At 59.2% G+C, this 55,510-nt stretch carries 54 protein-coding genes and 2 tRNA genes; 16 read left to right on the top strand and 40 right to left on the bottom strand.

Features of this window, described 5'->3' with window-relative positions; translation table 11 throughout:
* Positions 1-143: 143 nt before the first annotated feature.
* On the bottom strand, positions 144-1,448 hold the full coding sequence (gene purB, locus K3754_RS12235) for an adenylosuccinate lyase (protein WP_203210806.1): 1,305 nt from the start codon (positions 1,446-1,448) through the stop codon (positions 144-146).
* An 84-nt stretch (positions 1,449-1,532) separates the two neighbouring features.
* On the opposite strand from purB, the gene K3754_RS12230 reads away from it, so the two are divergent.
* Entirely contained in the window at positions 1,533-1,880 is a 348-nt protein-coding gene (locus K3754_RS12230) for a hypothetical protein (protein WP_259937695.1), read from the top strand.
* 68 nt (positions 1,881-1,948) lie between these two features.
* Here the strand turns inward: K3754_RS12230 and K3754_RS12225 are convergent, their stop codons facing one another.
* On the bottom strand, positions 1,949-3,163 hold the full coding sequence (locus tag K3754_RS12225) for a bifunctional alpha/beta hydrolase/OsmC family protein (protein WP_259937693.1): 1,215 nt from the start codon (positions 3,161-3,163) through the stop codon (positions 1,949-1,951).
* 174 nt (positions 3,164-3,337) lie between these two features.
* Here K3754_RS12225 and K3754_RS12220 point away from each other — a divergent pair, with 174 nt between their 5' ends.
* Positions 3,338-4,492 carry a PLP-dependent aspartate aminotransferase family protein gene (locus K3754_RS12220; protein WP_259937691.1) on the top strand — a complete coding sequence of 385 codons (1,155 nt, stop codon included), beginning with the start codon at positions 3,338-3,340 and terminating at the stop codon, positions 4,490-4,492.
* Positions 4,493-4,580: 88 nt separating this feature from the next.
* Here K3754_RS12220 and K3754_RS12215 read toward each other — a convergent pair whose 3' ends face one another.
* The 3 genes from K3754_RS12215 to dddP all read right to left on the bottom strand — a co-directional run bounded on the left by K3754_RS12215 (position 4,581) and on the right by dddP (position 7,770).
* Positions 4,581-5,210 carry an MSMEG_1061 family FMN-dependent PPOX-type flavoprotein gene (locus K3754_RS12215; RefSeq protein WP_259937688.1) on the bottom strand — a complete coding sequence of 210 codons (630 nt, stop codon included), beginning with the start codon at positions 5,208-5,210 and terminating at the stop codon, positions 4,581-4,583.
* 178 nt (positions 5,211-5,388) lie between these two features.
* Positions 5,389-6,216 (bottom strand): flagellin, encoded by an 828-nt coding sequence (locus K3754_RS12210; protein ID WP_259937685.1) that lies wholly within the window; start codon positions 6,214-6,216, stop codon positions 5,389-5,391.
* Between the two features lie 213 nt (positions 6,217-6,429).
* Positions 6,430-7,770 carry a dimethylsulfonioproprionate lyase DddP gene (gene dddP / locus K3754_RS12205; protein ID WP_259937684.1) on the bottom strand — a complete coding sequence of 447 codons (1,341 nt, stop codon included), beginning with the start codon at positions 7,768-7,770 and terminating at the stop codon, positions 6,430-6,432.
* 123 nt (positions 7,771-7,893) lie between these two features.
* Here dddP and K3754_RS12200 point away from each other — a divergent pair, with 123 nt between their 5' ends.
* Complete coding sequence (locus K3754_RS12200; RefSeq protein WP_259937682.1) at positions 7,894-8,601, top strand: DUF3445 domain-containing protein; 708 nt, start codon at positions 7,894-7,896, stop codon at positions 8,599-8,601.
* A 46-nt stretch (positions 8,602-8,647) separates the two neighbouring features.
* On the opposite strand, the gene K3754_RS12195 is transcribed toward K3754_RS12200, so the two are convergent.
* From K3754_RS12195 to K3754_RS12175, 5 genes are all read right to left on the bottom strand, one after another.
* Positions 8,648-9,076 carry a glyoxalase superfamily protein gene (locus K3754_RS12195; protein WP_203210813.1) on the bottom strand — a complete coding sequence of 143 codons (429 nt, stop codon included), beginning with the start codon at positions 9,074-9,076 and terminating at the stop codon, positions 8,648-8,650.
* Between the two features lie 397 nt (positions 9,077-9,473).
* Positions 9,474-10,289 (bottom strand): lytic transglycosylase domain-containing protein, encoded by an 816-nt coding sequence (locus K3754_RS12190; RefSeq protein ID WP_259937680.1) that lies wholly within the window; start codon positions 10,287-10,289, stop codon positions 9,474-9,476.
* Positions 10,290-10,372: 83 nt separating this feature from the next.
* Positions 10,373-10,618 (bottom strand): hypothetical protein, encoded by a 246-nt coding sequence (locus K3754_RS12185; protein WP_203210815.1) that lies wholly within the window; start codon positions 10,616-10,618, stop codon positions 10,373-10,375.
* Positions 10,619-10,770: 152 nt separating this feature from the next.
* On the bottom strand, positions 10,771-12,177 hold the full coding sequence (gene glnA, locus K3754_RS12180; protein ID WP_259937676.1) for a type I glutamate--ammonia ligase: 1,407 nt from the start codon (positions 12,175-12,177) through the stop codon (positions 10,771-10,773).
* 33 nt (positions 12,178-12,210) lie between these two features.
* Entirely contained in the window at positions 12,211-12,549 is a 339-nt protein-coding gene (locus K3754_RS12175) for a P-II family nitrogen regulator (protein WP_025044188.1), read from the bottom strand.
* A gap of 174 nt (positions 12,550-12,723) precedes the next feature.
* Here K3754_RS12175 and K3754_RS12170 point away from each other — a divergent pair, with 174 nt between their 5' ends.
* On the top strand, positions 12,724-14,367 hold the full coding sequence (locus K3754_RS12170) for an NAD(P)H-hydrate dehydratase (protein WP_259937656.1): 1,644 nt from the start codon (positions 12,724-12,726) through the stop codon (positions 14,365-14,367).
* On the opposite strand, the gene K3754_RS12165 is transcribed toward K3754_RS12170, so the two are convergent.
* A complete protein-coding gene (locus K3754_RS12165; protein WP_259937655.1) occupies positions 14,364-14,768 on the bottom strand; it encodes a Hint domain-containing protein in 405 nt (134 codons plus the stop codon). The genes K3754_RS12170 and K3754_RS12165 overlap by 4 nt on opposite strands.
* Before the next feature lie 236 nt (positions 14,769-15,004).
* Here K3754_RS12165 and K3754_RS12160 point away from each other — a divergent pair.
* Positions 15,005-15,089 (top strand) — tRNA-Leu (locus K3754_RS12160).
* Positions 15,090-15,170: 81 nt separating this feature from the next.
* Here the strand turns inward: K3754_RS12160 and K3754_RS12155 are convergent.
* Positions 15,171-16,376, bottom strand: a complete 1,206-nt coding sequence (locus tag K3754_RS12155; RefSeq protein WP_259937651.1) for an MFS transporter — start codon at positions 16,374-16,376, stop codon at positions 15,171-15,173.
* A 91-nt stretch (positions 16,377-16,467) separates the two neighbouring features.
* Positions 16,468-17,022 (bottom strand): TetR/AcrR family transcriptional regulator, encoded by a 555-nt coding sequence (locus K3754_RS12150; RefSeq protein WP_259937650.1) that lies wholly within the window; start codon positions 17,020-17,022, stop codon positions 16,468-16,470.
* A gap of 245 nt (positions 17,023-17,267) precedes the next feature.
* Here K3754_RS12150 and K3754_RS12145 point away from each other — a divergent pair, with 245 nt between their 5' ends.
* Positions 17,268-17,870 carry a pyridoxamine 5'-phosphate oxidase family protein gene (locus K3754_RS12145; RefSeq protein WP_259937648.1) on the top strand — a complete coding sequence of 201 codons (603 nt, stop codon included), beginning with the start codon at positions 17,268-17,270 and terminating at the stop codon, positions 17,868-17,870.
* Between the two features lie 143 nt (positions 17,871-18,013).
* Here the strand turns inward: K3754_RS12145 and K3754_RS12140 are convergent, their stop codons facing one another.
* Both K3754_RS12140 and K3754_RS12135 read right to left on the bottom strand, forming a co-directional pair.
* Entirely contained in the window at positions 18,014-18,367 is a 354-nt protein-coding gene (locus K3754_RS12140) for a carboxymuconolactone decarboxylase family protein (protein ID WP_037911663.1), read from the bottom strand.
* 108 nt (positions 18,368-18,475) lie between these two features.
* Positions 18,476-20,074 carry a gamma-glutamyltransferase family protein gene (locus K3754_RS12135; protein WP_259937641.1) on the bottom strand — a complete coding sequence of 533 codons (1,599 nt, stop codon included), beginning with the start codon at positions 20,072-20,074 and terminating at the stop codon, positions 18,476-18,478.
* Positions 20,075-20,214: 140 nt separating this feature from the next.
* On the opposite strand from K3754_RS12135, the gene K3754_RS12130 reads away from it, so the two are divergent.
* Positions 20,215-21,183, top strand: a complete 969-nt coding sequence (locus tag K3754_RS12130; protein ID WP_259937631.1) for a pyridoxal-phosphate dependent enzyme — start codon at positions 20,215-20,217, stop codon at positions 21,181-21,183.
* A 4-nt stretch (positions 21,184-21,187) separates the two neighbouring features.
* On the opposite strand, the gene K3754_RS12125 is transcribed toward K3754_RS12130, so the two are convergent.
* The 5 genes from K3754_RS12125 to K3754_RS12105 form a co-directional block, all read right to left on the bottom strand.
* Positions 21,188-22,117 carry an AEC family transporter gene (locus K3754_RS12125; protein ID WP_203210824.1) on the bottom strand — a complete coding sequence of 310 codons (930 nt, stop codon included), beginning with the start codon at positions 22,115-22,117 and terminating at the stop codon, positions 21,188-21,190.
* 87 nt (positions 22,118-22,204) lie between these two features.
* Complete coding sequence (locus tag K3754_RS12120) at positions 22,205-23,005, bottom strand: MBL fold metallo-hydrolase (RefSeq protein WP_259937627.1); 801 nt, start codon at positions 23,003-23,005, stop codon at positions 22,205-22,207.
* On the bottom strand, positions 23,005-23,811 hold the full coding sequence (locus K3754_RS12115) for a TatD family hydrolase (protein ID WP_259937625.1): 807 nt from the start codon (positions 23,809-23,811) through the stop codon (positions 23,005-23,007). Before K3754_RS12115 ends, K3754_RS12120 begins: the two co-directional genes overlap by 1 nt.
* 15 nt (positions 23,812-23,826) lie before the next feature.
* Positions 23,827-24,942, bottom strand: coding sequence for a DNA polymerase III subunit delta' (locus K3754_RS12110; RefSeq protein ID WP_259937622.1), 1,116 nt, complete (start codon positions 24,940-24,942; stop codon positions 23,827-23,829).
* A gap of 85 nt (positions 24,943-25,027) precedes the next feature.
* Positions 25,028-25,468, bottom strand: a complete 441-nt coding sequence (locus tag K3754_RS12105) for a hypothetical protein (RefSeq protein WP_259937620.1) — start codon at positions 25,466-25,468, stop codon at positions 25,028-25,030.
* Positions 25,469-25,578: 110 nt separating this feature from the next.
* Here K3754_RS12105 and K3754_RS12100 point away from each other — a divergent pair, with 110 nt between their 5' ends.
* Positions 25,579-26,337 carry a helix-turn-helix domain-containing protein gene (locus K3754_RS12100; RefSeq protein ID WP_259937619.1) on the top strand — a complete coding sequence of 253 codons (759 nt, stop codon included), beginning with the start codon at positions 25,579-25,581 and terminating at the stop codon, positions 26,335-26,337.
* Positions 26,338-26,339: 2 nt separating this feature from the next.
* On the opposite strand, the gene tmk is transcribed toward K3754_RS12100, so the two are convergent.
* The 3 genes from tmk to K3754_RS12085 are packed head-to-tail and all read right to left on the bottom strand — an operon-like array spanning position 26,340 to position 29,071.
* The gene (gene tmk, locus K3754_RS12095; RefSeq protein WP_259937617.1) at positions 26,340-26,981 is read right to left on the bottom strand and encodes a dTMP kinase; all 642 of its coding nucleotides are present in this window, start codon (positions 26,979-26,981) and stop codon (positions 26,340-26,342) included.
* Positions 26,978-28,147 (bottom strand): D-alanyl-D-alanine carboxypeptidase family protein, encoded by a 1,170-nt coding sequence (locus K3754_RS12090; protein ID WP_259937615.1) that lies wholly within the window; start codon positions 28,145-28,147, stop codon positions 26,978-26,980. The genes tmk and K3754_RS12090 overlap by 4 nt, the downstream gene beginning before the upstream one ends.
* Before the next feature lie 27 nt (positions 28,148-28,174).
* Entirely contained in the window at positions 28,175-29,071 is an 897-nt protein-coding gene (locus K3754_RS12085; RefSeq protein ID WP_231024125.1) for an SPOR domain-containing protein, read from the bottom strand.
* A 215-nt stretch (positions 29,072-29,286) separates the two neighbouring features.
* Between K3754_RS12085 and K3754_RS12080 the strand changes: the two genes are divergently transcribed.
* From K3754_RS12080 to K3754_RS12070, 3 genes are all read left to right on the top strand, one after another.
* Positions 29,287-29,376: transfer RNA gene (locus K3754_RS12080), tRNA-Ser, on the top strand.
* A gap of 210 nt (positions 29,377-29,586) precedes the next feature.
* Positions 29,587-29,886, top strand: a complete 300-nt coding sequence (locus K3754_RS12075) for a hypothetical protein (RefSeq protein WP_259937613.1) — start codon at positions 29,587-29,589, stop codon at positions 29,884-29,886.
* Between the two features lie 308 nt (positions 29,887-30,194).
* Positions 30,195-31,361 (top strand): AraC family transcriptional regulator, encoded by a 1,167-nt coding sequence (locus K3754_RS12070; RefSeq protein WP_259937611.1) that lies wholly within the window; start codon positions 30,195-30,197, stop codon positions 31,359-31,361.
* Positions 31,362-31,414: 53 nt separating this feature from the next.
* On the opposite strand, the gene K3754_RS12065 is transcribed toward K3754_RS12070, so the two are convergent.
* The 5 genes from K3754_RS12065 to K3754_RS12045 all read right to left on the bottom strand — a co-directional run bounded on the left by K3754_RS12065 (position 31,415) and on the right by K3754_RS12045 (position 35,842).
* Positions 31,415-31,744, bottom strand: coding sequence for an arsenate reductase family protein (locus K3754_RS12065; protein ID WP_259937609.1), 330 nt, complete (start codon positions 31,742-31,744; stop codon positions 31,415-31,417).
* A gap of 110 nt (positions 31,745-31,854) precedes the next feature.
* Positions 31,855-32,262 carry a hypothetical protein gene (locus tag K3754_RS12060; RefSeq protein WP_259937608.1) on the bottom strand — a complete coding sequence of 136 codons (408 nt, stop codon included), beginning with the start codon at positions 32,260-32,262 and terminating at the stop codon, positions 31,855-31,857.
* Positions 32,263-32,413: 151 nt separating this feature from the next.
* Entirely contained in the window at positions 32,414-33,970 is a 1,557-nt protein-coding gene (locus K3754_RS12055) for a caspase family protein (RefSeq protein ID WP_259937605.1), read from the bottom strand.
* Positions 33,971-35,032 carry an OmpA family protein gene (locus tag K3754_RS12050; RefSeq protein WP_259937603.1) on the bottom strand — a complete coding sequence of 354 codons (1,062 nt, stop codon included), beginning with the start codon at positions 35,030-35,032 and terminating at the stop codon, positions 33,971-33,973.
* Between the two features lie 327 nt (positions 35,033-35,359).
* Complete coding sequence (locus K3754_RS12045; RefSeq protein WP_259937600.1) at positions 35,360-35,842, bottom strand: cytochrome c; 483 nt, start codon at positions 35,840-35,842, stop codon at positions 35,360-35,362.
* Positions 35,843-35,933: 91 nt separating this feature from the next.
* On the opposite strand from K3754_RS12045, the gene K3754_RS12040 reads away from it, so the two are divergent.
* On the top strand, positions 35,934-36,791 hold the full coding sequence (locus K3754_RS12040) for a LysR family transcriptional regulator (protein ID WP_259937597.1): 858 nt from the start codon (positions 35,934-35,936) through the stop codon (positions 36,789-36,791).
* A gap of 2 nt (positions 36,792-36,793) precedes the next feature.
* Here the strand turns inward: K3754_RS12040 and K3754_RS12035 are convergent, their stop codons facing one another.
* Positions 36,794-37,210 carry a VOC family protein gene (locus K3754_RS12035; protein WP_259937595.1) on the bottom strand — a complete coding sequence of 139 codons (417 nt, stop codon included), beginning with the start codon at positions 37,208-37,210 and terminating at the stop codon, positions 36,794-36,796.
* A gap of 86 nt (positions 37,211-37,296) precedes the next feature.
* Positions 37,297-38,043, bottom strand: coding sequence for an IclR family transcriptional regulator C-terminal domain-containing protein (locus K3754_RS12030; RefSeq protein WP_259937593.1), 747 nt, complete (start codon positions 38,041-38,043; stop codon positions 37,297-37,299).
* An 84-nt stretch (positions 38,044-38,127) separates the two neighbouring features.
* Here K3754_RS12030 and K3754_RS12025 point away from each other — a divergent pair, with 84 nt between their 5' ends.
* From K3754_RS12025 to K3754_RS12010, 4 genes are read left to right on the top strand one after another with little or no spacing between them, the layout of a single operon-like run.
* Positions 38,128-38,523: a Rieske 2Fe-2S domain-containing protein gene (locus K3754_RS12025; RefSeq protein ID WP_259937592.1), complete on the top strand. Its 396-nt coding sequence runs from the start codon at positions 38,128-38,130 to the stop codon at positions 38,521-38,523.
* Entirely contained in the window at positions 38,520-39,746 is a 1,227-nt protein-coding gene (locus K3754_RS12020) for an aromatic ring-hydroxylating dioxygenase subunit alpha (RefSeq protein ID WP_259937591.1), read from the top strand. The genes K3754_RS12025 and K3754_RS12020 overlap by 4 nt, the downstream gene beginning before the upstream one ends.
* A 6-nt stretch (positions 39,747-39,752) precedes the next feature.
* The gene (locus K3754_RS12015) at positions 39,753-41,156 is read left to right on the top strand and encodes a glutamine synthetase family protein (protein ID WP_259937590.1); all 1,404 of its coding nucleotides are present in this window, start codon (positions 39,753-39,755) and stop codon (positions 41,154-41,156) included.
* Positions 41,156-41,578, top strand: a complete 423-nt coding sequence (locus tag K3754_RS12010; RefSeq protein WP_259937588.1) for a hypothetical protein — start codon at positions 41,156-41,158, stop codon at positions 41,576-41,578. The genes K3754_RS12015 and K3754_RS12010 overlap by 1 nt, the downstream gene beginning before the upstream one ends.
* A gap of 41 nt (positions 41,579-41,619) precedes the next feature.
* Here the strand turns inward: K3754_RS12010 and K3754_RS12005 are convergent, their stop codons facing one another.
* From K3754_RS12005 to K3754_RS11960, 10 genes are all read right to left on the bottom strand, one after another.
* Positions 41,620-45,723, bottom strand: coding sequence for an FG-GAP-like repeat-containing protein (locus K3754_RS12005; RefSeq protein ID WP_259937587.1), 4,104 nt, complete (start codon positions 45,721-45,723; stop codon positions 41,620-41,622).
* 279 nt (positions 45,724-46,002) lie between these two features.
* On the bottom strand, positions 46,003-46,617 hold the full coding sequence (locus tag K3754_RS12000; RefSeq protein WP_259937586.1) for an AAA family ATPase: 615 nt from the start codon (positions 46,615-46,617) through the stop codon (positions 46,003-46,005).
* Positions 46,614-47,549: a carbohydrate kinase gene (locus tag K3754_RS11995; protein WP_203210847.1), complete on the bottom strand. Its 936-nt coding sequence runs from the start codon at positions 47,547-47,549 to the stop codon at positions 46,614-46,616. The genes K3754_RS12000 and K3754_RS11995 overlap by 4 nt, the downstream gene beginning before the upstream one ends.
* Positions 47,550-47,552: 3 nt before the next feature.
* Positions 47,553-49,049 carry a mannitol dehydrogenase family protein gene (locus K3754_RS11990; protein ID WP_259937584.1) on the bottom strand — a complete coding sequence of 499 codons (1,497 nt, stop codon included), beginning with the start codon at positions 49,047-49,049 and terminating at the stop codon, positions 47,553-47,555.
* The gene (locus K3754_RS11985) at positions 49,049-49,822 is read right to left on the bottom strand and encodes an L-iditol 2-dehydrogenase (protein ID WP_259937583.1); all 774 of its coding nucleotides are present in this window, start codon (positions 49,820-49,822) and stop codon (positions 49,049-49,051) included. The genes K3754_RS11990 and K3754_RS11985 overlap by 1 nt, the downstream gene beginning before the upstream one ends.
* Complete coding sequence (locus K3754_RS11980; RefSeq protein WP_259937582.1) at positions 49,819-50,823, bottom strand: ABC transporter ATP-binding protein; 1,005 nt, start codon at positions 50,821-50,823, stop codon at positions 49,819-49,821. Before K3754_RS11980 ends, K3754_RS11985 begins: the two co-directional genes overlap by 4 nt.
* 17 nt (positions 50,824-50,840) lie before the next feature.
* A complete protein-coding gene (locus tag K3754_RS11975; RefSeq protein WP_025048451.1) occupies positions 50,841-51,671 on the bottom strand; it encodes a carbohydrate ABC transporter permease in 831 nt (276 codons plus the stop codon).
* A gap of 66 nt (positions 51,672-51,737) precedes the next feature.
* Positions 51,738-52,604: a carbohydrate ABC transporter permease gene (locus tag K3754_RS11970; RefSeq protein ID WP_203239444.1), complete on the bottom strand. Its 867-nt coding sequence runs from the start codon at positions 52,602-52,604 to the stop codon at positions 51,738-51,740.
* A gap of 119 nt (positions 52,605-52,723) precedes the next feature.
* Positions 52,724-54,025, bottom strand: a complete 1,302-nt coding sequence (locus K3754_RS11965; RefSeq protein WP_203210852.1) for a sugar ABC transporter substrate-binding protein — start codon at positions 54,023-54,025, stop codon at positions 52,724-52,726.
* 98 nt (positions 54,026-54,123) lie between these two features.
* Positions 54,124-55,155 (bottom strand): LacI family DNA-binding transcriptional regulator, encoded by a 1,032-nt coding sequence (locus tag K3754_RS11960; protein WP_203210853.1) that lies wholly within the window; start codon positions 55,153-55,155, stop codon positions 54,124-54,126.
* Positions 55,156-55,510: the final 355 nt, after the last annotated feature.

Genomic DNA, 55,510 nt, shown 5'->3' with positions numbered 1-55,510 from the left:
AAATATTGAGATTTCAAAAACCACAACTGCGCGGGAAGCGGCCTGTTTCTTCGCCAAAAACAACCGATCCCGCCCCATGAGAGGGCGGGATCGCGTTTTTCTTGCCAAATGAAGCCGGGGCCGTGGCCGCCAGAACCGTGTTTTTAATCGCCGAACACGCGGGCGAAGATCGTATCAACATGTTTGGTGTGATAGCCCAGGTCGAATTTTTCCTCGATCTCCTCCGCGCTGAGGGATTTCAGCACGTCCGCATCCGCCAGCAGTTCGGTTTTGAAGTCCTTGCCTTCTTCCCAAACCTTCATCGCATTGCGCTGCACCAGCTTGTAGCTGTCCTCGCGGCTGACGCCCGCTTGGGTCAGGGCCAGCAAGACCCGCTGTGACATCACCAGACCGCGGAATTTGTTCATATTGGCCAGCATGTTGTCGGGGTAAATTACCAGTTTGTCGACCACGGAGGTCAGACGGGCGAGGGCAAAATCAAGCGTAATCGTGGTGTCGGGGCCGATGTTGCGCTCAACCGAGCTGTGGGAGATGTCCCGCTCGTGCCAGAGGGCGACGTTTTCCATTGCGGGCACAACGGCCATGCGCACCAGACGGGCCAGACCGGTCAGGTTTTCGGTCAAAACCGGATTGCGCTTGTGCGGCATCGCGGAGGACCCTTTTTGGCCCTTCGAGAAAAACTCCTCGGCCTCAAGCACTTCGGTGCGCTGCATATGGCGGATCTCGGTGGCGATGTTCTCAATCGAAGAGCCGACGACGCCAAGCGCGGCAAAGAAGGCGGCATGGCGGTCACGCGGGATCACTTGGGTGCTGATCGGTTCGGGCTTGAGACCCAGTTTCGCGCAGACGTGTTCTTCGACCGCAGGGTCGATATTGGCGAAGGTGCCGACGGCGCCCGAAATGGCGCCGGTGGCGATCTCGTCGCGTGCGGTGCGCAGGCGCGTCAGGTTGCGGTCCATTTCGGCGTAGAAACGCGCGAAAGTCAGGCCCATGGTGGTGGGTTCGGCATGGATGCCATGGCTGCGCCCGATGCGCACGGTCATCTTGTGCTCCAGCGCCCGGCGTTTGAGCGCGGCCAGCAACCCTTCCATATCCGCGATCAACAGATCGGCGGCGCGGGTCAGCTGCACGTTAAAACAAGTGTCGAGCACATCGGAGGAGGTCATGCCCTGATGCACAAAGCGGGCCTCGTCGCTGCCGACATGTTCGGCCAGATGGGTCAGAAAGGCGATGACGTCATGTTTGGTCACAGCTTCGATCTCGTCGATGCGGGCCACGTCAAACTCGACATCCTTGGCCTTCCACACCGCATCCGCATTTTCGCGGGGGATCACGCCGATGTCTGCCATTGCATCGCAGGCGTGGGCCTCGATCTCATACCAGATCCGGAATTTTGTCTCCGGAGACCAGATCGCAACCATATCGGGGCGGGAATAGCGGGGGATCATCGGCACACACCTTTTTGTGACTGTTTTGTGGGTCACCGGCGCAATAGACTGCCGCAGGGGTAAGAACAAGGCAGGAGCCAGAAGATGCGTCAATTCGTGCTGTTTTTCATGTTGTGCGGGCCGTTTGCGGTGCAAGCGGACGAGGCGGCTTGGACACCTCTGAGCGGGGCAGAGATCAGCGCCGCTTTGACCGGCAAAGTGGTGCAATACGGATCGGCCTGGCAGGATTTTCGCGCCTCGGGCAAGACCTTGTACAATTCGGGGCGCGACTCATGGGGATACTGGCGGGTTGAGGGCGACCAATACTGCAGCCAATGGCCGCCTTCGGACCTTTGGGCCTGTTATGACATGACCCGGCAAGGCGACCGGTTGCGGTTTATCGGGGCGGCGGGGGATATTTCAGAGGCTGTTTATCGACCTGCGGCCGATTAGGGGGCCAGCCCCCATCGGTGCGGGGCACCGATTCCCCCGGAGTATTTGACGCCAAAAAGAGGGGAGGGTCAGTCGATGAGTTCTGTCACCACCTCAGAGGCGCGTTCAAGGGTGCGGTGGACGGGGCATTTATCCGCAATCTCCAGCAGGCGCTGGCGTTGATCCGCGTCCAATGCCCCCTCCAGCCGGATGCGTCTGCGCCATGTGTCCACCTTGGCGCCGCTGCCGGTTTCGGCGTCTTGCGCGTGGACCTTGTCGTGGCAGACATCGACGCTGACGTGATCGAGGGGCCAGCCCTTGCGGCGGGCGTACATGCGAATGGTCATCGAGGTGCAGGCGCCCAGTCCGGCGGAAAGAAAGCCATAGGGCGACATGCCGCGATTGGTGCCGCCATAGGCGAGCGGCTCATCCGCCAGCGCGTGATGGTGCGGGCCTGAAAAGACATCCTGCAAGAACCCGTCCGGGTCGGCTTCGGCAACGCGGATGATTCCCTCGGGTGCGCCGGGCGGCGGGGCAGGCGGGGCCAGTGGAATATAGCGGCCGGCCCATGTGGCGATCACCTCGGCGGCATAATCGGCATCTTCGGCGCGGCTGATCAAATGGTCGGCATTGTCCAGCGTGACAAAGCTTTTGGGGTGTTTGGCGGCGCCAAAGATCTGGCTGGCGTTTTCGATGCCCACCACATCATCCAGCGGCGCATGCATCACCATAAGCGCCGCATCCAGGGCTTTGATGGACTGGGTCAGGGCGGCCTGTTCGATATCCTCGACAAAGCCTCTGCTGATCGTGAAGGGACGGCCCGCGAGGCAAACCTCGGCCTGCCCCTCGGCGCGGATCTCGGGCAGGGCATCGGCAAAGTTGTGAATGACATGGCTGGGGTCAAAAGGCGCGGCAAGGCTGGCCACGGCCTTGATCCCTGGCATCCGGCTGGCGGCGCTTAGCACCGCCGCGCCGCCAAGGGAGTGGCCGATCAGCAGGCTGGGCGCCATGCCGGATTGATCCAGATAGGTGCAGGCCGCGATCAGGTCTTCGACGTTGGAGGTAAAGGAGGTATTGGCAAACTCCCCCTCCGAATGGCCCAGACCGGTGAAATCAAAGCGCAATACAGCGATGCCCATGCCGGCCAGCCGTGCCGCGATGCGGCGGGCGGCGGCAATGTCCTTGCCGCAGGTGAAACAATGGGCAAAGAGCGCGGTCGCGAGATGTGGCCCATCGGGCAGATCCAGCCGCGCCGCAAGCGGAGTGCCGTCATGGCCGGGAAAGGTGATGCGTTTGGTGGCCATGATCTGTTCTCCGCTTGGCTTTGGTCAAAGGTGAGTGATGGGCAGGCCATGCGCAAGTCATGTGACAGACCCCTCACGGGGGAGTGACAGCGGCGGAGCATCGCGGCGAGGGTTTTACACCGCGGCGGCAGGAGTGTAGCACTGGCGCGAAACCATCCAAGACGAGATATGCCCGTGGCTGACACATTCAAACCCGATCTGCACCCTGCAACCATCGCCGCCCACGCGGGCGGGGCCGCTGACGCGCATACAGCCGGTGTTGTGCCGGGTATTCATATGGCCACGACCTTTGTGCGGGATGAAAACTATGATCCGGTCAATCCGGAGAATGTCTATCTGCGGTCCCACAACGAAAACGTGCGGGTGGCTGAAGATCTGTTGTCAAAACTCGAAGGTGCGGCAGAGAGCCTGCTGTTTCCTTCCGGCATGGCAGCGGTGGCGGCGGTGTTTCGCACCGTGCCGACCGGCGCCAGCGTGGTAGTTCAGACGCAGATCTACTGGGGCACAACCGCATGGATCCGCGATTTCTGCACGCGGCGGGGGATCGAACTGCATGAGGTGGAAACCTCTGACCCGATCAGTCTGGAGATCGCCTGCAAGGTGCATAAACCGGCGCTCATCTGGATCGAGACCCCGTCAAATCCGTGGCTGCGCATCACCGATGTGACCGGCGCTGCGCGGATGGCCCATGCGGCGGGGGCGAAATTGGTGGTGGACAGCACGGCGGCGACACCGGTGTTGAGCCAGCCTTTGGCGCTCGGCGCGGATATTGTCATGCATTCGGCGACCAAGGGGATCAATGGGCATTCCGATGTTCTGGCCGGAACGCTGTCAACGGCGGCACCGGAGGATGACATCTGGAAGATGATCGTGGATGATCGCAATCAGGCTGGCGCGGTGATGGGGCCGATGGAGGCATGGCTTTTGACCCGCGGGATGCGCACGCTGCCACTGCGGATGCGGGAAATGTCCCGCAATGCCATGAAGATCGCTGAATATTTGCAAGATCACCCACAGGTTGAGGCCGTGCTTTACCCCGGATTGCCGGACCATCCCGGCCATGTGATCGCCAAACGCCAGATGACTGGCGGATATGGCGGACTTCTGTCCTTTGTGGTCAAAGGCGGCGGCGCGGCGGCGCTCAAGGCGGCGGGGCGGTTGCAATTGTTCTTGCGGGCAACCTCGCTCGGCGGGGTTGAAAGCCTGGTGGAGCATCGCCACACAATCGAGCCGCACACCGGCATCCCCGAAGGTCTGCTGCGGTTGTCGGTGGGGATTGAGGACGCGGGCGATCTGATTGCAGATCTGGGGCAGGCTTTGGGGCAATAGGGGCAAAGACGGGTTGGAGAATAGGACTCAAGATCAGGGCTTTGCGCCGCGATCTTAATGTCAATTTCAGACTGCCATTGCACCGGTTCTAATACAGGCGCTCTGCCTCGTCAGTGGAATGGTCCTCCTGGACCTCGTCCAGGGTCTGGTCTCTGTCGACCACTTCAATCACCCATTCAGCCAGCGTTGGCGCTGTCTTTCTCGCCGGCCAATGATCAGGCTGCCACAGGCGCGATCGGATCAAGGACTTCGAGCAATGCATAAAGACCTCCTCGACCTCAACAACCAATGCCAACATTGGAGCGCGGCCCTTGATCGCATGTCGTGCGCTGATCGACTTGTCTTTGACAATCCTCGCCTTGCCCGCAACGCGCAGCGTGTCGCCATGCCCCGGCACAATAAACAGGATCGCAACGTTCGGATCTTCCAGAATATTCTGAAATCCATCCACGCGGTGATTGCCCAACCGATCGGGGATGATCAGGGTCTTTTCGTCATAGACCTCAACAAATCCGGCCGGATCCCCTTTGGGTGAAACATCGATCAGACCGTCCGAGGATTTGGTGCCGATCACGATAAAGGGCGCGGTTTCGATAAACTGGGTCGCAACAGGAGTGATTTTGTCCGTGACCTTCAAAAAGGTGTTTGTGAACCCTTCTGTGGGCAGCAATTCACGCAGTCGCGAAAGGCTGGTGATCTCTTCATCGACGTCAAGCATTGGTTTTTCCCACTTTACTTTGCCCTGATCCATCAAAGCGACAATGGGACGTTAGCAAACCTAGGGCCACGGGTCAGCAGGTTTGAAGGACAATTGCGGCGCGGCGGGCACGCGCGAAACAAAAGAAAACCCCGCCCGGCAGGACCGGACGGGGCAAATTTCCAAGATTGGCAGCCGATTAACGGAACAGGCTCAGAATGTTGCCTGGTGCCTGGTTGGCAATCGACAGGGACTGCGTCGCCAACTGCTGCTGCACCTGATAGGCCTGCAGACGGGCCGCTTCTTCTTCCATATTCGCATCCACCATGGAGCTGATGCCGGAATCCAGCGTGTCTGTCAGGCTGTCAAGAAAGTCCATCTGGCCTTCAAGCGTTTTCTCGGTCACGCCCATAGACGTCGCCGCGTCAATCGCGTTGGACAGCTGGCCCTCGGCCACGACCAGTTTGGCCGCCATGGTTGTTGAAGTGTCGGTCACATCAACCGCTGCCATTGCGGTCTGAATCGCCTGAAGGTCAACTGTATCAAAGCTGATTGTGGTTGTTGCGAAAGAACCGCTGGCGCGGGAAATACCGCTGACAACTGTCACGGTCGAAGACGCGGCACCCACCAGATCGTCACCGTTAAAGGTGGCCTGATCAATGGCGGATTGCATGTTTTCGGCCAGAGCGTCGAGTTCACTTTGAACGTCGGCTTTGTCAACACCATCGCTTTGGGCAAACGCGATACGCTCAACCATCTGGTTGGCCAGATCCTTGACTGTTTCGGCGCCAAGACGGGCGGTTGCAACGGAGTTTTTCGTGGCTGTCATACCTTCGTTGATGGCCTTGAACATGCCGCTGTCGCCCTTCATCGTTTCGGAGATGGCGAAATAGGCGGCGTTTTCCTTACCGGAGCGTACCTGCAAACCGGTAGAAATACGCGACTGGGTTTCATTCAGACCACGGCTGACATTTTTGAGTGTGGCCAGGGCCACCGTTGCGGAATTATTGTTGAGAATGGACGACATGACTGCTCTCCTCATTTCTCGGGATGTTCAGTCTTCTGACCTACTAGGGCTTAATGCCGAGGACCGAGATAGGCGCGAATTGTGCAAAAATTTGGGCAAATGCCGGGTAATTCCAAGGTGTCTTATGACATATGCCACTTGGCGCGCGCAAAGGAATGGGGCGGAAACCCGCCTCAAGCATCTGTATTCGAATGATAAATATTGAACCTGGCTTTAGTCGCCCATTAAGGCCGCATCGAAGGGATAGGTTGTCAGGTTTTCAAATCCATCTTCTGTGACCAAAACCTGATCTTCCAGCTTGATCGAAAAATCCCCGCCCTCGGGCGAGACCAGCGCCTCCACACACAGCACCATGCCGGCCTCCAGCGGGTAGTCGTAAGCCCCCGCAACCGCGTGATCAGGATAGGCCACGAGAGGCCATTCATCGCACAGGCCCACGCCATGCATCAGGCAGCCGTATTTTCCGGCCTGATACTGCGCGTCCAGCACATGCGTACCGGCGGTCAATTCGGGGATCATCACACCGGGTTTGAGCATTTGCATGTTGGTCTGAATATGCTCAACCGCGTGTTGCATGGCATAGATCATGTCTGCACGCGGCTTCTGATCTCCTACCCACCATGTGCGGGAGATATCCACGCAAATGCCATAACTGCCGATCAGATCGGTATCAAAGGCAATGATCTCGTTGGGCTGGGTGATGCGCGGGCCACATTCCTGAAACCATGGATTGGTCCGTTGCCCGGACGCCAAAAGCCGCGTTTCAATCCATTCGCCGCCGCGTTTGATGTTCTCGGCGTGCAGAACCGCCCAGATGTCATCTTCGGACGTTTTCCCATTTGGCACAGCCGCGCGGGCAAAATCCTCCATCGCGCGCACAGAGACCTCGCAGGCATGAGAGGCACAGCGCATCGCCAAAATCTCGTCCGGTCCCTTGATCGAGCGGCTTTTTTCGGTGACCTCTTCGCCGTCCATGATCTCAAAGCCCTGCGCCTCAAGCGCTCGCAACCCGTGCAGCATGATCTTGTCCACCGCCAACCGCATATTGCCGCCGCCGTGTTCCGCAATCAGCGCCCGCACTTCGTTGCTGAACACATCTGCCGCCAGATCAACCTTGTCGCCTCGATCAAAATAGAACAGGTCCGCACCGGACCTTTGTTCGCGCACCAGTGGGTTGAACTCGCTCAGGAAGGGGGAGTTCTTGTAGTCCCAGATCACCATATAGCCGTCGGCGCAAAGCAGAACCGCCCGAAACGGATTGTGGGTGTTCCAAAGCTGCATGTTGGTGCTGTCGGTGGCATAGCGGATGTTGAGGGGGTCAAACATCAAGATGCCGCCATAGCCGCGGTCCACCACATGGCGGGTCAGCCGTTCCCATCTGTAGCGGCGCATCTTTTCAAGATTTGGCATCTCCAGCCCCGCCCCCCGCCATTCGTCAAACGCCAGCTGCGTCGGGCCGATCTCAATGCGGTTGTTGTCGTTGGGGCTGCCATCGGCAAGGGTGCTGCCCAATTTCGGATCAATCTTGCGGGTGTCGCGATAATGGCTGTTCATGGTGGGCTCCAACGCTTGTTTGGATCAGAGTGCCTGTTTGAAATGCCAAGGGTTGCTGAAATCCGACAGAAAGAGGTGTCGTTTTTGCACGACAAGGCGGGTTGGTCTTCATATGGTCCGTCCATGACCGAGATCCTGCAAGAGCATCTGCCGCCGCCGCAAACCGTTGAGAACAAACTGCCTGGGGTTGGCCCCTGTGCGCCTGATGACTGGCTGCGCGTGGATGAGGCTTACGCCGCGCAACTGGCCTATCGTGCCCAACTGCTGGCCGAGAAACGCGAGGCTGTGCTGTGGATGGACCCCGCCGCATTGCCCGCTGCGCAGGAAGCGTTGGAGGAGGCCCTGCATCTGTTACCGGGGCTGGGATTTGAACGGGCAGGGGATGAGGTGATCTGCCCCGATGGCCGCATTGTGCCGCTGGACTATGAGCAACCTCTGCTCACCCTTGGCCATTTGGTGCAAGAAGATATCTGTATTTTGCAAAAGCGCGGGGATGAACACGTATTGACCGGCGCAGTTCTGTGTTTTCCGGCCAATTGGCGATTGGCGGAAAAGGCAGGCAAGCCGTTGGTTGATATTCATATCCCAGTGCCGGAATACGATGATGACATTGCCCGACGGGTACAGCGGATGTTTGACGGCGTGCGGGCCGGGCGGCCCCTGTGGCGGTTCAACCGGCTGAGCTATGTTGAGGCGGATCTGCACCAACCGCGGCGCAAGGCTGTGGGGGAAGTGGAACGTTTCAACAGATCAGAGCGTCAATGCATCATCCGGATGCCGCGCACGGATGCGGTGATCTTTACCATACATACATGGGTTGTTCGGCGTTAGTTTTGGGCCGCGTCGGGCGCAGATCAAACGACCTGCGCCCCTTTGCTCAGGCGACATCCAGCACCATATGCGGCACCCCGTTCGACGTTTTCTGCGGTGACACACCGGCTGCATTCACGGTGGTATTCACCTGCCGCCGGTACGAGCTGAACAGCTCGGACGCCACCACATCGATCGCCTCGTCAAAGCGAAGGGTCAGCGACCAATAGCCATTGGACGACAGCCGCGCCGCCTTGACCTCGCCGCGAAAGGCATGGCCCAGATAGCGCCCCGATATCCGCTGACCGGGGGTCCAGCCGGGATGGGCATTGGCCGCTTTGGCCGCGATGGTGTTCCAATCGCGCATGCCCCACTGATGGGCAATGGTTTCCAGCGCTTCTGCGTGACTGATGGTCTGGCCGCGTGCATTCAAATCACTGCGCAGGCGTTTGGCCTGTGCCTTGAGCACATCACGGGACGGAATAGGATTGGTCATATCAAACACTCCTGCACTCGCGTCGGGTGAAAGGGATCCGCGTTGCCTATCAATCAGCGAGATTGAAGGTTTGAAAACAATTCAGGACTTCACCGGATTGCGGATGGCAGGGGCCTGACCCTTGGCGGTCATATAGGGGGAGGAATGGCGGTGTGCAAGGGGGCGTGGGTTGAAGAGCGGCAGAGGGCAATTGGGGGGCAGAGACGGCTTTGCGGAAAAGGCTGCCCTAAAGGCGCCATCGCGCCCGAACCGAGGGGCGGAAGCAAAGCGCCCGCCCCGTGGGGGCGGTTCGGGCGCTGCCAAATCGGAGATTTGGCAATTCGGCTTCATCTCATGGGGTATCAATGGGTTCAAAGCAGCCTTTGATATTGTCTCGACCTGATCAAATTCTCGCCTACTACTCCACCAGCCCTGCCGCATAAGCGATGGCGCGTTGATAGTTGCCGCTGTCGTTCCAGACCGACAGCACCTTGAAATTGCGGGTGCCCTGGCCGAAGGGTTTGCCGGGCTTCCAGCCGTTTTTGCGCAGCATATTGGCCGCGGTGGCCAGGGCATCTGCGGCGGTATAGGGGTCGGCACGGCCATCACCATTGCCATCCACCCCATAGCGCAGCCAGTTGCCCGCCAGAAACTGCATATGCCCCAATTCGCCCGAGGGACCACCGCGGGTCTTGCCGGAGATCACACCGCGATCGGCCATCTTGAGCGCGGCAATGGCGTGGGTTTCAAACTTGGGATGGCGGCGGCAATAGGACGACAAAGTCACCGCACCGCTCACAATGGGTGTCTTTCCCAAATAGCCGCCCCAGCTTGTCTCAAGTCCCCAGATCGTTGCCAAAAGGCTGGCCGGAACTCCGTATGTCCGCTCAATCGCGGCGAAGGTATTGGGATTGCGGGCAATCTTCTTGCGTGTCTGGTTGACAAAGTTTTGCGCCGAACTGCCGGATCGCTTGGCCAGGAACCGCGCCGGATCACCCTGCGATACGCCGGTCTGGCTGGAGGGGCGCGATTCAAAACGCCAGGTGATGTCTGACAGGCTGGCCGCGTTCAACGCCTGAAGTCCCCGTTGGCCCACGCCCGCCTTGGCTGCGTCTTTTGCCAAGCTCTGCTTGTAGGCGCCAAAGCTGCCTTTGCTGGTGATGCATTCTGCTGACAGGGCAGGGGTTGCCAGGACGGCAAGCGCCGCAACGGTAAGGAGTGACTTTTTAAACATACTGGGGGAACCTCAAAAATCCGAACTTAACGAAGATTAACAAGGTTTGGATTTGTTTCAACGGGCAACTGCGGCCTGTTGCATCAACCGTTGGTCCAAGTGGTCAGAACCATCACCCATTGCGGATCGGCCCGCGTCACGACCCAGGCATACGCCGAACCGCCCGTCAGAATGCCGACACCAAAGAAGAACGGAAACGTAAACCGTGTCCGCCTGGTTTTACCCGCACTCAACTGGGGACTGCTGCACGTTTCGACTGTCAGCCTTCCGCTCTGGTGCTTCTCTATCCGGCCGATGCGTTCTGCAAAGGTTGTGGTTGAGATTGCCATCGTATGCTCACTAATTATTCACGAGCCCATTTATTCGAGGCAATTCTGGCCATATTGGGGCGCAATCATGGTTTGGCCGCGACGATTTGGACAAACCAAAAAGGGCGCCCGCAAATGGGACGCCCTTTCGTGAATAGTGTAAGTCTCTGAAATTACACGCTGTAATACATGCCAAACTCAACAGGGTGAGGCGTGTGCTCGTATTTGTGCACCTCTTCCATCTTCAGCTCGATATAACCTTCGATCTGATCACGGGTGAACACGTCACCGGCCAGCAGGAAGTCCATGTCTGCTTCCAGCTCTTCCATTGCTTCGCGCAGGGAACCACAAACCGTTGGGATGCCGGCCAGCTCTTCAGCAGGCAGATCATACAGGTTCTTGTCCATCGCCTCGCCGGGATCGATCTTGTTCTTGATGCCGTCAAGGCCAGCCATCAGCAGGGCTGCAAAGCACAGGTAGGGGTTGGCTGCCGGATCAGGGAAACGGGCTTCAACACGCTTGGCCTTTGGGCTTTCGGTCCATGGGATACGCACACAGCCGGAGCGGTTACGCGCGGAATAGGCCCGCAGAACAGGCGCTTCGAAACCAGGGATCAGACGCTTGTAGCTGTTGGTCGCCGGGTTGGTGAAGGCATTGAGCGCCTTGGCGTGCGACAGGATACCGCCAATGAACCAAAGGGCCTCCTGTGACAGGTCGGCATATTTGTCGCCTGCAAACAATGGCTTGCCGTCCTTCCAGATCGACATGTTCACGTGCATGCCAGATCCGTTATCGCCATAGATCGGCTTGGGCATGAAGGTCGCGGATTTGCCATAGGCATGGGCCACGTTGTGGATCACGTATTTATACTTCTGCAGCTCATCCGCCTGTTCGGTCAGGGAGCCAAAGATCAGACCCAATTCGTGCTGGCAGGACGCAACCTCGTGGTGATGCTTGTCCACTTTCATGCCCAAACGCTTCATCGTGGACAGCATTTCCGCCCGCAGATCCTGCGCTTCATCTGTTGGGTTCACAGGGAAATAGCCGCCCTTGAGGCCTGGACGGTGGCCCATGTTGCCCATCTCATACTCGGTGTCCGTGTTCCAGGATGCGTCAGAGGCGTCCACTTCGTAGGACACTTTGTTGATCGAGTTGGAGAACCGCACATCGTCAAAGAGGAAGAATTCCGCTTCGGGGCCGAAGTAGGAAATGTCACCAATGCCGGAAGACTTCAGATAGGCTTCGGCCTTCTGCGCCGTGCCGCGCGGGTCACGCTCGTAAGCTTCACCCGTGTCAGGCTCAACAATAGAGCAATGCACACAGATGGTCTTTTCCGCATAGAATGGATCAATATAGGCGCTGGACACATCCGGCATCAGCTTCATGTCGGAGGCTTCGATGCTTTTCCAACCCGCGATGGAGGAGCCGTCAAACATAAAGCCTTCTTCGAGGAAGTCTTCGTCAACCAGATCGTTTACAACTGTCACGTGCTGCAGCTTGCCGCGGGTGTCGGTGAAACGGATGTCGACATATTCGATGTCTTCGTCCTTGATCTTTTTCAGGAACTCTTTGTTGTTCATGATGATACCTATTTCTTAAGATGGATGGATAGATTACAGCGCGTCCGAGCCGGTTTCGCCGGTCCGAATGCGGATCGTTTGCTCAACGGGCGAGACAAAAATTTTGCCGTCGCCGATCTTTTCTGTTTTTGCGGCGTCTACGATGGCCTCGATGGCGGCATCGACCTGATCATCGTCAAGAACCACCTCGACTTTGACCTTGGGCAGGAAATCAACAACGTATTCCGCACCGCGATAGAGCTCGGTATGGCCTTTCTGACGGCCGAAGCCCTTGACCTCGATCACGGACAGGCCCTGAACGCCAACGTCTTGCAGGGCCTCTTTCACCTCGTCCAGCTTGAACGGTTTGATGATCGCTTCGATCTTTTTCATGGCGTGCCCCTTCGTGGATGAAATCGCTTGGGGTTCTCATTTCATTTAACCTGTTGAGAATCCATCTGCTGCGGTAGCTTGGGACAAATGGGCGCGGTGATTTTCTGCGCCCCGCTCGGTATTTGGGCAGAGCGCACAAAAAACAGGCAGAAATGAATCGGGGGATCTCGGGCCATGACCGAATTGCTGACATCCGCGCAAATGCGCGCGGTGGAACAGGCCGCAATGGACAGCGGCGCCGTCACCGGATTGGACCTGATGGAGCGGGCCGGGCAGGGTGTCATTGACGCTGCATTTTCGCATTGGCCAGAGCTGGCGCAAGTGTCGCACCGCGCGCTTGTTCTATGCGGGCCGGGCAACAACGGCGGAGATGGATTTGTCATTGCGCGGTTGCTCAAGGATGCAGGCTGGGAGGTCGATCTGTTTCTTTTTGGTGACGCAGACAAACTGCCCCCAGATGCCAAAGCCAATTATACCCGCTGGACCGCGCTGGGCGGCGTCTTGGAGCTAACAGCCAAAAACCTGCGAGTGGCGGCGCGGCCCGATTTGATTTTTGATGCGGTCTTTGGCACTGGTCTGACGCGCCCACTACCACCCATGGTGCAGCAGGCTCTTGCCGCCTTGGGCAAGATCAAATGGAAAAGCCGGTCCTCGATCCGGCGCGTTGCCGTTGATTGTCCGTCGGGGCTGAACCTTGACACTGGCCTGGTGCCGCAAGATCTGGAAAAGACCGGCGACGTCATATCCACCAACCTGGCGCAGCTGACCGTCACCTTCCACACACCCAAACCGGGGCATTATCTGGGCGTCGGGCCGTTGGTTTGCGGGGCGGTCGTGATCGCGGATATTGGTTTGCGCAAATCCGATCCGGAACGCAGCATGCTGGGCCAGCCGCCTGACGACAGCCGCGCCCGGCTGGTGACGCCGGTCTTTGCAGGATCAAAGTTGCCCCCGCGCATCTGGCCGGGATCCTTTATCGGGAAATCCCGACACAACGGTCACAAGTTCGACCATGGGCATGTGATGGTTTTTGCAGGCGGGGTCGGACGCGGCGGGGCGGGGCGGCTTGCCGCGCGGGCGGCGCTGAGGTCAGGGGCGGGGGTCGTGACACTGCTTTGCCCGCCCTCCGCCTTGATCGAGAACGCCTGCCAATTGGATGCGATCATGCTGCGCCCCTTGGCTAAGGACGCGCCGCTGAGCACCGTCGCGGATGACAGGGTCACAGCCTATTGCATCGGCCCCGGCCTTGGCGTGAATGACCGCACCCGCGATCTGGTCGGCCAGGTTTTGGCGCAGCGCGCCGGTGCACGGGCGTGGCGCGATCCGGCTGTGGTGCTGGACGCAGATGCGCTTGGCAGTTTTGCCGACGATCCCGCTGCGCTTTTTGCCCAATGTCATCCGCGCACTGTCCTCACCCCGCATGAGGGCGAATTTGCCCGGCTCTTCCCCGATCTGGCCTTGTCGCGGCGGGATGGTCTTTCCAAGATCGACGTCGCACGGCAGGCGGCGGAGCGGGCAGGGTGCATCGTCCTTCTGAAAGGGCCAGACACCGTGATTGCCACGCCGGAGGGCGGCGCAAGCGTGCATGCGGCAGCCTATGACCGGCGGGTGCCGTGGCTGGCAACCGCTGGTGCCGGTGATGTTCTGGCCGGTTTGATCGCGGGCCTTGCCGCCTCTGACAACAGCGCTGAGCTGATCACCATGGCCGAGATCGCCGCCTACCTTCACGTGGAATGTGCCGCCTCTTTTGGTCCGGGTCTGATTGCCGAAGATCTGCCAGAAGAACTGCCCAAGGTGTTCCGCGCAATGGGGCTTTAGCCGCCAAGGCCATCGCCGCAGCCCGCCGTAGACAGCTCGACCCCGCCTGCGTAAATCACCTGCGGCGGGCCGCAGCAGATGGCAAACACAAGGGACGGGCCAATGTCACAGGTTTGGAAACCTGACTGTCCTACCAGTTCAGACAGCGGCATCAGAACCTGCGTCTGGCCCGCAATCGCCACGGCCAGATCGCCCCGCAGCAGCACCTGTTGCGCCGCCGGCAATGGCAGATCCACCTCGGGCATGCCCGGACCAAATGCGCCCGCACGCACCATTGCCCATGCGCCGCCCCAAAGATCGCGCCGCACCCCGCGCACGGCCACAAACCCAGCATCACGGCTGACAATCCGGTCCCCCGCAGATAGGAATTCAACCGGCAAGGCGCCATCGGAGGTAAGCACGTTCGTGCCCGCCGGCAGGCCTCCGCGCGGCAAAAGATGTGGTGTCATCCTGTGCGGGAGACCGGGTTGATGGACGCCGCGATCGCTTGGGTTCGGTTCCATTCTGCCCCTCCAGTGCCCGCTTTGCTCCGGTTGTCGGGCATAGATGCAAAGATCATCTTAAGGGCAGTCATTTTTGCCCTCGCCAAGCGTTTGAGGTTTTGATAGTCACCCGCCTGTTGCCTTTGGCAAATCGTGCGGGTGTGGCGGAATTGGTAGACGCACCAGATTTAGGTTCTGGCGCCGCAAGGCGTGGGGGTTCAAGTCCCTTCACCCGCACCACAGTTCCTTTCGTGGAAGATCAACGCCCCTCTTTAAACTGAAACACAGGAGGGCAGTTGCGCCTGCAATCAGGCCAAACCTTCACTCCGGGAGGCGCCAAACCAGGGCAACGGCTGCAAGTTTCAAAACGCAAGGCAGCACCGCATAGCAAAGCGTCAACGCCCAAAGCGCCTGATCGCTGTTGGCCTGTCCGGGCGTGAAGCCTGCCCCTTGCAGCAGCGGGAGCAGGGCAAAAGAGGTCAGCGCGAGCCCGAGTTTTCCGGCAAACGACCATAGGCCAAACCCTTCTGAGGCTTTCAGTCCGGCTTTGTTGAGGGCGTCTGCAAACAGCACCGGCAGGATCACCATCTCGGCCCCGAGGGCCGCGCCGGATGCGGCGCAGATCGCTGCCATACCAAGACCACTGCCTACCGGCAAAAACGCCGCGCCGATGAACCCTGCAATCGCAAGCGGCATCGCCAGCAACAGCACCTTGCGCGGCGATATATGCCGCGCAAGGACCGTCCAGCCCGGCACGCTGACCAAAGCGGCAGCAAAAAATACCAGCAGCAAAAGACCGGCCTGGCCCTGCAATTGCAACCGGTCCTCGACAAAGAACACAAAAAGGGTGGACGTCACCGCAACCGGCAACCCATTGACCAAGGCCAGCAACAAAAGCCGCCCAATCGCCGGATCGCGATACCGTTCGATGGAGAACCCCTTGGCGGGCAGGGGGATGCGCCGCCAAAGGGGCGCGGTGAGCAGGGCGGCCACAACCCCGACCGCACAAAGTGAAAGGCCAAACATCAAATATCCATCACCGCCCAATGCCGCAAACCCAAGCGGCGCAAGGGCGGCAAAGATCACCCCGGCCAACATACCGGTCTCGCGAAACGCCGCCAGCCGCATGGTGTCGGGCAGGGCGTTTCCCGGTGCCAGGGTGGCCGTGCGCCCATAAAGCAGGATCATCCCCAAGCTATAGGCCGAAAACAGAAGCACCAAGGTCAGGGTCAAGCGCAGTGCCACTTGCGGACCGGCATCAAGCGAAAACAACAAGGGAAAACCAATGGATAGGCCAAGCAGCGCCGCTGTGCCAAAGATCCATTGGGCCCGTGGCCAACGGTCAATGGCCCAGCCGATTGCCGGATCCTGCACCAGATCAACAGCCCGGATGGCCAAAAGGATAACGCCAAGGGTGGCGAGGCTCATCTCAAGCTCGACCGCGGCAAACCTTGGCAGATGGATATAAAGCGGCACGCCCGCTGCGGCCAGAACAAAGGCAAACAGGCTCACTCGGGGAAGATGCATCACTGGCGGCCTCACATTGCTCAAGAACGGTCTTGCCTTTGCTACGGCTGGTGCTGCGTAATGGATCACTCAGGGTGGCTGCGGCACAGCATTAGTCCGCCAGCAGAACCTTGGCGATTTCCTTGGCTTCATCAGCGCTGGCTGTGGTGTGGGACATCGCGGCCATCACGATCGCTCCTTCCTTGAGGATCACCAACTTGCGCGCCAAATCTTCGGGGTGGGGGTAGCCGGCCTGCGTCGCCAGCTTGGCCAGATGATCGGTCAGCAATTGTTTATGCGCAAAGGCCTGCGCGTTGATTGCGTGGTTCTTGTCCTGAAATTCGGCGCTGGCCTTGATGAACATACAGCCCTTAAAACTGTCCTCCTTGAACCAGTCCTTGAGCACGTCGAAAAGCGCAAGCAATTGCCCTTGCGGCGTTTCGGATGTCTCTTCCATGCGGCGGTAAAGGTCATTGCGAAAGCCCTCGTCGCGCAAACGCAGCACCGCGAGGATCAATTCTTCCTTGGTGCGGAAGTGTTTGTAGATCGAGGTTTTGGAGACGCCGGTCTCTTTGGCCACGAGATCCATGCCCGTGGCGTGAAAGCCGTTCCGATAGAACAGCAGCAAGGCTTTTTGAAGCAATTCACTTCGCTTGTTCTTGCTCATCCGGGCCTCAACATTGACTGATCTGTAAATTACTTCAAATCTGTTGCCGGTCAAGTAAATCTCGAAAAATCAGTGGTTTCCCGTCGTGTTTTGAGCCGGTTATGACGTGTAGATACGCAGTAACGCAAAAATTGATTTGATAACATTAACCGATCAGTACAACTTACGTCATACGTGAACCGATCAGTTAACCTTGTGGAGACATTCCCGGTTGATCGTGCATTATTGAACTAGAGGAACAGACCATGGCCTATGCCTTTGCTGAAATTGCATTCACCCCCGCCGTGCGTGCTGCACAAGACCGAAACGGATCGGGCAGCTACGCAAAATTCCTGACCGATGAACGGTCCGGCGGCGACACACTTGGCCCCGAAGAGGCGACGTTTGTCCATGCGAGGGACGGGTTTTACCAAGCCACCGTGTCCGAGACCGGCTGGCCCTATGTTCAATTTCGCGGCGGCACGCCCGGTTTTCTGCGTGTGCTGGATGCCAAAACCCTTGCCTATGCGGATGTACGCGGCAATCGGCAGTATCTGAGCCTTGGCAACCTCAGTGGAAATGACCGTGTCTCGTTGATCTTGATGGATTATCCCAATGCCCGCCGCCTGAAAATCTGGGGCCGTGCACAAACGATTGAACAGGCCAGCCCCGATTGGCCGGCGCAATTGCCGGATCTCGCACCGCCGGGCACGGAACGGCTGATGAAAATAACCGTGGACGCATTTGATTGGAACTGCCCGCGTCACATTCCGCGCCGTTTGACCGATGCAGAGGCAGGCGGGGAAATCGCTGCCCTTCAGGAGGAAAACCAACGACTGCGTGCGGCATTGGTCGCGCGACAGGCCTGAATATTCAATTCGGAACCGATAGACCCAAAGGAAGACACTGCACAGGTAACCAAGAGGTACAGCTTGAGAGGTTTCTGGATTATGCCGTCCACCTAGATCAAAGCCGCGCCCGGTTCAGGCCGGGCGCAACAATCGGTTCCGGATCATTCAGCGCTGCCGCCAAATTGTTCCCATGCGTCCATGGCTTGGGCCGCATACATCAAGGACGGCCCACCGCCCATATAGATCGCCACGCCCAGCATTTCCTGAAATTCCTGCCGCGTTGCCCCCAGCCGCAACAGAGCCTTGGTGTGAAACCCGATGCACCCGTCACAGCGCAGGGCAATCGCGATTCCCATCGAAATCAGCTCTTTGGTTTTGCCATCCAATGCGCCCTCGGCCTCGGCGTGTTTGGCCATATCGCCAAAGCCCTTCATCGTGTCAGGAATGCCCTTGCGCAATGCACCGATCTGGGTTGCGATGCCTTTGGTCAGGTCAGGATAATTCTGTGTGCCCACGGGGGTGGTCCTTTGCTTTGTTGCCGTCCCCTTAAGTTTAGCTGCGATGCTGCATTGCCGCGTTGAGGTGGATCAAACCGGCCGCTGGATCAGGTGCCTGACGCTGCGTCAAAACCCGATGGCGGCCCCATCCTTGCGCGGGTCCGATCCGCCAGCGTAACCGCCGCCGCCCGGCAAACGCCGGATCAATTGCGCCCCGCCAAAGCCAAAGGCATTGTCAGGTGCCTCCAGCGTGATTTCGTGCCCCAATCCGGTGAGCGCGGCCAGGGTCGCTTCTGGCAGGGTGGTCTCGCAGGCCAGACCCAACCCTTCGGTCACGCGCCAGCGTGGCGCATCTGCGGCCATCTGCGGGTCCTGGCCAAACAACTCGCAGCGCAGCACCATTTGCACATGCCCTTGCGCCTGCATCGGCCCGCCCATCACGCCAAAACTCATGCGCGGCCCCTCGGGCCCCATAACGAAACCGGGAATGATCGTGTGAAACGGGCGCTTGTTCGGGCCGACATAGTTTTGATTGCGTGGGTCAAGCGAGAACCCCGCGCCACGGTTTTGCAAGGCAATGCCGGTTCCGGGCACCACTACGCCAGAGCCAAAACCGGCATAGTTGGACTGGATGAAGGACACCATCATGCCTGATGCATCCGCCGCCGTCAGATAAACCGTGCCGCCTTGTTTGGGCGCACCCGCACCAAAATCCTGCGCCCGCGCCGGATCAATCAATGCGGCCCGCGCCTTGAGGTAATCGTCATCCAGCAAATCATCCGCCCCGACGTGGTCCATATAGCCCGGATCGCCCACATAGGTTTCTGCATCTGCCAGGGCGAGCTTCATCGCCTCGATCTGCAAATGCATCGCTTGTGGATCATCAGCATCCAGATCGCGGATCGCGGTATGGCTCAGCATCCCCAGCGCCATCAACGCCGCAATGCCCTGACCGTTTGGGGGGATCTCGTGCAGCGTTACATCGTCAAAGTTTTTTGAGATCGTACCGCACCAATCTACCTCATGCGCTGCCAGATCATCCGCTGTCAGGGCTGCGCCATGTTCGGCAGCAAATGCCGCAACCTTTTGTGCGATGTCACCGTGATAAAAGGCAGCGCCCTCTGTGTCGGCAATCCGGCGCAGGGTGTGGGCATGGCCGGGGCTGGCAAATATCTCTCCGGCCTGGGGGGCGCGGCCATTTGGCATGAAGGTCTCGGCAAAACCGGGTTGCGCGTGCAACTCCTCTGCCGCCCGCGCCCAGAGGCTGGCAATGACGGGCGAGACGGGGAAGCCGCTTTCGGCATAGCGGATGGCGGGTGCGAACAGATCGGCAAAAGGCAGCTTGCCAAACCGGTCTGACAGCATCACCCAAGCCGAGACCGCGCCGGGCACTGTCACACTTTCCCAGCCGCGAAAGGGCATTTCGGTTTGGCCAGCAAACCGGTCAGCCGTCCATCCCGCAGGGGAGCGGCCAGAGGCATTGAGCCCGTGCAGCTCATTGCCATCCCAAAGGATCGCAAAGGCGTCTGACCCGATGCCATTGCCTGTCGGTTCCAGCACCGTCAAAGCAATTGCGGTGGCGAGGGCCGCATCCACCGCATTGCCGCCCCGCGCCAACATCGCAACCCCGGCCTGCGCCGCCAATGGCTGCGAGGTGGCCACCATATTGCCAGCCAGAACCGCCGACCGGCGAGAGGGATAGGGGTGATGGGCGCGCAGTTGCATGAGAAACCTCCAGACAATCGGATTTATCGCCAGTAAGGCCCATTTTTCGCCAATGTGCCAGTGGCCAAAACAAGGGTGTGTGCGGGTGGATTGTGCCTGCCGCATGGGCCGCATAGATTGGCCGGGCAAGGAGACACCACATGACCCCATCGCCCCTCGTCCTGCAACAGGCCGCCGCCAGCGTTCAGGCGCGCCGCCGCATTGCGCAATGGTTGCCGCCGACCCCCTGTCTGCCGTCAAAACGGGTGTTTGAGGATGGCACATGTCTGTTCTTCAAGGCCGAGAATTTTCAGCGCACGGGATCGTTCAAGTTTCGCGGGGCGCTGTCGAAACTGACGTCCCTGCCAGTGGACCAGCCGGTGATCACCGCCTCCTCGGGCAATCACGGCATCGCGCTTTCAACGGCGGCGCAGATCACGGGCCATCAACTGGCCGTGGTGCTGCCTGAAACGGTGGCAAAAGATAAGCTTAACAAGATCAAGGCCTTGGGTGTTGAGGTGATCTTGCATTCCAATGATTCCGGGCTGGCTGAACGTCATGCGCGGGTTGTCGCAGAAGAGCGCGGCCACACCTATGTCTCGCCCTATAACGATGCGCAGATCATCGCCGGACAAGGCACTCTTGCGCTTGAGCTGTTGGAGCAATTGCCGCAGATCGACAACGTTTTTGTGTCGCTTGGTGGTGGTGGCCTCATCTCGGGCATCGGATCGGTGCTCAAGGCGTTTTCGCCGCGTACCCGCATGATCGGGGTCAGCGCCATCAATTCCGCTGCGCTGGACGCCAGTGTGAAAGCGGGCAAAACTGTTGATGTGGTACATTCCGATACGCTTGCCGATGGCTGCGCGGGCGGCATCGACGAAGGTACGATCACCCTGCCGCTGGTAACGGAGGTGGTGGATGAGTTCATCACCTGCACCGAAGACCAGATTGCCGAAGGCATGCGGCGCATCGCCTGGGATGAAAAGATGCTTGTGGAAGGGTCCGCCGGGTTGGCCTTGGCCCCCTGGCTGGAGGATCGGCCACGCTTTGCCGGGCAAACGTCAGTCATCGTGCTGTGCGGAGCCAATTTTGATCAGGCCACGGTCGCGCCGGTTCTGGGGTTAGTCTGAGCGTTTAGGGCAATGCGCCCAGCCAGAACCAGACCGACAGGATTGATATCGCGGTGGCAATCAACACCGACGAGGCCGCAACCCGCCGCGCCCGGCCATACATATTTGCAAAGATATAGGCGTTGAAACCTGGTGCCATTGCGGCGGTCAAAACGCCGGATCGAAAGGCGTCCGTTGGCAATGACAGTGCCGATCCGAATGTCCAGACCAAGGCCGGATGCACCAAAAGCGCAATGCCGCAAACCATGGCGATGGCTTTCATATCGCCCTCGGGCCGGTATTGGATCAACACACCGCCAAGCGCGAACAGCGCGGCGGGCAGGGCAGCGCGGACAATCAGGGACAGCGCGTCTTCGACAACGGTGGGGATGGTCAGCCCGCTAAGGTTGACGGCAAAGCCTGCCAGAATGCCAATGACCAGCGCATTGCGGAACATCGCCCGCCCCACATTGCGCAGCATGGTCAGCCCGGTTTCACCGCGGTTGCGCACCACCTCCATCACCGTAATGCCCAGCCCGTAGCAGAACGGCGCGTGAAAAGCGACGATGGCAAAGTTGCCCGCCAGCGCATCCGTGCCATAGGCCCGTTCAGTGATCGGCAGGCCCAGCAGGACAGAGTTGGAAAACAGGCAGCAAAAACCGATGGCAACGCAGTCTTCCCAATCGCGCTTGAACAACAGCCGGGCACCAAAGATGCCGAGGGCAAAACAGATCGCTGCGCCGCCAAAGAAGCTGGTCATCAGGGCCGGGGTCAGCGAGGCGGAGAGATCCAGATGGGCGATGGCCTGAAACAGCAGGCAGGGGATGGCGAAGTTCTGGGTGAACTTCATCACCCCGTCGATGCCAGAGGCCGGAAACAGGTTTTTCCACACCGCCACATAGCCAAATCCGATGACCAGAAAGACGGGCAGAATGACATCAAGCAGGGTTTGCACGTCGTGGGCCTTGGGTTTGGTGGAGGCGTTGCGGTGGGGGTTTCACACCCCCACACCCCCGTGGAGGTTTAAAGGGCCAAATGAAGTTCAGTCGATCTCGAAGTTGAGCGTCATACCGTCATAGGCGGGCGAAATATGTGCGGGCAGTTCGCCGCGCAGGGTTTGATAGTCCATATCGTTGTGCATGTTGGTCAGCACCGCCTCTTGCGGAGCCATTTCGGCGATCCATTGCAAAGTTTGCTCCAGATGGCTGTGGGTGGGGTGTGGATCGCGGCGCAGGGCATCGACGATCCAGCAGCGCAAGCTCTGGAGATGTGGCCAGACGTCATCGGGAATACTTGCAACATCAGGCAGATAGGCAACGTTGTTCATCTTGAAGCCCAGTGCATCCATGCCGCCGTGGTTGACCAGAAACGGCGTAAAGGTCAATGCGCCACCGGGGCCGTCGATTGTGACATCGCCCTCAATGTCGTGCATGTCGAGGATCGGCGGATACATTGAGCCTTCGGGGCGGATAAAGGCATAACCGAACCGTTCCAGCAGGGCCGCGCGCGTGGGTGCATCCGCCCAGACCGGCAGGCGGGCGCGCATGTTGATCACGATCATGCGCAGATCATCGAGCCCATGCACGTGGTCGGCGTGAGAATGGGTGTAGAGCACCGCATCGAGGCGGCTCACCCCGGCATTCAAGAGCTGTTGTCGCATATCGGGGGAGGTGTCGATCAGCACGGATGTTGTGCCCTCGGGCCCGATCCGTTCCACCAAAGCGGAACAGCGGCCTCTGCGGTTTTTTGGCTCCTCCGGATCGCATGCGCCCCAATGCCCGCCAAGGCGTGGCACCCCGCCAGAAGAGCCGCAGCCCAGGATGGTGATGCGCATTTGAGCCATCAGGCGGGCACCTGATAGGCCGCAGCCTTGGCAAAGAGGCGGTCAAAGTTGGCCTGCGTCTGGGCCGCGAATTCGGCATAATCCAGCCCGAAGGTTTCCGCCGCCTTTTGCGCGGTATGGGCGGTATAGGCCGGCTCATTTCGCTTACCGCGATGGGGCGGCGGCGCAAGATAGGGCGCGTCGGTTTCCACCAGAACGCGGTCCAGCGGGCAGTTGGCAAAAATCTCGCGCAGTTCGGTGGATTTGGGGAAGGCGGTGATGCCCGACATGCTGAGGTAAAACCCCAGGTCAAGCGCGGCACGGGCCAGCGCGGGGGAGGAGGAAAAGCAATGCATCACGCAAGCATAAGACCCTTGCTTGAACTCTTCGGCAAGAATGCGGGCCATATCATCATCGGCGTCGCGGGCATGAATGATCAGGGGCAGGCCGGTTTGCCGCGCCGCGTCGATATGGATGCGCAGCGAGGTTTTCTGCACCTGGGCGCTGTCGGCGGTGTAATGATAATCAAGGCCGGTCTCGCCAATGCCAACAAACTTGGGATGCTGCGCCAGCGCGATCAGCTCGTCCGTGCTGGTCAGCGGCTCTGACGCGGCGGACATCGGGTGGGTGCCAGCGGCATAAAAGACCGGATCGTGCGCCTCTGCGATGGCACGCACGGAAGGTTCGTTCTTGAGCTTGGTGCAGATCGTGACCATGCGCGTCACACCGGCACGGGCGGCGCGGGCGACAATCTCGTCCAGCTGGCCTTCGAAGTCGGGAAAATCAAGGTGACAATGGCTGTCTGTGATCTGCGGCGTCTGCGTCATGCCTGCGGTCCTGTCTTATCGCGGGGCCGCTTGGGCCATCTTCAGCAGGGTATCTAGGACCAGCGCGGCAGGGTCAAGGTTGACCGCGAGCCCGTGGCGGGCGCGTGCCGAAATCTCTGCTGCGACATCGGCCCAGATCCGGCCTTGGTAAGGCGTTGGTGACAAACGGGCCAACACAGCCGCTTCACCCTGCGCAGCCTCGGTGGCGGGCGGGGATCCGGTGGCGCCGGTGCGGGCCAGCCGCGCCAAAAGCAGTTCAACCAATGTGAACAGCAAGGTCAGTTTCTCTTCCGCCCCGCGTTGCGCGGCGGCTTCGGCGAGTTTGAGGGCGCGGGCGCGGTCCATCTGGGGCAGGGACGACATCAGCGCGATCAATTCAGCATAGATTTGTAGCCCACCCATCAAAGACAGACGCATTGCACCGCCCACTGATCCGCCAGAAAGTTCCGCCAAGGCTGCCGCGTCGCCGCTGACTTCAATCTCTGAGGCGCCGAGCGCCTGCGCCATCTCATCGGGTGACAGGGTGCCAAGCCGCAGGGTCCGGCAGCGCGACCGGATCGTTGGCAGCAGGCTTGAGGGTTGATGGCTGATCAGCAGCAGCACCGCCCGTTCAGGTGGCTCTTCCAGCATCTTGAGCAGGGCGTTGGCGGCGTTCGGGTTCATCTCATCAGCATCATCGATGATCACCACACGCCGACCGCCATCCGCTGCGGACATCTGGAAAAATCCGTTCAGCGCCCGTACATCGTCCACGACAATCTGTTTGCGCATTTTCTTGGTGTCAGGATTGATGGAGCGCGTGACCGATTTCACCGCGCCCTCACCGCCGGAGGCAATGCGCCGCGCCACGGGGTGATCTTCGGGGATGCTCAGGCTGGTTGCCGGTTCCGCCGCGAACATGCCGCCATCCTCAGGGTCCGGTGTGGCCAGCAAGAACCGCGCCAGCCGCCATGCCAGCGTGGCCTTGCCCACCCCGCGCGGACCAGAAAGCAGCCACGCGTGGTGCAATTTACCTGCGTTGAATGCGTCAAGAAAGGCCGCCTCAGCCGCGCCTTGCCCGATCAAGCGGGGCGTGTCGCGGGGGTGCAGCGCACCGGTTACGCGATCGGGTTGAGGGGCGTCATCAGTCATGCCAATCGTTTAGCATGTTTGCGGGCGGATGGAATGGGGCAGGGCGGCGGTGGCGGCGAAAAACCCCGACCGCTGCCGAAGGGTATCAAACGGTCTGAGCGCGGTCCACGGCCCGGCTGCGCATCCAATAGGCCGCACCAAACATCACCAGAAAGCTGAGGTTGAGCCAGGCGTTCAGCCACGCGCCGGACAAGACCGATCCGGTGCTGTCCACCACGTACCAACAGGCCAGCCCCGGAAACACCAGCAAGCACCAAAGGCGGTTGTTGGTGTCAAAAAGATGGTTGGTGATCAGCAGCAAGTTGATGCCCCAGCCGACCATGACCCCGCCTGCGATCGCCGCGATGACGCGGGCGGCGGGGGTATCCACCTGTTCCAGCCCGTTGAAAGGCCAATGCAGCAGATCCACCAGAAAATTCGGCAGTGCGCTTGTGGTGGAGTTGGAGCCAAGGGCGGTGATCAGGCCAAAGCCGATCACGGTGATGGCCGCGAACTGGCCAAGTCTTTTTGCAGATTGTGCTGGCATGGCAGCCTCCTGTGACATTGAACTGGCACAGTGATGCGCCATTGGAAGGAGGCAAATCAATTACCTCCGAGGTAACTGTGCCGCGCCAATATTCGTGATAGTCTGATCCCATGACCACATTTTCAGACAGCCTCAAATCCTGGCGCAAGCAGCGCCGTTTCAGTCAGCTTGATCTGGCGCTGGAGGCAGAGGTCTCTTCGCGGCATCTGTCGTTTTTGGAAACAGGACGCGCCAAGCCCAGCCGCGAGATGGTGGAACGTTTGGGCGCGGCGCTGTATCTGCCTCTGGCGGTGCGCAATCAGATGCTGACCCTTGCAGGCTTTGCCGCGCGATATCCGGGGCGGGATTGGCAGGATGCGCAGATGGCCCCGATCCGCGCCGCGATTGATCACATGTTGATGCGCCATGATCCCTATCCCGGTTTTGCGCTGGACCGGATGTGGCGGGTGGTGCGGATGAACCAATCGGCGCAGCGACTGTTTGGCATCTTGGGGGTCAACGAAGGGGCGGATTTGCTGGAAATTTCCAGCTCAGATCTATTGCCGCAGGTGATTGTGAACTGGCCCGAAGTGGCACAGCATCTGGCGCTGCGGCTGCGCACCGAAAGCGCAGGGCGGGGCGGCGATGCGCGGTTTGATGCGGTGGCGGAGGAATTGACCAAAGCGGCGGGGCCATCAGGCACAGAGGATACGCCGCCGGTTATTCCCACAATCTATCGCATCGGCGATCAGCAGTTGTCATTGTTCTCGACCATCGCGCAGTTCGGCACGGCAGAGGATCTGTCCTTGGATGATCTCAAGATCGAGTTGTTTTTTCCATCCGATGAGGCAAGCAAAGCGGTGCTTTTGGGCATGGCCGGGGCAGCCTGATATCAGCCTTGAGCAGTTTTGCCCAGCCGGGCCTTGACCGTCGCCAGAACTTCCCCCGCGACTTCGTCGATCTCGCGGGCACCGTCGATCACCTCGAACCGCTCTGCGTATTCTTTGGCCAGTGCCAGAAACCCGGCTCGCATCGCCTTTTGCAGATCTTCGCCAAAGTCCTCGAACCGCTCTTCCACCGTCTGGCGCGACAGGGCACGCGATAGGCCTTTCGCCGGATCCATGTCGATCAAGATGGTCAGGTCCGGTTCAACCCCGATCATCAGGTGGTGCAACTGATCGACGATGCCGCGCAGATCGCCGCGCGACAGCCCCTGATACATCCGCGTGGAATCGGCAAAACGGTCGCAGATCACCACTTTTCCCGCATCCAGTGCTGGCTGGATCGTGCGTTCCAGATGATCGCGGCGGGCGGCGGTGAACAACAGGATTTCTGTGCGGGCTGACCAACGATCCGGATCACCCTGCAACACCAAGGCGCGGATCTCTTCCGCGCCGGGTGAACCGCCCGGCTCACGGGTCAGAACAACGTCGATACCCTGCGCCTCAAGCGTTTCGGCCAAAAGACGCGCCTGCGTCGATTTACCAGAACCGTCGATGCCTTCAAAACTGATAAAAAGTCCCGGTTGGCTCACGATGCGTCCTGCGGTCCGGCATTCAGACGCGCCAGCAAATGTCGTGCGGCGGCAGTCACCTTGACCATGAAACCGCCCGGTTCAACCGCGTCAGAGGCGACCAGCGGCACGCGCACTTCGGGCAGATCGCCCCGCTCAACCCGCAATTCGCCAAGCACATCCCCCTTGGCAATTGGCGCATGGATCGGGCCGGTGTAGATTACCTCTCCGGTCACTTTGACACCGCCGGAGACCGGCACCAGAACCGACAGATCATCCTGCAACTCAAGGCCGACACTATCGGACACGCCCATGGCAACAGGCGCATCGGCCAGACGTTTGCCGGCCGCGCCCAGCGATTTTTGCGAGAACTGCCGGAAGGCCCAATTGACGATGGCTTCGGCTTCTTGCGCCCGCTCCGACGAACTGCCCAGACCCGACAGCACAAAGATCACCCGGCGGTCGCCCTGTTTGGCCGACCCAACCAAGCCATAACCGGCCTCATTGGTGTGTCCGGTCTTCAGCCCGTCCGCCCCGATCCCAAGGCCGAGCAATGGATTGCGGTTCGTGGTGTTTTTTGGCGCACGACCGTCAAAGGCAAACGTGCGCTCCGAGAACAGCGGATAATATTGGGGGAAATCAGTGATGATCCGGTTCGCCAAGAGGCCAAGATCGCGCACCGACATCAGATGTCCGGCCTGCGGCCAGCCATTGGAATTGGCAAAGGTGGAATTGGTCATGCCCAATTGCTGTGCCCGCTGGGTCATCATTCGGGCAAAGCCGTATTCGGTGCCATCGGGCGACAAAGCCTCGGCAATCACAGCGCAGGCATCATTGCCGGACAGCACGATAATCCCTCGCAGCAGGTCTTCGACCTTGACCCGGTCCGTGGTGTCCAGAAACATCGTCGACCCACCATAGGCCATCGCATGGCTGGAAACTGGCAGTTTTTCCACCAGATCCAGACCGCCGTTCTGTTTGCCCCGTTCAATGGCCTCAAACGCCATGTATAGCGTCATCAGTTTGGACATCGACGCAGGCGGCAAGGGGGTGTCCGCGTTCTTGGTCAGCAAGACGGTGCCGGTGGTCTGGTCAAAGACATAGGCCGCTGTGGCCTTGGTATCGAAGGCCGCGGCGGGAAGGGCCAGTAGGATCAGCGCCAGGCAGGTAGCAAAGAAGCGGATCATGAGGGGGGTATGCTCCTGTCGTTCAGATCAATTGGTGACGGCGTATGCGTCAGAGAACCCTTCGGCCTTGATCTTTTTGATCAGGTCATTGAGCTCGGATTTGTTGCTGGCCGGGCCAACGACAACGCGCCAGAACGGTTTGCCGTTGGTTTCGCCGCGCTTGATGGTCGGGACAATCCCGGCGCCGCGCATCTGCTTGGCCACGCGTTTGGCGTTGGCCTCGACGCTGAAGATGCCGATCTGGACATAGGGCCGTTTGAGCGATGAGGCGCTGCGCTTGGGCGCGGCTTTGGCTGGTTTCGGAGCAGGGGCTTCGGCCACGGGCGTGGCAGGGGCGGCCTCAATCGCGGCGCCAGCGGCGGCGATGGGATCCAGCGTGGTTTCTGACACCTCGGCGGGCGCGGCCACTGTATCGGTGGTTTCCGGGGCAGGGGCCGGCGCCGTTGGCACGGCGGTCTCTTCGCGGCGCAATGCGGTCACGTTCAGCTCTGTCGGCGCACCGGCCAGAATGCTGAGCGCCGCCGCCGCATCGGAGGAGATCTGCAGGCGCGGCCCGGGCAATTCGCGCTCGCGACGGAACAATGCGCCGATTACGAACTTGCCATTGGCTTGGTTGCGGATGATCACGCGCTCCGGCTCTTGTACATCGGGATGGGCCACCCAGACACCGCCCAGCGAGGGCCGTCCGTCCCAAAGCCCTTGTTCGGTGGCCGAAAAAATTTCCGGCGCTTCGACGTCGCGTTCAATCAGCTTGGTCGATTGCGTGCTGCCCGCGGCGCTGGCCTCTGCCTTGGGCTTGGGCAACGGCAGGTTGAACTGCCCGTTCTCATCGCAGCCCGCGAGCAGCGTCAGAGAAAGCGCCGCACCGGTAAAAAGGCGCAAACGGGGGCGGGTAAATTGCATGCGGTCAACGGGCCTGCTCATGATGTTCTGTCCTTGCCTGTGTGTCCCTGTCGGGCACGTTTTTGCCGATTTGCCGGCAGCACCAATCGTCCCCTGACGGGGATCTTTGCGGCATCCTAACGCGGCAAGTCGCACCTGAAAAGGCTGGCGAGGGCGGATCGGCAAAATTCCCCGACCCGTCGCGCCATTTCTCGGTTTGCCGAATCGTAACAGGTTGATTAAGGGAGACATATCGCGGAGGTTTGGCAGAGTGGTCGAATGCACCGGTCTTGAAAACCGACGGGCGTGAAAGCGTCCCCAGGGTTCGAATCCCTGAGCCTCCGCCACCTTTTCCCTCTTCTCGTTGTCATCAGGCCGCCCTGCGCGGCCTTTGTGTTTTTCAGGTCTGTGCATCCCTTGCCAGATCCGGCAGCGGGCCGCTTGGTTCTCGAAAAACATTGTCTCGCCCTGTTGGGGCGGACGACTTTCGTGGAGATCACAGGCCAACTGATCCGGTCACAGCTGGTCAGAAGCCAATCAATAGCCGTTTCACCCTGATGCCTCGAACGATGAACGCCAAGGAAAAGTTCACTTGGCTGGCGATGGCTCTGCGCAGCATGTGGCCCACCGAAAAGATCGGGGGAGAAATGCGAAAACACAAAGAAAGACATGACATGAAACGATACCTTATCCTTGCTGTTCTGGGCCTCAGCGCCTGCGAAACGCCTGCGGAAATTTCTGCGCGGGAGCAGCTTGATGCCGCCTGTCTGGCAGGAAACCTGCAAGCCTGCGCTGCGGTTCAGCAACGTGTGGCGGCCGAGAATCTTGCCCTTGCCACAAGTTCTTTGGCGTTTTGAACAACCAACAGATGGAGCAGACCGAGGTTGGTTGAGCCGCGAGAGCGCCAGCCAGATTGCTGGGTGATGGCGGACGCCGCAAATCAGCTTTCTCTGCGCTGGGTCTCTACCTCGCGGGGCGGCGCGACCACCAGTCACCGCTTGGCTGGGCATGTGAAGTGTCCAGCCAATCAAGAAGGCCATGACCGCCGCGCAGTCGCGACAACTGGGAGAACAGAGAATGGCTATGATATGTATGGTTGCCGATCTGTCATTGCACTGTCATGCACAGGAACCCGATCTGTGCTTGAATTATGAAAAGATGCTGAATGACCTTTGCAAGCATTGACCTGTTTTTTAACATCGCCTTGACGGGCATCTGTCTGTTTTGTGCGCATCTGTTGATGCTCAGACGTCGCGATCCGGGGGTATATTTTCCGCTGGCGTTGCTGTTCCTGTTTCAGGGCATCTCAACGGGCGTGGCGGTTTTGACCGAGGCTTATGACCCCTCCGGGACCGGGGTGCTGTCGCGGATAAATCTGATCACCGGCGCATTGGAAATCGCCTGTCCTTTCCTGTTCTGGGTCTATGTGCGCGCATTGACCACAGAAGGCGTGCCAGAGCGCATTGCGAACCTTCGAAACCACATTGTTCCGATTGTTTTCGTGACACTGTGTTTCTGGACTCTGTTCTTCTTTCCCGTCGAACTGTCTGAGACCCAATTGGAGGAGGATGTTGCGCAACTGGTGGTGGTTTTGCTTGTCGGCCTGGCGGTGTTGGTTGCAGATATTGCCTTCAAGATCATGATCGGCACCTATGTCTATCTTACGGTGCGTCGATTGATGGCTTATCAGACCCGGCTGAAAGATGTTTTTGCCAGCACCGAAAACAGGGAATTGACCTGGGTTTGGGTTATCCTCGCAAGTGCCGGCTTTTATCTCTGCGTCAACTTGGCCTTCACGGGCTTGATCTGGGTCGGCGCATTTTCCGAAGAAGCGTATGGGCCGTGGATCTCGACATTGAGCAGTTTTTCACTGCTCGCGTTGTTCTGGGTGATCGGCGTTTGGGGGCTGCGGCAACGTCCAGGTCTGGTCCGCGGCCCGCTGGTCGAACCGGGCATGCCGGATCTGCCACCCGCTCAAAAATACGAAAAATCCGCACTCGATCCGGACCGCGCCGAACGCATCGCCCGCAAGATCGAAGCGGCAATGTCCAAGGATCTGCTCTACCGCGCTCCAAACCTGTCGCTTTGGGATTTGGCAAAGCACATCGGCGTGACCTCGCATTATGTCTCGCAAACTCTCAACACCCATCTGGGCAAAAGCTTTTTCGAGCTGGTGAACGGCTGGAGGATCAAGGATGCGATCAAGCAACTGACAACGACGGACGCGACCATCCTTGTGATCACCTATGACGTCGGCTTCAACTCGCGCTCCGCATTTTACAAGGCCTTCAAACGTGAGACCGGCAAGACCCCCACAGATCTGCGCAAGTAGAAACGCTGAGCCTTTGGGGGAACAAGCGGTGGGGTGAGACGGTGGCAAAGCCGCTACTTTGCCAATAACGCCTTTTGCACCGTTTCATCCCAGCCCAGATAAAACGCGGTTTGATCGCGGATCACAGGACGGGTCATGACTTTGGGCTGGGCTGCGATTTGCGCGTCGGCTTCTGACTCTTTCAACCAGGCATTCAGTCCGCGATAGTCATTGGTGCTGCGATCCACAAGCCGGTCTCCGAATTCTGCAATTAGCTCCGCCAGTTCAGCTTCGCTCAACGGCTCGGCGCGGACATCGCGAAATCGGATATCCTTGTGTTCCGTTTCCAGCGCCTTGCGGGCCTTTTGGCAAATCGCGCAGGTGCTTAGACCGTAAATTATCATCTTGATATCTCCTTGGCGGTGGTGACGCACCTTCAAACCCGCCTCTGCACCCGCCCGTTTTTATTGCTACGTCCCACGCCGCGAACGGCACGGGCGGTTGGCTTCAGCCTTCAGGCCATCGGTGCGCCGACTTTGCAGCGGGTGATCGCCGCATCGACGTTGAAAAACGCCTGTTCGATGGCCTTGTCGTCCAGGCTGTTCAGCCGGATCTGAAACACCTTTTCGGCACCGGTTTTGCATTTGACCTTAACCACACCGTTTTGAAGGGGGCCGCTGAAGGTTACGGTCGCGTCAACCTCGGTCGGATTGGCAAGGTTCTGTGCCGTGCGTCTGGCGGCTGCCTGACCCTCGGGGTTGAGCCAACCATCCTTGCCCAGCTTGGCCTCCGCTTGCCGGAAGGCCGTAACCTTGGCGCTGCGATCATAAAGGGTCGCCTGCGGGAACCGCTTCATCGCGTGGGTGGGCCAGATTTGAAACAACTGTCCTTCCCCGGTGAATGCAATCAAAAGACCGGCCATAAAAATACTCCTAGAGGGTCTGCAATGGGGAACCGGTAGCATGGCCGGGCGGTGCAATCCATTGCCTCAACCAATCAACCTCTGGCGGGGCCAGTGGTGGAGGTCGTGCATAATGTCTTGCCTTTGCCAAAGGTACCCGGCGCAAGCGGCCCTATTTACATTTGCCCGTCGCCCAGTCGCGCAGGCCCTGCTTGAAGACACCGCCGAATGGATGCTGTTTGGACAAGGCCCGGACGTTGTTGTTCTGGGTGTATGTGGTGCCCTGGGCGCAAAGCGCTTCTTTGGTCCACTCATGGCAGTTGGAACAGGTTTGATCCTTCCACAATTCCTCCGGAATGCCCTCAATCGGCGCAAACATCGGGGCAAGCTCTACAATCTCTGAGATACTGAGACCTTGAATCGGCGCACCGCCTGTCGGGAATGGCGTGTCGAAGGTCAGACCAGACAGATCGGCCACCGCAGGTGTTTCGGGCGTCGCGGCAATGGTTTGGGTTTGGGGCTCAACAGGCGCATCTGCAGCGGCAGCGCGTTCAGCTTTTTCCTTGATGATTTTCAGTTCAAAGGCCGCCAGCTCGGCATAGGTGCCTTGCGGGAACACGTCCAGATATGCCTGATAATCCACCGCTGATCCGCTGCTTTGTGCGGCGGCGATCAGTTCGTCCTCGCTTGCACTTGGGGTTTGCGGGGCAGGGGGCTTGGGCGCGGCAGCGGTGTCCTGTGTCTTGGGTGCAGGCACGGCGGGTTCTGCGGTGTCCTGGGCGGCGTCGTCTGAAGGTGCGGCAGGCCCGGTGCCCAGCTCTTTTTCCAACAGGGCGGTCAGGCGCTGACGCCCCTCTTCTTGATACCGGCCCGCAGGATAGCTGCGCAGGAACAGCATAAGCTGCACGGGATCGTCGCTGACCTTCACGGAATCCCACAACTGCTTTTCCTGCAACTCTTGCGCTGTCAGCTGCTGCTTGGCCTCAAAAAAGAAATCCCCGGTCAGTGAAGACGTATCCCACGGGGTCTGACGGCCATTGGTCTGTTCAATCACTTCAATACGGGTGCGTTTGAAGGTCTGTTCAATCGGCAATCCGACAACGTTGATCTGCACGGCCAACGCTTTGGTAAAGGGGCTATTGCCGTCCAAACCGTCCAATGCAACGGCGCCCGGCGCCGTGGAATAGGACAGGAACGTACCAGTCGGCGCTTTCATCTCGGCCAAGCCGTTGTCGTTGAGATCGCGAATGGCCTCAAACGGGTTGTTCCGGCAGGCATCCAGAATGACGATATTGGTCTTGTTCTGCGCAGATCGCATTTGCCGCAGGACGGCCTCTGCCTGAACAGCGACCAAGGACAAATCCGCAGCATCGGTCAGGCTGGCATCCACCGGCAACAGGTAGTTTTCGCCAAACGACTGCACCGCGTGACCGGCGTAATAGAACAAACCGGTTGCATCCTTTCCTGCCGCACGCAGATCGCGCCCGAATTGCGCGATCCCTTGGTTCAGCGCGGTTTGCCCGACATCGGTCAGCATCGTGACCTCGAACCCCTTCGCGGTCAGTGCCTGCGCCATCAGCGCGGCATCATGCACCGGATTATCCAGCTGCGTGACAGAAGAATAGCTTCCATTGCCCACAATCAGCGCCAGCCGGGTCTCGGCCCACGCGGACTGCGCCCCGAAACTCAGCACCAGCAGCGCTGTCCAAAGTCGAAAGATCTGTTTCATCTAGTTTTCAAGCACCTTGAATTCGATCCGGCGGTTGTCCCAGCGCCCTTTTTTGGTGGCGTTGTCTGCAATCGGTTGCGTCTCTCCGTAACCCTTGGCGACCATTGTATTTTTTGCAAGGCCCTTGCCCTCCAGATAGGTCACGACCGAGGCTGCACGAAATTCGGAAAGACGTTGGTTGGAGGCAGCAGAACCGACGCTATCCGTGTGACCGCCCACCTCGATGATCATGCCGGGACAGCGCGACATGATGCTGGCGAGGCTGTCCAACAATGGGCCGGACTTGTTTTCCAAACGTGAAGAACCGGAGGCAAAGTAGATATTCCCTGTGCGCGAAAGGATTTCGAACCGCCCTTTGCAGGCCGCCTTGTCAAAATCCCCTTCGGCCTCAAGCGCGGCATTGGCCGGCTGCGCGGGCGCGGCCGCAGGAGCCACGGCGAGGGTCGAGGTGTTGCGGGCAAAAACCCAGTCAAAGGAAACCGTGGCGGAGGGAATGATCTCGACATTTGCGGCATCCTGCAACTTGCCCAAACCTTCGGTCAGGTTGAAATCGGCGACAGGCACAGAGATCGGCGTGGCCGAGGCGATGGAAACCAGATCATCGGTCAGCAAGGTTGCGGTGACCATGGATTGATAGGATTGCTGCACGCCGTGCAGGTCGACCGTGTAATCCACAGCCACTTTTTTGCGCCGGACTGTCGCCAGATCAGCAATATCGGCAGGATTGATCTGCGCCGTGATCGTGGCCTCGGGGAATTTGAACGTTTCAAAGAACAAGAACCGCATGCGGACGTTGCGCAGGTCGATCTTGGTGTCTACGGAATCAAGCAAGACCGTGACCTTGGCCATCCCGCTTTCGTCGATTGTGCCTTGAAAGGTGGCAAAGCCGCTGGATTCCACAACGGTCTGTTTCTTGACCGACTGGAAACTGAGGTTGGACATCTCTGTGTTGAGCGTCCAGCCACCCTCAAAAGGGGATTGCGCAGCGACTGGCTGTACTGCGATCAAAGAGGATAACAGCGCTGCACAGATCATGCTGAGCCAGGTTTTGCTTTGTGTCATCTTTGATCGCCCTTCTGACGCGGCCGTAAGCACCGCCCGACATTTTTGAATGAATTGTATGAACCGCGCGATGGTGGCCCCATCTTGGATACCGATCAAGGGTTTACCGCAGGATTTGTTGTTTTTGTGCGAATGGGCGGTGGTCGAGGTTCGGTCGCGATCTGAGGGGAGGGCGATGCGCGGCCTTCTGGCATTTGCAGGGCGGGGTCCAAGCGCCGCGTCCATCCTTGCCAGAAAGACAGGAAAAAGGCCAGCAAGCATATCCCGCTCACTGGCCACTAAAAATCACATCCGGCGCTGCATTCCAGCGCGGCTGTTGATCAACCCTTAGTTCTTTTGACGATAGCTTTCGTGGCATGCGCCGCAGGATTTGCCAACCGCGCCAATTGCACCGCGCAATGCATCCAGCCCGGCGCCAGCTGATTGCTCCATCGCGATCGCAGCCTCGGCAAGTGCCATACCCTTTTCTGCGGCGGTGCTGCCGGGTTGCCAGATCGCGGGCAGTGCCGCAGTGGCTTCTGTGCCAAGCGCCTCGTTGTCGGATCCTTGCGGCCACATGCGCGACTGATCCATCTGCGCCAATGCCGCCAGATTGCTGGCCGCGGCACTGGCCGCCTCCGCGTCATAGGCAATGTCACCCTTGGCCATGCCGCCCAGAACGCTGATGTTAAATGAATACAGTGTCATCTGTGATTGCCGCGCTTTGACGGCTGCCATGATCGCCTTGTCCGCGTGGCCATCGCCCATCGCTGATGTGGCAACAACCGCCGCTGTGATCATGCCGCCAAGTGCGCAAATTCCCAGTTTCATCCGCAGTCCTCCCAAAAATATATATGCGGATCAGTCTAGCTGTGTGAATATTCAAAGGAAGTGGGAATAATTGCATAGGGTTTGCGAAATTATGCACAGCTCAAACTGGGACAACCTGCGGTACGTCCTGTCGGTGATCGAGGCCGGATCGGTCAGCGCGGCCGCCCGTGATCTGGGCGTGAATCATGCAACCGTGCTGAGGCGTGTCGCTGCATTTGAAGCGCAAAACGGTGGCGCAATCTTTGACCGAAACGCAAACGGCTACCGGGTGTTGCCCGGCAAGGAGGCGCTGGTTCAGGCGGTGCGGGAAGTTGAAAACGCGGTCCTGGGCGTTGAGCGGCTGATGCTGGGGGCAAATCCACAGCTGAGCGGGGTGGTGCGCATTTCATCCACGGATACCATTTGCCAGTATTTGTTGCCGGATGTCTTGCAGACCCTGAAGGCCGAAGCCCCGCAGCTTGAGATCGAATTGCTGAGCAATAACAGCCACCTCAATTTCGCGCGGATGGAGGCCGATCTGTTCGTGCGCCCCGCGATGACATTGCCGGAGGACATGATTGCCACATCCGTGACCCCGCTTGTGTTCCGGGCCTATGCCACCTCGGCGGATCTGGAAAAATGGTTCAGGCTGCAAGGCCCATTGGCGCGATCAGTCCCGGCAAAATGGCTGTCTGCCAATGTGCCGGGCGACAGCATGCAGTCCGGATCGGACAGTTTTGTGGTTTTGTCCCGCATGGCGCAATCGGGGGCCGGGATTGCGGTCTTGCCATCATTCGTTGGCGACCGTGTTCCGGACCTTTTGCATCTGGCGGATAGAATGCCCGACATTGAAGTGCCGATCTGGGTGGGATCGCATCAAGACTTGCGGGACATCCCCCGCATTCGCGCCGTTAGAAAAAGCGTGATTGCCCATCTTTCGGGACCGCGGACCCAAGATCCCGCCGCATAGACCTAATCGTCCCGGCCGGGCTCATTGGGGTTGCTGGAAAACAATGCGATCTTGTTGCCTTGCGGGTCACGCAAGTAACAGACGTAAAAACGCGGCCCATAAGATGCACGAAACCCCGGCTGCCCTTCGTCCTGCCCGCCAGCGGCGAGGGCGGCGGCGTGCAATTGGCGCACCTGGCTTTGGCTGCCGGCCTCGAAGGCAACCATCGCGCCGTTTCCGGCTGTGGCCGGTTGCCCGTTAAAGGTCGGTTTGACGTAAAAATCCGGCAGGACCGGAGACTGCCCCGGTGCCACCGGCAGTGCAAAGCTGAGCCCCTCCGCACCCTCTGCCAGGCCGTAACCAAGCGCTGGCAAAAACGCAGAGTAGAACCGTTTCGCAAGTGCGATATCATCCGCACCAACAGTAACGTAGGCAATCATAGCGGGCTGTTCCTTTCCGTGGCTTTCCGCCGGGTCATTTGGTTTCTGCCTGATTGCGGGCCAACGTGCAATCGGGCATGGCGGTGTTACCTGCGCAGGCTCATCGCCGCCTTGCGCAGAATATCGAGGACGTGATCAAGCTGGCTTTGCCGGTCAAGGTAATTGACCGATGCAGTGGTCGCCAAGACCGCCTGCGTTTGTGAAATGCCGTGAACCGGAACTGCCACCCCGGCGGCGCCCATCTCGAACTCGTTGGCGGCAAAGGCAAAGCCCTGGGTGGCGGCCTTGTGAATTTCGGCCTCAAGGGCAGGGCGGTCCAGTGTCGTCTGTTCGGTAAACCGCACCATCCCGCAATCGTTGATGATCTGTTCCCGCTCTGGCCCAGAGCAACCGGCCAGCAGCATGCGCCCGACCGCCGTGGGTAACAGCGGCAGTGTGCTGCCGACCGACAGGCCCAGAGACAGGCGCGCCGAAGGCACGGCGGATCGCGCCACATAGATGGCCCGTGTGCCATCGCGCACCGCAAGTGCAATCTCTCCGTCCAGTTCTCTGGCAAATTGATCCAGTGTTGGCTGCACGGACTTGCCTATGTATTCTGCCTTGAGATAACCGCCCGCGATGGCCAGCACCCTGGGTGTCAGCCGCAAAGCCTTTTCGTGTTTGTAAAGGTAGCCACTGCTTTGCAATGTCAGGCACAGGCGGCGGGCTGTGGCCCGATCAAAGCCGGTCAGCCGTGCAATGTCGGCCATGGTCAGATCATTCCGCCCGCCCTCAAAGCAGCTCAGAACGGCAAGGCCTTTGGCAAATGTTGATGCGGTGTCACGCGTGGTCATGTTGACGGGGGTCCAATTGTTAGGCTACGTTCATATTACGCATTTAAGTTCATATATCGCACAAATGAAGAGGGTTCAACTATCATGACAACCTCCCCGATCACTGCGGACAATCGCGCTGAGGGTCATTGGAAGGTCATCGCGCAATCCGCGACGCTGGATGCGGGCCGTCCACTTTTGCCGATCACCCTTGGCAGTGATCGTTATGTCCTCTTTCGTGATGAGGAAGGCGGCTTGGGGTTGATTGGCAGGAACTGCCCGCACCGGGGGGCAGATCTGTGCTTTGGCCGGCTTGAAGACAACGGGTTGCGCTGCCCCTTTCATGGCTGGCACTTTGACCGGACCGGCCAATGCGTGGAACAACCTGCCGAACCGGAAGGGTCCAAAATGTACACCCAGATCAAAGTGCCGATGGTGCCGGTAAAAGAGGAAAACGGTGTCATCTCGGCATGGTGCGAAACACAGGGGGACAACACATGATCAGCCAGGCCTTGAACGACCAGATCACGCGCATTGGTCCAAACACCGATGCAGGCAACGTGCTGCGCCACTATTGGCAGCCTGCCGCGCTAAGCGACGAGTTGGGGGGCGATTTTCCCGTTGCGGTCAATCTGCTGGGTGAACGTCTGGCCCTTGTTCGCGCCGATAGCGGCACACTGAACCTGAGAACACGCATCGCACCGGAGGGAGAGCCACCGGCCTATTGTCCCGCACCGCAAGAGATCATCCTTGATCCAAACGGACCGAGCTATCCCGTCCATGAGATCAAAGGGGCGGTCTTTGCCTATATGGGGCCTGGCGATCCGCCAAAGTTCCCGAGCTTTGATTGTTTCCGCGCACCGGACAGCCATGTTTTTGCGTTCAAAGGCCTGTGGCGCTGCAACTGGCTTCAGGCATTGGAGATCGGTATTGATCCGGCCCATGCCTCGTTCCTGCACAGGTTCCTGGAGGACGAAGATCCAAGCGACAGCTATGGCAAACAATTCCGCGACAAGGCGGCCCATACCGACATGCCCATGACGCAGGTGCTGCGCGAATACCCACGGCCAGAGATCAAGGTGGACGAGACCGACTATGGCCTCAAGATCACCGCGCTGCGCCATATGGACAACGACCTGACCCATGTCCGCGTGACCAACCAGATTTTTCCCGAGGCGATCTGCATTCCGATGTCGCGCGAGATGACGATCACCCAGTGGCATGTGCCGATCGACGATGAAAACTGCTATTGGTTCACGATATTCACCAGCTTCAAAAACCCCGTGAACAAGGAACTGATGCGAGAGCAGCGGCTCAAGGAGCACAGCTTGCCCGATTACGCGCCACTGAAGAACCGCGACAACAACTATCACTACGATCCGGCCGAACAGGAGACCCTGACCTATACAGGCATGGGGCTGGACATTAACGTGCATGATCAATGGGCGGTTGAAGGGATGGGCGCAATTCAGGACCGGAGACAAGAGCATCTGGGCCGCAGTGATGTGGCGATCATCCGTTATCGGCGGATGTTGCGAAAGGCGATTGCAGATCTCGCGGCGGAGCGGCCTGAGGATTTGCCGATGCAAGGCCGGGCGGATGTAACGGGGATTCTTGGCCCACTGTCAAACGACGCCATCGCGCCGACCGCCAACTGGCAAAGCGCAAGCCATGCGGCAGATATTGCACGGCGCGCAGAATGCCCTTGGGACGCATCGGTTTAAGTATTTATGAACACCCGCGCAGAACTCATTTCGCATGTCCTTGAAACCGTTGCGCAACAGGGTGTTGAGACCCTGCGCATCTGTTTTGTCGATCAACACGGTATCTTGCGCGGCAAGACCATCGTCGCCGGCGCTTTGGAAACCGCCTTTGAAAAGGGCATCGGCATTCCCTCTACGCTGCTGCTCAAAGACACGTCCAACAGCACCGTCTTCCCGGTCTGGACCGAAGGGGCGCAGGTCGCGGATCTGCCCTTGGCAGGCGCGGGTGATGTGTTGATCCGACCGGACCCGGCGCGGTTTTTCATCCTGCCATGGTCGCCCCATTCAGCGATTTTGCTTTGCGATGTTCTGGACCGAAGCGGCGCCGAGGTGCCCTTCGCCTGCGGCGCAGTACTGGCCAAGGCGGCGGCGGATCTGGACGCTGCGGGCTATCAGGCGGTCTTTGGGCTTGAGGTCGAGTTTCAGGTTTTTCAGTTGCGCGATGCCGCGCTGGGACATGCGCAAGCCACCATGCCCCCCGCGCCCGTGCAGACATCCAACCTGACCCAAGGCCATCAGTACCTCAGCGAAACCCGCTATTCCGAGGCGCAGGATCTTTTGGATGATCTGCGCCGCAACGCCGATGCCATGGGGCTTGAGCCGCGTTCGATGGAAATCGAAATGGGACCAAGCCAGTTCGAGTTCACCTTTGCCCCGTCAGACCCGCAGACCCAAGCGGACCGGTTTGTGCTGTTTCGCACAATGGTCAAGGAGGTCTGCCAGACGCGGGGGCTCCATGCCACATTCATGGCCAAACCCAACCTGCCCAATGCGGCGGCGAACGGCTGGCACATCCATCAGTCCCTGATTGCAAACGACACGGGCCAGAACGTATTTGTGCCAAAGGCAGATGGCGGGCTGACGCCGCAAGCCGATGGCTGGATCGCGGGTTTGTTGGCACATGCCACTGCGTCCTGCTTGCTGACGAACCCGACGGTGAACAGCTACAAAAGGTTCACGCCTTTCCAACTGGCCCCAAACCGCATTCAATGGGGCTGGGACAATCGCGGCGCGATGGTGCGGGCGTTGATGTATCCCGGTGACACCGCGTCGCGCATTGAAAACCGTGTGGCCGACACCACCGCAAATCCGCATTTCGCCTTTGCCGCGCAAATTTATGCGGGGCTGGCCGGTCTGCGATCCCAAACACCTGCGCCGCCTGCCACGGAATCCCCTTACGGCGAAGCCGCAGACCGGTTGCCGCAAAGCCTGCTGGCGGCGATTGAAGCCTTTGACGGATCAGGCCACATCCGGCAAAGTTTTGGTGCGGAATTCACATCCTACCTGGCCACACTCAAACGCGCTGAATGGGATCGGTACCTGATGACCGTTTCGGAGTGGGAACAGCAAGAATACTTTGGCTTGTTCTGATGATGGACGCTGTTGTGCGATCGCAAGCGCCGGGTCGTTTTGACGATTTCATCGATGGCTATTTCCCGCTGGAAATTTCCATTCTTCACCTGATGCAGCGGCGCGGGTTGTCTCATGCGCGGCTGACGCTCAGCCATGCCCCTATCATGCATATCCCGGATCTGCACCCCGATGCGCCGGTCCCGTTGAACATCACCGCCGGGCGGGCAGGGATGATTGATCAGATGGTGTTGGCGGTACATGCGGCGGGCCGGATATGCCGCCTGCAGGGCCACGCGTCTTGGCGGTGGCTGGATGGCTCAGAGACGGGCCGAACCTTTGATCCGCTCACGCGGCTGGCCGAACCGGCCTATTTGCAAGGCGAAGCCATAACCGCCGCCGACGTACCGCCCATTGAGGGCGCGGCCATTCTGCGGGCGTAGCGGCACGCTGGCGCGGCGCGCAATCGGCCAACCGCCCCAGCCTAGAAGCCCAGCAACGGGTCTTCCATTTCATCGGGATCATCCGGCGGAATCAGGCTGTCATCGGCACTTTCCGGCAGGGCGAGCGCCGCCATGATCTCTTCGCCTGTCATCTCTTCTGGTCCCGTTGCCAAGGCAGGGGCATCTTGCCAGAAGCTATCGGTTTGCGTGACCACAAGTTGCAGCGCATCGCGGCCGATCTCATCGCCCGCCTCGTCAAACTCCACCACCGACACGTCATAGATGTGGTCGCCGTTGGTGTCCCACAGTTGATCATATGACGGGGTGAACCAGCTTTTGTTGCTGATCTCGCCGGTGTCATTGTCCACATCGAAATGGCCCGCGTCCGGCCCTTCGAGGGCAAAGCGCAAGACAGCCTCATCCGTGCCGCCGCCGGTATCGCCACCAGTGTCACCGCCTGTGCCGCCATCGGGATCGATGTCATCGCCAGTGCCCGGTTCATCGCCCGGATCGGTGTCGCTGCCATCGCCCGCAGGCGCATCGCCAACCTGCCAGAACGTGTCTGTCGGGGTCACAACCAGTTCAAAATGGCTGACGCTGATCTCTTCGCCGTTTGCGTCCAGGCCAAGCACGGAAACCTCGTAGATGTGATCGCCATTGGTATCCCAAACCTGATCGTAGTTTGGCGTGAACCAATCCTTGTTGGTAACTTCGCCGGTGTCCGGATCAAGGTCGAAATGTCCTGCATCCGTGCCGGCCAAAACGTATGTTTCGCCTGCGCCGGTGCCGCCATCCAACGGATCGCCGCCACTGCCGCCATCGACGGTGTCATCGCCATTGCCGCCATCGACGGTGTCATCGCCATTGCCGCCATCGACGGTGTCATCGCCATTGCCCCCATCGACGGTGTCATCGCCATTGCCGCCATCGACGGTGTCATCACCATTGCCATCATCGACCGTGTCGTCACCACCCGACAGATCAATCGCATCGCGCCAGATCGCCTCTGTTGGGGTCACCACCAATTGCAGATCGCTGCGGCCAATTTCGGTTCCGGTGGCATCATGTTCCACGACTGAGGCTTCATAGATGTGATCGCCATTGGTGTCCCAAACCTGCGCGTAGTTCGGTGTGAACCAATCCTTGTTGCTGACCTCGCCTGTGACGGTATCAATGTCAAAATGGCCTGCGTCCGGCCCGTCCAGTGAATAGTAGGGACCATCGCCCGTACCGCCATCGACGGTATCATCTCCATTGCCGCCATTGACGGTGTCATCACCATTGCCGCCATCGACAGTGTCATCGCCGCTGCCATCATCAACGGTGTCTTCAACGACCTCGGGCAATACCAGATCACCGGCGAGACCAAAATCACCGGCGCTCAGCGGCGCATCGGACAGAACAGTGACTGTCAAAACACCGTCGGTCACGGGCAGGGTTATGGTCATTTCGCCATTCACCCAAGACAGGGCCGTTGAAAGGTCTTCTACCCTATCAAAACCTGCAATCTCGGAGAGGTCGATCTGGTCTGCCGCGCCATTGGCGCCAAAATCGGTGATGCGCACGCTGCCGGGAAGGTCTTGCAAAAAGAACACGTCATCGCCATCGCCGCCGGTCACAATATCGCTGCCGCCACCTGCATACAGCAGATCATCGCCAGCGCCGCTGTTGATCTGGTCATTGCCCGCGCCGCCCAGCAAGGTGTCATTGCCAACGCCGGAGTTCATCAGATCGTTGCCATTGCCGCCCTCGGCATAAAAGCCGGACCCGGCGCTGCCGCCGTCGAGAATGTCATTGCCATCATCCAGGAAAATCCGGTCAGAGCCTTCAGGCGTGCCGATAAACACCAGATCATTGCCGTCGCCGCCGTGGATTTCGTCATCAAGCTGGCTGCCTGCAATCAGGTCATCGCCTGCGCCGCCATATATCGTGTCGGTGCCGCGCCCGCCGATCAATGTGTCATTTCCGTCATTGCCATAGACGATATCGTCTTCGTCGCGGGCAAAAACGTGATCGTTGCCGGCACCGGCGGTGATCACGTCGTCGCCATAAAGCCCCTCGATCTGGTCATCGCCATCACCGCCGTTGATCGTATCGGCCCCATGACCTCCGCGCAGCGTATCTGCGCCATCGCCGCCATCGATCAGATCGTCGCCCGTATCCCCTTCGACGGAATCGTCACCGCCAAGGGCAAGGATCGTGTCATCGCCGGTGGTGCCAACCAGAGTGTCGTCCCCTTCGGTGCCTTGGCCTGCGTCAGGCTCTTCCTCCGGCGGGTTGCTGTCGGAAACATAGGCTGCCGTATCAAAATCCTGCACCAGCGGCGCGCCATCAACCTGTTCAAATCCGGTGCCTGTAGAAAGGGCGACCTGCACCCCCTCTGCGCCAAAGCCGACCAGATCTGCCAGGCCATCGCCATTCACATCACCGACGCTGCGTGCGTCATCCGCATTGGTCCAGCCATCGGATGTGCCCATGAGCGTGGTCCAGAGCGTTGCCTCGTTAAACCCGGTGCCGGTTGCGGTTGCGACATAGACACCATCCGCACCGAATGACACGATATCGGCCCGCCCATCGCCATCAACATCTGCAACTGTGCGGGTGTGATCCGCTGCGTTCCAGTCACTGCCCGCCGCAGCCTCATCCAGCCAAAGCTCGGTCTCGTCAAAGCCATTGCCGTTGGAGGTGGCGACCGATACGCCATCACTGCCAAATCCGACAATATCGGCCAGCCCGTCACCGTTCACATCATCCAGCACCCGCACATGGGCATCCATGCGCCAGCCGTCGTTATAGCCAAAATCGGTTGACCATCCTTGGCCCGCCTCAAATTCCGTTCCGTTGGACAAGGCCACGGTCACGCGGTTCTCGCCAAAGGCCACCACATCGGCCAGCCCGTCGCCGTCCACATCCGCAACCTCACGCTCATGTCGGCTGCTGTCCCATCCGGCGTCGCTGTCAAAGCCGTTTGACCACAGCTCGATGGCGTCGAAATTGGTTCCATCGGACAACGCCACAATGACGTTGCTGCCGCCAAAGCCGACAATGTCAGCCATGCCGTCGCCGTTCACATCGGCGATGGTGCGGTCATGGGTATCGATGCGCCAGCCACCTGCGTTCTGGGTAAAGTCATTGATCGCCGAGGTTGCAGCCTCAAACTGGGTGCCGTCCGACTGGGCGATGTCGACGCTGCTGTCGCCAAAACCAACGATATCGGCCAGACCGTCACCGTTCACATCAGCCAATGTGCGGATGTGTTCGCCATTGTCCCAGCCGCCTGCGCCACTGGCAAATTGATCCGTCCAGTTTTCGGGATGAGCATGGGGATCTGGCAGGTTGCCGACCTCATAGCTGGCTTCGGTCCATGCGCGGTAGGTGTCTGAAATGATCGGATTGCCCTCCGCGTCCGTGCCATTGGCGACATGCGGGTCATGGGCAGCGTATTCGTAAAAGGTATCAAGGTTTTGCGCCGCATCTTCATCCGACAGGTTCGCGCCCAGATCGGCAGTGGCATATTCGACATAGGAAATCAGCTCATGATCGCTGCTGTAGAATTGCTGTGCCTCATAGGCAAATTGCGAGGAATTCACATGGTCCGAATGGTTGCCGCCCGCATGTTCGGAGCTGTGATCCTGAATGAGAATGGCATCCGGCTGATGATGTTCCATGATCCCGAGCAGAAGACCGGAGACATCATCCGCAGACAGGGTATTGGCCCCATCCACACTGTCAATCAAGGCAATATCGCCATCCCAGAGCTGTTCAAGGCTTTGCTGGTCCGTGCTGGCATAGCCGGACCCGTTTGGATTGCCATCGGGCAGCCGCAGGAAATAGAGCCGGATGTCAGGGTCGCTTTCCAAATAGGAGGCGCGGACTTCAAAATCATCGGTGCCGTTGTGAAAGGTTGTGAGAGTGTCGACCCAATCATCCGCGCCCGCCATATGGCCATAGGCCGCCTTCGCACCCATTTCGCGCCCTTCCCAATAGGCGGCGTCCTGACCGGCATCACCGGCTGTCAGGTAGACTGTCGTATGCCCACCACCCGCAGAAATACTGTGCTGAATATCGGGGTTCTGAAACAGCAGATCGTCATCAATATGAGCGACAATGGATAGTGTTGCGCCCGCCGCGTTTGAAAGAGGCATCGGGTGGTCTCACAGTTCTATTTGGTCCTAAACAAGGCAGAGAATGCCCGTAAAAATGGCCACCTGGCAACGCCTGAGAACAGCGCTATATTGAATTAAATACACTTAAAACAATGCGTTAGTTTGAGGTTTGTAAAAGTGCCCTCCGCCAAACAAGGGCTAAATAAGGCGGACGCCATGCGCCCTTGGGGAACAATGATCAGAGATATTCGCAATTGTTTCGATTCAATCACCGGATGAATCCGCAAATGGGCCGAATCAATCGCCGTAAATGCGTCCTTAAGCCGATTTTAGGCGGATATCGGGAACAATCGATTGCGTCATGACCGTTTGAGCATTGGGCAGATCATTTGATGCGGCGCGATCTAGCGCCTGTTGCGGGGGCAGGTCATGGTCTGTCCAGCGGCGCACCAGCCGCCTGCGCAATTCATCTGGCGGAACATCCAAAAGCACCGTCAGATCCCACATTTCGTGCATCTCGCGCCAACCGGGCGTGTCCAACAACAGATAATTGCCTTCCACAAGGATGATATCGGCTGTGGCCGGGATCAACGCGCCATCTGGCACCACGGCATCGGCACCGCGGTTAAAAACCGGCACCGACACCGCGCCGCCACGCGCGACCTTTTGCAACACCCGCAGCATTGCGCCTGTGTCAAAGGTGTCTGGCGCCCCCTTCCGGTGCAGGCGGCCGCGCGCCGAAAGGGTGTCATTGTCCTGATGAAACCCATCCATCGGAACGATCGCACTGCCCGGTATCCGCTTGGCCAGTTCCGCAACGATGGTGGATTTGCCTGACCCCGGCGCACCGGCGATTGCGATCATGCGGCGTGTCCTGCCATCACTGAGCGCCGCGATTTGGCCTGCCAGTTGCGTGACATGCGGCTGGGTCATTCCGAAAGATCCAGTTCCGATGCCCAAGGCGGATTTGCACCGGCCCGCGAGACCGTCACAGCCGCCGCCCGTGCGCCCAACGTGAGGGCCGGGCGCAATTGTGGAACCTGTGCTGCAGCCAGGCTGGCCTTGTTCAACAGGCCCAAACGGTCCAGACCCAGCATCAAACCGGCGTTAAAGGTATCGCCCGCACCAACGGTGTCGACCACTTGCGCGGATAATGCCGGGCTGTCCAACTGGGCGGTGCGGCTCACCACAGTAGCGCCCTTGTCGCCTTTGGTTACCACGACAAACTGCGGTCCGGCCTCGCACAACCGGCGGGCGCGATCCGTGAGCGATCCGCCACCTTGGTCGATCCAGTCCAGATCTTCGTCGGACACCTTGACGATATCGCTTTTTGCGATCATTCGCGCCAGCCGCGCACGAAAGGCCGGTTCATCTGTGATGAACCCCGGACGTATATTGGGATCAAGCACAATGGTGTTGCGGCCTGCCGCCTGCGCCATCAGCGCCTCATAGGCGGTGGCCGCAGGTTCCGCGACCAAGCTGATCCCGCCAAAATACAGGGCGGTGAGATCGTCCGGCAGGGCGGGCATGTCCGCCGCTGCAAATGCGGAACCGGCAGAGTTCTCATCATAGAAGGAATAAACCGCCTTGCCCTCTGTCAGGTGCACAATCGCCAAAGTGGTCAGTCGATCCGAGCGGATCAGGTGATCCGTCTTGACGTTATTGGCCCGCAGCGAGGCAACCAACATCTCACCAAATCCGTCAGTGGACACCCCGCTGAGCAGTGCTGCATCCGCGCCAAGGCGGCCCAGTGCGATAGCGGTGTTAAAGATCGCGCCGCCCGTATGCGGGGCGTAGGCCATGCCGCCCGATGCGGTGGGTGTCGGGATCATGTCGATCAGGGCTTCGCCGCAACACAGTATCATCGCTCAAAGGTCCAGATATTGGGTCAAGGTTGCCTTAACACCGTCTGAATGCAGCAGCTTCATCCAGCCGGAGAAGGCTGCTGCAAAAGCCGTGGCTGACGACAGATCACCATAGATCTGCCTTTGCGCCAACCAAAGGTCCGGTTCGACAGCCGCCTGCTTGGCCAGCTCGGTCAGCGCCTGCCAATTGGGATCATTGGCTTCAATCGATGTCCCATCCTCGCGGGTTCCAAGGCAATACCGCGCCCAGATGGCCGAAACCAGTGCCAGACCGGACACCGGCGTGCCTGCGGCCAGACCGTCGCGTGCCGATGGCAGAATAAACCCCGGCTGGCGGCTTGACCCGTCATAGGCCACCCGTCGCGTGGTGTCGCGGATCTCGGGATTGGCAAAGCGGCGCTCGATCAGATCGAGATAGGCGAGGGGGCTCATGCCGGGCACATCAGCCACATGGGGCGCGATCTCTTGCTGAATGATCTTGCGCAGGGTTTGACGGATCAGCGAATGATCCATCGTCTGGGCGATGGTTTCGATGCCCAGCAGATCTCCTGCGGCGGCGATGATCTGATGCCCACCATTAAGAATGCGCAGCTTCATCGCTTCAAACTGGTGTACGTCGTCGCAAAAGGTCGCGCCGGCCTCTTCGAGTGGCGGACGCCCGGCGCAGAAATCATCCTCGATCACCCATTGGCGAAAGTTCTCATGGGTCACTGGCGCGGCATCGTCTATGCCAAAACGGTTGGCCAGCGCCCGTTCGGCTGTGCCGGTGGCCGGAACGATGCAATCGACCATAGAATTAGGGAAACTGCACTCTGCCGCGATCCAGTCTGCCAGCGCCGGATCGGACATCTGCGCCAGGGACAGCACCGTCTGGCGCAGCACATCGCCGTTGCTTTGCAGATTGTCGCAGCTCATCACCGTGAAGGGGCCGGTCCCTTGGACGCGGCGCAGGCCAAGCGCGGCGATGATCGCGCCAAAGGCGGTGCGCGGGCTGCCGGGATGGGCGGCGTCATGTGTGATGTCGGCATGGCCCGCGTCGAAGCCGCCAGACGCCGGATCGACATAATAGCCCCCCTCGGTCACGGTGAGCGACACAATGCGGATTTCCGGATCGGCCATCTGTGCGATCAACGGCGCGTTGTCCGCGGCCACAGGCAGAAACTCTATCATCGCGCCCGACACTTCTGCGGACATGCCCGCGGGGTCCAGTTCAATCAACGTGGTCAGGCAATCCTGCCCCAACAGGCGGCTGCGCTGGGCGCTGTCGGCCGCCCGCACACCTGCGCCGATGATGGCCCAATCCTGCGCTTTGCCCATTTGCATCAACCGATGCAGATACCACGCCTGATGGGCGCGGTGGAAATTGCCCAGACCGATATGCACAATCCCTGCGGTGAGGGCTTGGCGGTTGTAGGTTGGTCGCGCAACGCCGCCGGGCAGCACGCTGAGGGTCTGATCGCTCAGCCGGACCAGACCATTGCCGTTTGCACCATCTGCCATCAGCTCATCCATTGACCGCCATCGACGTTGTAGCATTGCGCCACCACGTACTCCGCCTCGTCACTGGCCAAAAAGACCGCCATACCTGTCAAATCCTCTGCGCGGCCCATCCGGCCGTATGGCACGCTTGCCGCGACCTCTTGTTTCTTCTGGCCCGGTGCCTTGCCCTCGTATTTGGCAAAGAACGCATCGACCCCGTCCCAATGTTCGCCGTCCACCACACCGGGAGCGATGGCATTGACGTTGATGCCGTGTTTGATCAGATCGAGCCCTGCCGACTGCGTCAGACTGATCACCGCAGCCTTGGTTGCGCAGTAGATTGCGACCAATGGCTCTCCGCGGCGACCGGCCTGACTGGCCATGTTGATGATCCGGCCCTTGGTGCCACATTCGATCATGTGGCGGGCCACGGCCTGTAGCGTAAACAGCGTGCCACCCACGTTGATGTCGAAAACCCGCGCATAATCGGCGCGGTCAATTTCGACTACGGGTGCTGCGGTAAAGAGCGCGGCGTTGTTGATCAGAATGTCGATCTGCCCAAAGTCATCGGTGACCTGTGCCACGGCGCTTTCGATGCTGGCCTGATCGGTCACATCCATCTGTACCGCAAGCGCCGCATCGCCCAATGCGGTGGCGGCGGTCTGGGCGCGGTCAATGTCGATGTCCGCAATGGCCACACGCGCCCCTTCAGCCACGTAAGCCTTGGCAAGGGCCAGACCGATCCCGCGTGCCGCACCCGTGATCAGGGCGTTCTTACCGGCCAGCCGTGTCATGCGATGCGCAACCCCTGCGCGTCAAAGCGGTGCATCACATCTTCGCGCGGGGTCAGATGTACGGTATCCCCATGGCGAAACCCGACCTCGCCGCCCGCACGCACCGTGATGGTTTCGGCCAGACCCGTGTCATGGATATGAAAGAACGTGTCAGAGCCCAAATGTTCGGACACGCCCACAACACCTTTCCAAGCACCTTCCTTGTCGGAGACCATGATATGTTCGGGGCGAATACCGATGGTTGTGGCATCACGCTTGGCTGCCTCCGGTCCGCTGATCAGGTTCATGGTGGGCGAGCCGATAAAGCCTGCCACAAAGAGGTTGCGGGGATTGTGATACAGCTCAAGCGGGCTGCCGACCTGTTCGATATGGCCCGCCCGCAGCACCACGATCTTGTCCGCCATGGTCATCGCTTCGACCTGATCGTGGGTCACGTAGACCATCGTGGTGGCAAGTTTTTTGTGCAGCTCGGAGATTTCCATGCGCATCCCGACCCGAAGGGCCGCGTCAAGGTTGGACAAAGGCTCATCAAACAGAAACGCCGAAGGTTCGCGCACAATGGCGCGGCCGATGGCAACACGCTGACGCTGACCGCCGGACAACTGGCCGGGCTTGCGATCCAGATAATCGGCGAGGTTCAGAACCGCTGCCGCCTGTTCGACGCGGCGGTCCTGTTCGGCCTTGTCCAGCTTGGCCATGCGCAGCGGAAAGGCGATGTTCTTGCGCACCGACATATGTGGGTAAAGCGCATAGGACTGAAACACCATCGCAAGACCGCGCTTGGACGGCGGCACGTTGGTGGCATCGGTGCCGTCAATCCGGATCTGCCCCGAGGTGATATCCTCAAGGCCTGCGATCAGTCGCAGCAAGGTGGATTTGCCGCAACCGGACGGGCCGACAAAAACGGTAAACTCGCCGTCTTCGATGGTCAGGTCCAAGGGTGGAATAACTTCGACATCGCCAAAGCTTTTCGTGACTTTGTCCAGTGTGATACGTCCCATAATCTTTGGTTCCTGTCTTATTTCACGGCGCCGAAGGTCAGACCGCGCACCAGTTGTTTTTGGCTAAACCAGCCCAGAACAAGGATGGGTGCGATCGCCATTGTCGATGCGGCGGAGAGTTTGGCGTAGAAGAGCCCTTCAGGGCTGGAGTAGCTGGCGATAAACGCGGTCAGCGGTGCGGCCTTCGCGGCGGTCAGGTTGAGTGTCCAGAACGCCTCGTTCCAGGCCAGAATGAAGTTCAGCAGCAAGGTTGACGCAATGCCGGGGATGGCCATGGGCGTCAGCACATAGAGGATCTCTTCGCGCAGGGTGGCACCGTCCATGCGGGCCGCCTCAAGGATCTCGCCCGGAATTTCGCGGAAATAGGTGTAAAGCATCCAGACGATGATCGGCAGGTTGATCAGCATCAGAACGATCACCAGACCCAGACGGCTGTCGAGCAGGCCAAACTGGATGAAGATCAGGTAGATCGGATACAAAACCCCAACCGCCGGCAACATCTTGGTGGAAAGCATCCACAGCAGAATATCCTTGGTCCGCTTGGAGGGCACAAAGGCCATCGACCACGCGGCGGGAATGGCGATCATGACGCCCAGAATGGTGGAACCGCCCGCGATGAACACAGAGTTCCACAAGAACCGCATATAGTTGGAGCGTTCCTGCACCACCGTGTAATTCTCAAGCGTCCAGTCAAAGAACAGGAACAGCGGCGGGTCGTTGATCGCCTGCGCCTCGGTTTTGAAGCTGGTCAGGATGGTCCAGAGGATCGGAAAGAAGATCAGCAAACCAACGGCCCAAGCCACTGCAGTGTTGATTGCCTTGCGTTGTGAGGTGACAGAGCGGGCCATCAGACAGTCCTTTGGTTGAAAAAGCTGTGGGGCGAGGTGCCGTAACGAGCGGGGGTGCGGTGTGGATCAAGCATCGAGATTCTTCCCCACAATCCGCATCAAGAAGATAGCGACGATATTGGCCAGGATGATTGCATAGACGCCGCCTGCCGATCCCAGTCCAACGTTCTGGCTTTCCAGCACCCGCTGGAAGATCAGGTAGGTCAGGGTTTTTGATCCGAAGGCACCGCCGGTGGTCACAAAAATCTCGGCGAATATCGACAGAAGGAAAATCGTCTGGATCAGCACGACAATGGTGATTGCACGCGCCAGATGCGGCAGGATGATGAACCAGAACCGCTTGAGATGCGGTGCGCCGTCCATTTCGGCGGCTTCCAACTGTTCACTGTCCAGCGATTGAATCGCGGTGAGCAGGATCAGCGTCGCGAAAGGCAGCCATTGCCAGCTGACGATCAGGACGATCGAGGGCAGGGAGGCCTGCGACAGCCACGAGACCGGATCGGCCCCGAAAAATTTCCAAAGATGCGCAAACAGACCGTTGGTGGGGTCCATAAAGATGTTCTTCCACACCAGCGCAGATACAGTGGGCATCACGAAGAACGGTGCAATCACGAGGATACGGACAACGCCTTGCCCCCACATCGGCTGGTCCAGCAACATCGCCAGCAACACGCCAAGGCAAACGGTGATCACCAGAACAGAACCCACGATGATGAGGGTGGCCTGTACACTGGGCCAAAAGGCGCTGGAACTGACGAAACGGGTGTAATTGTCAAACCCGGCCCATCCCAGATCACCGCCGCGCAGGGGCAGGTATTTGCGGAACGAGAACCAAAGCGTCATGGTCAGGGGCACCAACATCCAGCCCAAAAGCAGGATCACAGCAGGGGCCATCATTACGCGGGCGGCGGATCTGGATGCTTTGGTGGCCATTTTGGATACACCTTCCTCGGGGGCGGACTTGCCGCCAGAATAAGATCAGAGTGAATGAAAAGGTCGTCTGGGTGAAGGGCGGCGACCGGGCCGCCGCCCTTACGGGGTGTCAGCGCGGCTTATTTATAGCCAGCCGCTTCCATGGCGTCGTTGGTCAAGGCCTGGGCCTTGGCCAGCGCTTCTTCGACGGTCTGCTGACCGGCATAGGCCGCTGAGAACTCCTGGCTCACGTCTGTTGCGATGCCTGCAAACTCCGGGATCGCCGCGAACTGCACACCCACATATGGGCTTGGCTCAACGGTGGAGTTGTTAGGATCGGCTGACAGGATAGAATCCAGCGTCATCTGCGCGAAAGGCACGGCCTGGTAGTTGGGGTTTTCATACAGTGAAGTACGTGCGCCCGGAGGAACGTTGGCCCAGCCTTCTTTGCCTGCGACCAGTTCGATGTAGTCTTTGCTGGTGGCCCATTCGATGAACTGCAGTGCGGCGTCCTGCTTCTGAGTGCCGGCAGGAATGGCCAGTGCCCAAGCCCAGAGCCAGTTGGAGCGTTTGCCCAGACCGTTGTCCGGTGCCAGCGCAAAGCCGACGTGATCTGCAACGGTGGAATCCTTGCCCGTCACGAAAGAGGCCGCGACCGTGGCGTCGATCCACATGCCGCATTTGCCCTGATTGAACAGCGACAGGTTCTCGTTGAAGCCGTTGGTTGCATAACCGGCGGGGCCGGAGGCATCCATCATGTTCTTGAAGAAGTTGAGCGTGTCTGCCCATGGCTGCGTGTCGAACTGGGCGTTCCAGTCCATGTCGAACCAGCGTGCGCCAAAGGAATTGGACATCGCGGTGATGAACGCCCCACCTTCACCCCAACCGGCCTTGCCGCGCAGGCAGATGCCGTTGATGTCATTGTCGCGGTCGGTCATCGCGGCTGCGGCCTCGGCGATAAAGTCCCATGTAGGGGCTTTTGGCATTTCCAAGCCAGCCGCTTCCATCAGGTCGGTGCGATACATGATCATGGAACTTTCGCCATAGAACGGTGCCGCATACAGCGTGCCATCATGGCTCAGACCGCCGGCCATCGCTGGCAGGATGTCATCGACGTCGTATTCTTCAGACAGATTGTCCAGTGGCACCAGCCAGCCGTTTGCGCCCCAGATCGGCGTTTCGTACATGCCGATTGTCATGATGTCGAAGGAACCACCCTTGGTGGTGATATCGGTTGTCACACGCTGGCGCAGCACGTTTTCTTCCAGCGTAACCCACTCTACCTCGTGGCCGGTTTTGGCGGTGAAGTCATCGGTCAGACCCTGCATGCGGATCATGTCGCCGTTATTCACTGTTGCGATGGTGATGGTGTCGGCGAATGCGCCACCGGCGGTGATCAAAGTGACCGCAGTTGCCGCACGAAATGCGTTTCTCAAAGACATCCGAATCCTCCCTAAGCTGGATGTTATATGGCCGCAGACTAAGCGAGAGAGGCGACGGGCGTCAATCAAAAATTTACGCGCGTAAATTTTATGATGATTTATGCCGACGCCCTCAGCACCAGTTGTGCGGCGCATAGGGTATCGGTGCGTTCGGCAAACCGCTCTCCGGTTTCGATCAGCTTCAAGAGACGCTCAACGCTGCCCTTGGCCACGCCGTCGTAATCGTGCCCGGCCGTGGTGAGGGAGGGGCAGGTGAAACGCGAGAACGGGTGATCATCATGCGAGGCCACGCGCAGCGCACAGCCGGAGCCGCGCCCGACCCGCAGGCCTTTTTCATAGCAGGCCGAAAGAAAGCCGATCGCCAAACGATCATTGCTGCACAGGATCGTGCTGCTGGGCAGGCTGTTGTCCTCCAGCACCCGCAGCCCGCCTTGCTTGCCAATTTCTTCGAAATGCCAGCCGGTGCCTTCGACACGGATCACATGCGGCTCATGCCCGCGTGCTTCCATGTTCTGGATAAAGGCGGCCCTGCGCTTGTTCGCGTTGGGGTTGGCCGGATTGCGCATCTCGAAGAAACAGGGCGGTTCACCTGTTCTGCAAAGATAATCAACGGTCTGGGAGACAAAGCTCGCGTTGTCAGATCCAACAAAAGCCTCTCCCAGACCGTCAAGATTGCTGTCGAACAGAACAGTGAACACCTCATTGCAAAAGGCCTCGATAATGCTGCGGTCCGAGGCGCGCCCAAGCGGGGCCAGCAGCACGCCTGCGGGTTTGAGAAGGCGCAGGTTATCAAGGATTTGCCGTTCGAGATCAGGATCACCGTGAGAACTGAACAGCGTCGGGGAATAGCCAGCATCAATGCAGCGGGTTTCGATGTTTCGGGCGATCTCAGCAAAAAACGGATCGGCCAGATAGGGCACCACGATACCGATGTTCTTGGTCAACTTGCGGTTCTGGTTCATCGCATAGATGTTTGGCCGGTAGTCATGGGCCTCAAGCGCCTCCTCGATCCGCTGGCGGGTGCTGGCCCGAACGCTGTTGGGGTCGTGAAAATACTTGGACACCGTTGGTCGGGACAGCCCGCTGATCTGGGCAAACTCTTCCATATTCTTGATCTTGGTGTCGGACATTGCGGCGCCCCCTCATTTGTGGTCAGTCGCATGTTAGGTGATAAAGTTTTACATTGTTATCAAAAAATTTACTCGCGATATGTTTTTCTTTCTGAAAGGGATGAAAGCCCCGTTTTTCAACACGAAACGCGGCCCGGACTTTGCAAATGGCAAGTTTTGGGTGAGCGAGCAAAGCTGCAACGCCTTGACAGTGCCTGTTTGAAATGCAGCCCCGCCTGAGCGTTGATGCAATCAAGCGATAGGCGGAGCCGCCTGCAAAGTTAAACGTTCCGTTAAGCTATGCTCGCGGCACGGTCCGTTCTTTGCAAATGTCACCTCGGTTTTGTTCCCCGATGTCACGACGGCGGTGTTTCCC

Origin of the sequence: Sulfitobacter sp. M368, from assembly GCF_025141875.1 — a bacterium.
GTDB lineage: Bacteria > Pseudomonadota > Alphaproteobacteria > Rhodobacterales > Rhodobacteraceae > Sulfitobacter > Sulfitobacter mediterraneus_A.
This window is presented reverse-complemented; position numbering and strand designations above follow the sequence as displayed.

What these genes read in the sequence shown, in the direction of transcription:
- K3754_RS12145 (WP_259937648.1), top strand. Translation starts at nt 17,268, where the DNA reads ATGGCCTATGCCTTTGCTGAAATTGCATTCACCCCCGCCGTGCGTGCT.
- K3754_RS12060 (WP_259937608.1), bottom strand. Translation starts at nt 32,262, where the DNA reads ATGGCCGGTCTTTTGATTGCATTCACCGGGGAAGGACAGTTGTTTCAA.
- K3754_RS12020 (WP_259937591.1), top strand. Translation starts at nt 38,520, where the DNA reads ATGATCAGCCAGGCCTTGAACGACCAGATCACGCGCATTGGTCCAAAC.
- K3754_RS12015 (WP_259937590.1), top strand. Translation starts at nt 39,753, where the DNA reads ATGAACACCCGCGCAGAACTCATTTCGCATGTCCTTGAAACCGTTGCG.
- K3754_RS12135 (WP_259937641.1), bottom strand. Translation starts at nt 20,074, where the DNA reads ATGCAACTGCGCGCCCATCACCCCTATCCCTCTCGCCGGTCGGCGGTT.
- K3754_RS12210 (WP_259937685.1), bottom strand. Translation starts at nt 6,216, where the DNA reads ATGTCGTCCATTCTCAACAATAATTCCGCAACGGTGGCCCTGGCCACA.
- K3754_RS12030 (WP_259937593.1), bottom strand. Translation starts at nt 38,043, where the DNA reads ATGACCACGCGTGACACCGCATCAACATTTGCCAAAGGCCTTGCCGTT.
- K3754_RS11960 (WP_203210853.1), bottom strand. Translation starts at nt 55,155, where the DNA reads ATGTCCGACACCAAGATCAAGAATATGGAAGAGTTTGCCCAGATCAGC.
- K3754_RS12215 (WP_259937688.1), bottom strand. Translation starts at nt 5,210, where the DNA reads ATGCTTGACGTCGATGAAGAGATCACCAGCCTTTCGCGACTGCGTGAA.
- K3754_RS12035 (WP_259937595.1), bottom strand. Translation starts at nt 37,210, where the DNA reads ATGATTGCCTACGTTACTGTTGGTGCGGATGATATCGCACTTGCGAAA.
- K3754_RS12185 (WP_203210815.1), bottom strand. Translation starts at nt 10,618, where the DNA reads ATGGCAATCTCAACCACAACCTTTGCAGAACGCATCGGCCGGATAGAG.
- K3754_RS12075 (WP_259937613.1), top strand. Translation starts at nt 29,587, where the DNA reads ATGCCTCGAACGATGAACGCCAAGGAAAAGTTCACTTGGCTGGCGATG.
- K3754_RS12115 (WP_259937625.1), bottom strand. Translation starts at nt 23,811, where the DNA reads ATGACGCAGACGCCGCAGATCACAGACAGCCATTGTCACCTTGATTTT.
- dddP (WP_259937684.1), bottom strand. Translation starts at nt 7,770, where the DNA reads ATGAACAGCCATTATCGCGACACCCGCAAGATTGATCCGAAATTGGGC.
- glnA (WP_259937676.1), bottom strand. Translation starts at nt 12,177, where the DNA reads ATGAACAACAAAGAGTTCCTGAAAAAGATCAAGGACGAAGACATCGAA.
- K3754_RS12110 (WP_259937622.1), bottom strand. Translation starts at nt 24,942, where the DNA reads ATGACTGATGACGCCCCTCAACCCGATCGCGTAACCGGTGCGCTGCAC.
- K3754_RS11975 (WP_025048451.1), bottom strand. Translation starts at nt 51,671, where the DNA reads ATGGCCCGCTCTGTCACCTCACAACGCAAGGCAATCAACACTGCAGTG.
- K3754_RS12175 (WP_025044188.1), bottom strand. Translation starts at nt 12,549, where the DNA reads ATGAAAAAGATCGAAGCGATCATCAAACCGTTCAAGCTGGACGAGGTG.
- K3754_RS12120 (WP_259937627.1), bottom strand. Translation starts at nt 23,005, where the DNA reads ATGGCTCAAATGCGCATCACCATCCTGGGCTGCGGCTCTTCTGGCGGG.
- K3754_RS12085 (WP_231024125.1), bottom strand. Translation starts at nt 29,071, where the DNA reads ATGAGCAGGCCCGTTGACCGCATGCAATTTACCCGCCCCCGTTTGCGC.
- K3754_RS12155 (WP_259937651.1), bottom strand. Translation starts at nt 16,376, where the DNA reads ATGCATCTTCCCCGAGTGAGCCTGTTTGCCTTTGTTCTGGCCGCAGCG.
- K3754_RS12100 (WP_259937619.1), top strand. Translation starts at nt 25,579, where the DNA reads ATGACCACATTTTCAGACAGCCTCAAATCCTGGCGCAAGCAGCGCCGT.
- K3754_RS11990 (WP_259937584.1), bottom strand. Translation starts at nt 49,049, where the DNA reads ATGGCAGATGGTGCAAACGGCAATGGTCTGGTCCGGCTGAGCGATCAG.
- K3754_RS11965 (WP_203210852.1), bottom strand. Translation starts at nt 54,025, where the DNA reads ATGTCTTTGAGAAACGCATTTCGTGCGGCAACTGCGGTCACTTTGATC.
- K3754_RS12190 (WP_259937680.1), bottom strand. Translation starts at nt 10,289, where the DNA reads ATGTTTAAAAAGTCACTCCTTACCGTTGCGGCGCTTGCCGTCCTGGCA.
- K3754_RS12090 (WP_259937615.1), bottom strand. Translation starts at nt 28,147, where the DNA reads ATGATCCGCTTCTTTGCTACCTGCCTGGCGCTGATCCTACTGGCCCTT.
- K3754_RS12225 (WP_259937693.1), bottom strand. Translation starts at nt 3,163, where the DNA reads ATGGCCACCAAACGCATCACCTTTCCCGGCCATGACGGCACTCCGCTT.
- K3754_RS12005 (WP_259937587.1), bottom strand. Translation starts at nt 45,723, where the DNA reads ATGCCTCTTTCAAACGCGGCGGGCGCAACACTATCCATTGTCGCTCAT.
- K3754_RS12105 (WP_259937620.1), bottom strand. Translation starts at nt 25,468, where the DNA reads ATGCCAGCACAATCTGCAAAAAGACTTGGCCAGTTCGCGGCCATCACC.
- K3754_RS11970 (WP_203239444.1), bottom strand. Translation starts at nt 52,604, where the DNA reads ATGGCCACCAAAGCATCCAGATCCGCCGCCCGCGTAATGATGGCCCCT.
- K3754_RS12010 (WP_259937588.1), top strand. Translation starts at nt 41,156, where the DNA reads ATGATGGACGCTGTTGTGCGATCGCAAGCGCCGGGTCGTTTTGACGAT.
- K3754_RS11995 (WP_203210847.1), bottom strand. Translation starts at nt 47,549, where the DNA reads ATGATACTGTGTTGCGGCGAAGCCCTGATCGACATGATCCCGACACCC.
- K3754_RS12150 (WP_259937650.1), bottom strand. Translation starts at nt 17,022, where the DNA reads ATGAGCAAGAACAAGCGAAGTGAATTGCTTCAAAAAGCCTTGCTGCTG.
- K3754_RS12025 (WP_259937592.1), top strand. Translation starts at nt 38,128, where the DNA reads ATGACAACCTCCCCGATCACTGCGGACAATCGCGCTGAGGGTCATTGG.
- K3754_RS12070 (WP_259937611.1), top strand. Translation starts at nt 30,195, where the DNA reads ATGACCTTTGCAAGCATTGACCTGTTTTTTAACATCGCCTTGACGGGC.
- K3754_RS12195 (WP_203210813.1), bottom strand. Translation starts at nt 9,076, where the DNA reads ATGACCAATCCTATTCCGTCCCGTGATGTGCTCAAGGCACAGGCCAAA.
- K3754_RS12055 (WP_259937605.1), bottom strand. Translation starts at nt 33,970, where the DNA reads ATGAAACAGATCTTTCGACTTTGGACAGCGCTGCTGGTGCTGAGTTTC.
- K3754_RS12130 (WP_259937631.1), top strand. Translation starts at nt 20,215, where the DNA reads ATGACCCCATCGCCCCTCGTCCTGCAACAGGCCGCCGCCAGCGTTCAG.
- K3754_RS12065 (WP_259937609.1), bottom strand. Translation starts at nt 31,744, where the DNA reads ATGATAATTTACGGTCTAAGCACCTGCGCGATTTGCCAAAAGGCCCGC.
- K3754_RS11985 (WP_259937583.1), bottom strand. Translation starts at nt 49,822, where the DNA reads ATGACACGGCTGGCCGGTAAGAACGCCCTGATCACGGGTGCGGCACGC.
- K3754_RS12050 (WP_259937603.1), bottom strand. Translation starts at nt 35,032, where the DNA reads ATGACACAAAGCAAAACCTGGCTCAGCATGATCTGTGCAGCGCTGTTA.
- K3754_RS12230 (WP_259937695.1), top strand. Translation starts at nt 1,533, where the DNA reads ATGCGTCAATTCGTGCTGTTTTTCATGTTGTGCGGGCCGTTTGCGGTG.
- K3754_RS12170 (WP_259937656.1), top strand. Translation starts at nt 12,724, where the DNA reads ATGACCGAATTGCTGACATCCGCGCAAATGCGCGCGGTGGAACAGGCC.
- K3754_RS11980 (WP_259937582.1), bottom strand. Translation starts at nt 50,823, where the DNA reads ATGGGACGTATCACACTGGACAAAGTCACGAAAAGCTTTGGCGATGTC.
- K3754_RS12000 (WP_259937586.1), bottom strand. Translation starts at nt 46,617, where the DNA reads ATGACCCAGCCGCATGTCACGCAACTGGCAGGCCAAATCGCGGCGCTC.
- K3754_RS12040 (WP_259937597.1), top strand. Translation starts at nt 35,934, where the DNA reads ATGCACAGCTCAAACTGGGACAACCTGCGGTACGTCCTGTCGGTGATC.
- purB (WP_203210806.1), bottom strand. Translation starts at nt 1,448, where the DNA reads ATGATCCCCCGCTATTCCCGCCCCGATATGGTTGCGATCTGGTCTCCG.
- K3754_RS12200 (WP_259937682.1), top strand. Translation starts at nt 7,894, where the DNA reads ATGACCGAGATCCTGCAAGAGCATCTGCCGCCGCCGCAAACCGTTGAG.
- K3754_RS12045 (WP_259937600.1), bottom strand. Translation starts at nt 35,842, where the DNA reads ATGAAACTGGGAATTTGCGCACTTGGCGGCATGATCACAGCGGCGGTT.